Source organism: Nitrobacter sp., from assembly GCF_051535235.1.
Taxonomy (GTDB): domain Bacteria; phylum Pseudomonadota; class Alphaproteobacteria; order Rhizobiales; family Xanthobacteraceae; genus Nitrobacter.
In genome coordinates this window covers 1-56,323 of the sequence record NZ_JBPPLZ010000012.1, presented here as the reverse complement: position 1 = coordinate 56,323, position 56,323 = coordinate 1, and the positions used below count along the sequence as shown (strand labels likewise).

Here is a 56,323-nt window from a genome sequence, read left to right as displayed (position 1 = left end):
TTACAGTAGCTGGCGTGACCAGCTTCAAGTGTGATTTCGCCATAGATTTCCGCGTCCCCGATAGGTGAACTGTTCGGATAATAACCCAATTCCGAACAGTCTTGTTAGTTGTAAGATTGCAGGCTTGGGGTGGGGCGGGCCAAAATTTGCGCGACAAAATCCGCCAATAGGACTTCTCAGAAAAAATTATGAAATTTCCGAAATCGGGCCTTGTGACATCTTAGAACTTTGGCAGCCGCGCGACAAAGAAGAGGGACATCAAAGTGACATCCATGATCCAGATTCCGGGAAACATGATCGAAATGACGAGAAATGCCGTTGATGGGTTCTTGTCTGTTTCTCGCTTGTAAGGCGTCATTTGCTGACGTCGTTCTTGCTCTAGCACCCGTTTTGACTTCCAACGTACGGGCTTGGCCGAACTAGCTTCGCTTTTGTCATTCAACGTCGGTGGGTGCTTGCGAAATCCTTCACGCACCCACAAAGCGACTATGAGGAGAAGCGGGCCTCCGATCGGCACCGCAAGCATGGTCCAGAAAGTTGTAGATAGGTAGCGCCAGCGCGGTCCGTGAGATGCTATTTGCAAGCCATACCACCCGATCCACGGGATGCTAACCACAGCATAGAGTCTCAACAAACCTCTGCGCGCGTGGGGAGGCATAGTGAACCAAAGTCGTCGCATTTGACCCTGCCCCCAGCAGCAACCCTGAAATAGCCAACCATGACAACTAACGATGATTGCATCATTTGCGGCAAGTGGCCCGAGAAAGATCGTGTGGCACGGCGCGAATTGATCGAGGGATTGCCGCTGAATGCCGATCCCATTTGCGACGAGTGCCTAACCGCGTTTTGGCGGCGGCTGGCACACTATGGGCACAAGTCGGCGGAGAACTAAGCAATATCAAAACGTTGCAGCGCCAAAAAATCACCCTCATAACCTGAAGGTCATAGGTTCAAATCCTATCCCCGCAACCAGCACATAAGCCCTTGAAAACGTTATGTTTTCAAGGGCTTTTATTTTTTCCGATTTTCGTCGTCCAAAAATCGTTTGTGGAAGCGTCGTGGAAGCACCCGCAAGAAAGTCGGAGCGTAGAATCGCGAAGTTCGGCTGCGACGATCCGACTCGCTCTTGACGGCCGCGCTGTTCGGTACGCGAACCACGGCGAAGACGTCCAGGGGGCGGACTCCCTGAGCTAACGCGGCGCTTGCGGCGGCATTCGCCGCTGTCGCCGGGGTGTGCTGTCGAGCGTGTTCCTCAGAGTGAGAGTGCCGGCCAGGTTGGCCGTGACGGGTTGAGGGCTGGAGGAGAGGCCTCCGGCGCCCGTCGCGGAGACCTGCGATGTCGAAATACTCTGAGCATGTGCGCGCCGGCGAGAGCCGGACGAACCTCTATGACGAAATCACCGCCAAGATCGTCGGCCAACTTGAGGCTCGGCGTGTGCCCTGGGTTCAGTCCTGGGGCACGGCGGCAGCAAAGGTGCCGCTTGTCTACGCCGATCGGTTAATCCCGGACGATGAACACAAACGCGCGGCCGAGACCGGCGAGAACGCACAAGCGATTCCGTTTCTCAAACGCTTCACCGTCTTCAACACCGATCAATGCAACGGTCTGCTGAACGAGATCGCGAGGGCAAATATCTGCTGTCGACCGCTCGCTTCGCGCTGCGGTCGCGACCCGAGTGCAGAGAAGTCGGCCGCAGGCGCAACTCCGACAAGGAAGAAGCTATGCACCAAGTTTTATCGAGGGGCATTCGAGCTGCACAACAAGCTTTCGACCGTCGCCACCAATGAATCATAAATCAAGAACCATATCCTTTCGCGCATCGACCGCCTCAAGGCGCATGAAGTTACATGCGCCCACATCTCGGAGTTGATGACGGGTCTCGCGGACCGGTCAGGCAATGCCGATTGAACGCTCGCCTGCCTGCAGAAGATGTTCAAGCTCGCCAAATTATGGGGGTATCGTCCGACGGCTCCAATCCATGCAGGCACGTTCAGAAGTACGGCGAGACAGGAACGACGCGGTTCGTCACCGACGAAGAACTACAGAAGCCCTTCGCCCAGATGGATCGTGCCGACCGAGAAGGATTGAAGCATCCTTCCATCACGCTCGCGATCCGGCTCCAATTTGAGTTTGCGACCTGCATATCCGAGGTGCTGATGCTCAAATGGGACTGGGTCGATTTCGAACAGCGGCGCGTGAGTTGGCCGGACAGCAAGACGGGTAAGATGACGAAGCCATTGAGCGACAAAGCCCATCGGCTGCAATGCTCCGCGCTTCGAAAGCTCTCCACTCGTCTGCCCGTCAATCTTCGATCGCACAAAGCCGATGATGAACCACACCTATCATCATGGGTGGCGGCGCATTTTACAGTGCGCCTGCATTCCCCATGTCGGTGCGCACGGCATCCGCCATCGCGCCGCACTGCGTCGCACCGCTCCCTCGTCGATCATCCTAATGAGCGCGTTTCGCAGGATGACACGGCTCTGCACCAAAACAGCAATCTCCGTATCTTGAGCCGAATGAGCAGCCTTCGGACTCGACCGATGTTGTTCGATGTTGCGAATGAGATGGTTCTTGAGGTCGCTTTGAACGGACAGGCCGATGCCAATTGTGCGCAAAACGTCAGGGACTTTCGCTCGGCGCTCAGGTTGGGCGTCACCATTGCAACGCCAGGCGAGATCGTCAGGAGATTCAACGCATGACGCAAACACAACGCTACGAAACACCCGCTGCAACTTCCGCAGTCGCTCAAGGAGACGGCGGCTCGTCTTGCCATGGAGAGGTTTCGACCGAAGCCAACACCTGCTGACCGTGGAGATTTGATGTCGTCCTACGCACCGTGGATACGATCGGCAACCTCGATCACGGTCGCTCGATGAAGAAGCAATTAAACTCCATCGGCACCGACTTTCGGTAACCTGACCATCACTCTAGATTCAATCTAAATCATTGAGTTTGCGGGAAAAGCGTTCGCCCGCTATTCGTGTGGCGAGCGGTCCCAACGACGCGGGCTGCCGGACCGTTAGCCCCGGTGTTGCGTTATGAGCGACCTGACAACCAATTTGGCGGCGCTTTATGCTGACGAACAAGGGAAGCTTCAACGCCTCCTGATGCGACAAGGCATGTCCAGGACAGCCGCCGCCGATCTCGTCCAGGAGGCGTTTCTGCGTCTGCTCGGCGCCCCTCTCGAAGAGGTGCGCGACCTGCGTAGCTACCTTTTCCGCACCACAAGGAATCTCACTGTCGATACCGCGCGCCGGCGACACCGGAATGCGCTCGGCAACGCCGTTGCACTGGATGAGAACATCGTCGATCCAGCGCCGCTGCCAGACGCCGTGCTGATCTCGCGGCAGGAGTTTCAGGCGCTGCACGCGGCGCTCGCCGACCTGCCGCCACGTTGCCGCGAGGTGCTCATCCTCCATAAGTTCGAAGGCTTGAGCTACGCGGAGATTGCCGACCGTTTGGGCGTCGCCAAGAACACGATCACGGTTCATATGGTGAAAGCCGTTTCCTGCCTGAAAGCCCGCTTCAGTGAAGTTTCTTTGCCGAAGGGCTAATTGGTTTTCCGTACAATAACGTCTTAGTCTTATAAGCTGGGCAGTATTCGAATCTCGCGCGAGATCGAATCGCCGGGGAATCCTTCTTGCATTATGGTCGAACATTGACCGCGAAATCGTCGCACCTCCTGAGGCCGCATGAACAAGAATGACATGCAGTCCGTGGACGATCAGGCTGTCCAGTGGTTCGTCCTTCTGCGCGATGACGATGCGACGGCCGAAGATCGGAGCGCGTTCGCGAACTGGCTTGCCGCCGACCCGGCGCATGAAGCGGCGTGGCGCTCTGTGGAGCGGATGTGGGGCGGTCTCGATGCGCTGGCGCCGGACGCGGCCCGGTTGCGGCGTAAACCGAGGCGAGCGGGCCGGCTAAAAGGGATCGCCGCGGTGGCCGTGCTGCTGGCTGTGCTCGGGATCGCCTGGCAGATGACTCCGATCGGTATGCTCGCCGACTATCGGACGGCGGTCGGCGAACGCCGGGCGATCGCGCTGCAAGACGGTTCCCAGGTCGAACTCGGCACGGCGAGCGCGCTTGATGTCGCCTTCAGCGCCGGTGAGCGCAGGGTCAAACTTCTGACGGGCGAGGCGTTCTTTACTGTAACAAAGGACGCGGCCCGGCCATTCGTCGTTGCGGCCGAGAACGGCGAAGTCAAAGTCCTCGGCACTGCGTTTGACGTCAAGATCGCCGATGGCGTCATCGTGGCGGTCACACGGAACGCAGTCCTCGTCTCTGCCCGTGCCGGCACCACCTCAAGTGCGCCGGTCGTCGTCACGCAAGGTCAGACAGTTCGCTACGATGCAGATGGGATTTCCGCCGTCAGCGCGGCCGATCTGGATTCCATCCAGGCGTGGCGCCAGGGCCAACTCGTCTTCCGCAATGTCCCCCTCGACGCGGTGCTCGCTGAGCTTCAGCGCTACCGCTCCGGCCGCATTGCCTTGATTGGCGGTGCGCTGGGCCAGCGGCGGGTCACTGCAGTGTTCGACGCTCACAACGCGGATGCCGCGCTCGATACCATCGCTGAATCCCTGTCGCTGCGTGTCTATCGCGCCGCCGGCCTGCTGACTATCATCATTCCAAACAACGACGCCGAAAAAAGTTCGGCGGGCGACTAATTATCTTTCTCAATTCCGTCGTCTTCAACACAGAGGAGGCAGCGCCGGGCTCGCTGACCTCCTGTAACAATGTTGAAGACGGGGGCGATTGGGCATGAGATGTGAGAACGGAAGCCGGAACGCGCGTCTTACTTGGTTTCGGACACTACTGATGGCAGGAACCGCGATTGCGTCGGCAACGGCCGCCGATATCGCGAAGGCCCAGAACGTGCAACCCACCCGCGTCGATGCGAGCACTGGCATCCGCGAACTGAATATTCCGCCGCAGGGACTGGCCAGCGCGCTCATCGCGTTTTCGCGGCAGACCCGCGTACAAATCTTCATCGATCAGACCCTGGCATCCGGCAAGAGTTCGTCCGGCGTCCGCGGCGTATTGACGCCTGCGGTCGCGCTCGATCGCCTCTTGTCCGGAACCGGACTCACCTATCGTTTTACCAATGCGAGCACCGTAGCGATCGAACGTCCGGGTGCTGCGGTCGCCGGCGGCGTATTGCCGGCTGGCGCGATTCCGCTCGACACGATCGATGTGCAAGGCGCCGGCAATCCCAATTCGACCATGACGCCGATGCCGGCTTATGCTGGCGGGCAGGTGGCGACGGGTGGCCAACTCGGCATGCTTGGTAATCGCGACGTGATGAACACGCCGTTCAGCCAGGCGAGCTATACCAAGAAGCTGATCGAGGACCAGCAGGCGCGCACGCTGTCGGACGTCTTGGCCAATGAATCTTCGGTAATCACGAGTTCGGGTCCCGCAGGCAGCACAAATGAGTTCTGGAGCTTTCGAGGCTTCATGACCCAGACTTACGCGGCGGGGCATAGTCTGAACGGGTTGCCGGCGATGTCGCCGATGCAATTCCCGAGCACCGATTGGATCGAACGTGTCGAAGTGCTGAGGGGCCCTGCTGCTCTCTTGAAGGGCGCAGCTTTCGCCGGGCAAGGGGCTCTGGGAGGTTCTGTCAATCTCGTCACCAAGAAGGCCAGCGACGAACCGCTGACGCAATTGACCACCCGCTATATGTCGGACTCGCGGTTCGGCGCTCATGTCGATCTAGGTCGACGCTTTGGCGATAACAAGGAGTTCGGCATCCGTTTCAACGGCTCCCTCGACGGGGGAGATACGGCGGTGGATACCCAGCAGTCGAAGTTCCGGAACGCGGCATTGAATCTCGATTACCGTGGCGAACGGGTCCGGCTGTCGGCAGACTTTGCAAATCAGTTCCAAAGCCTGACCGCGCCCGCCAGGAACATGGACCTCGGCAACGTATCCGGCGGCCTGGCAAATCTCAGACAGGTTCCCTCGGCGCCGAGCACCAGCCTACCTCTCTCGCCACCATGGGGGCGATCCGAACACGAGATCACGCTGGGTATGGTGAAGGGCGAAGTCGACATTCTGGACAATGTGACGGCCTACGGGGCGATCGGTCAACAACGATACGACGCCTTCGGCAATGTGGGAAATGTCACATTGCTGAACCCTTCCGGTGCGATCGGTATTCGATCACAATCGTATCGCGAGCGCTACGATGTCCTGTCCATGCAGGGTGGTGTCAGGGCCACCGCGGATACAGGTCCCATCGCTCATGCGCTCAGCCTCGATCTGTCGCAGGTTCAATACGCCGCCAGCTTTACTGATCAGGCCAGGTCGACCAGTGGTGTCGGCCCGATTGTCCCGGTCGGAACCATCTACAATCCGGATTTCTCGCTTGCCCCGATGCCGGGAGATCCAGGAAATCCTCGTAAAGCGAATGAGATCAACCTCTCGAGCATCGGCATGGCCGACACGCTGTCCGTCCTTGATGGGCGAATTCAGTTTACGGCCGGTGTCCGCTATCAAGAAATACAGACGAAATACCTTGGCGGAATTAGCATCGTCGGCTCTGCCGGAGATTACAAGGCATCGGCGTGGTCCCCATCCTATGCGATCGTCGTAAAGCCCTGGGAAAAGGTTTCCCTCTACGCAAACTATATCGAAAATCTACAACCGGGCACGACCGCCAGCAGTAATTACGCCAATAGCGGGGCGGTATTCCCGCCGTACCAGAGCAAGCAGTATGAGACGGGCGTGAAGGTCGATTGGGGCCGCGTGACGACGACTTTGGCGGCGTTCCAGATCAGCCAGCCGAGCACGCTCTCCGTTCCCAATCCCAATGGCGGGTTGCCGACGCTGGCGCTGGACGGCGAACAGAGAAACCGCGGTATCGAACTGAATGCCTATGGCGAGTTGTTCGAGGGCGTCAGACTGCTTGGCGGCGTTACCTTCCTCGACGCTCGCCGAACGAAAACCCAAAATGGCACCTTTGACGGCAGGAGAGCCGCCGGCGCTCCAGACTTTCGGGCTGTGATCGGCGGTGAATGGGACACGCCGTTTATCGATGGTCTGACAGTAACCGGGCGACTGACCTATACCAGCGATGTCGTGGTCGCCAACTCCGCACCGAATCTGACCGTCCCATCATGGACGCAGGTCGATCTCGGCGCGCGCTACACCTTCGCATCGCCGTGGAACGCCAAGCCCATCATCGTCCGCTTCAACGTCGATAACGTCTTTGACGACAGCTACTGGAAGGTGATGCATGTTATTGGAAGTGTTTATAAGAGCGATCCGCGCACTTATCGCCTGTCGACCACGTTCAATTTCTGAACCATGATCGTGGTGCTGGCATTGGCCTTGACTGTTCCAGGCTGTGCGTGCCTCTACCTCGCCAGCCCCAACCAGAAATGGTTGTCGCAGGCTCCTCCGCGGCGACTGTTGTTGGCGGCGGGGAGCCTGCTGCTGGTGGCCGGCCTCATCGCATGGATCACAGCATTTCGTCCGCTGTCCGGCCTGTTCGTGACCCTGCATGTCGCGATGGTCTGCCTGTTCGTCTTCCCCTATGCCGCCGCGCTTCGCGGCGTGTGGCGGAGCAACTGACATGGCGGGAGATATTCGTCCCGACGACTGGGCAAAGGCCGGCGCCGGCGCCATCCTTGGTTTGGGCCTGGCGCTCTCGCTGGTCGGTCTCTACGCCTATCTGGGACCGGGCGGCATCGACGCTCCGACCGGGCGCTACGCGCTGATGCGCCATCTGGAAGCATTCGTCTGGATCGCTGTGTTCGGCTTCTGCTTTTTGTTTCGCAGCGGTCCCGCGGCCTGGACGTGGCTCGGCGCGGCGAATCTGCTCGCCTTCGCGGCGCTGTTTGCCTGCCGCTTCTGGTTCTTCGCGTGAGGGCAGCATGATCCGCGCCGATATCGTCAAGCTCTACAAGACCGTCCACACATGGATCGGCATTACTTGCGGCTTCGCGCTGTTCATCGCCTTCTATGCGGGCGCGCTCACCATGTTTCAGGAGCCGATCGCGCGCTGGGCGTCGCCGCCCGCCGTGGGTGTGGCAGCGGTTCCCTTGGACGATGCCCCCCGTCTCCTCGAACTGGTAGCCGCCGCCCATCCTGAAGCGCGGGAAGAAGGCATCACGCTGCATCTGCGGGGGCACGAGAACGAACCCGCGCGGGTGACTTGGAAAGAAGATACACCGCATGAGGCGGGTCAGCCGCATGGGCATGTTCACTGGTGGGCGACGCTCAAGCCCGATGGCACGCTGCTGGCCAAGCAGGAGGAGCCGTCCGAACTGGCAGAGCTCATCAATACGGTTCATATGCGCGTCGGGATTCCAGACCCTTGGGGATCGTATTTCATGGGGGTGGTCTCGCTGCTCTACGGCGTGGCGCTGATCGCGGGGGTGATCTCGCTGCTGCCGTCGCTCGTCAAGGATTTCCTGGCGCTGCGTATCGGCAAAAACCTCAAGCGCATGTGGCTGGACGCGCACAACGTCGTCGGGATTACAGCGCTCCCGTTTCACCTTGTGATTGCGGTGACCGCCACCGCATGGGGCTTCGGAGGGCCGCTCTGGTCGGCACAGGAGAGTGTGGTTTTTGGCGGCAAGCAAAAGGTGATGATGGCACGCGATCTCGAGCGATGGCGCGCGCCAAGGCCGATCGGGGAAGCGGGTGTCATGATGCCGCCCACGCAGTTGCTCCAGCGCCTGAACGCCCAGGTGACCGATTTTGAGCCCAAAGTCATGGTCTTCAGGAATTTCGGAGACAAGGCCGCCGCTGTGAAATTCGCCGGAGCCGAGCGCGGCTACGTCGGGGATACCCGCTTTGGAGGCGTGATTCTCAGCGCCGTGACCGGCACGCTCATCAAGGATAACCGTGCATCACGCCAGGATATGGATCGACGAGTCGGAACAACAATCCTCGCCCTGCACACCGGGGAATATGGCGGATCAACGATCACATGGGCCTATTTCTTCCTCGGATTTTCCGGGGCATGGCTGTTCTATTCGGGCAACCTGCTGTGGATCGAGACGCGTCGGAAGAAGGCGCGCAAGGGCGGGGAGGCCAAGCAATCGCGCTCGACGCGCCTTTTAGGCAGCGCGACCGTGGGCGTGTGCCTCGGCTGCGTCGCGGGCCTGTCGCTCACCATCGTTGCGGCCAAGTGGCTGCATGGCCGCGTCGCCAATCTGAACGCATGGCATGCATATGTCTACTATGCTGTGTTCTTCGGCTCGCTCGCATGGGCCTTCGCATGGGGCGCGGCGCGCTCGGCCGTGCATCTGCTATGGCTTTGCGCGTTGACGACGATGGCGATCCCGCTGACCACGCTTGCCGCGCAGCTGTTTCCGGCACTCGGCATGTGGGCGCATGGCAGCGCCGCGACCATTGGCGTCGATGTCGTCGCCTTCATCGGCGCGCTGTGCTTCGCCTGGATGGCGACCGCCACTGCGTGGCGCGTCAAGCACGGCCCCGCCGATAGCATCTGGTCCATCCGCAAAGGCGACGGCCACACGGCGCATGAGCCAGTCGCAATCGCAGCAGAGTGACCATGAACGAGTCCCGCTACCGCACCGAAGCCCAAAAGGTATTTTTCTGTCACAGCGCGACGATGGCTGGTATGCGTCAACTGCCCATCATCCGCGGGCGGGGCCCTAAAGCCGCCAAGTGAACACCCACGTCCGGAGCCGCACTCGCGCCTCCCGGCAGCCGGGCGTGTCACGCGGGGCGTCGCCGATGGCGCATGGAGGTGGAAGACGCTTACGACGCCTGCGAGTGGCGACGCTCTTGTTCCTGCGCAAGTTCGGCCCGGCGATCTCGATCCTGGCATTGTGCCGAGTGTAGTTCTGATGAACCCGCCGTTTTCGGCGCTCGCGCATGTCGATCGCCGCAGGGCAGATGCGAGCCTGCGACACGTCGTGTCGGCGCTGGCACGACTATCCGACGGCGCGCGTGGTTGCGATCACCGGAGCGAGTTTCGCCGCCGACACTCCGGCGTGGCGTGATGTGTTCGTATACGTGCAGGAAGCCGCCTCGTCTTCTCGTCGGCGATAGAGGGTGCCGTCTATGCGAAGCACGGCACCACGATCGACACGCGGCTGACCGTGATCGATCGGCAGCCTGCCGACGATGTAACGGTCTTTCCCCAGAACCCCGGCATGGCGCCGGACGTCGCCCCGCTGCTCGGCTGGAGCAAATATGTGCCGCCGCGTTTGCCGGTCCGCTGCTCGCCATCGCCCCGCGCGGGTTCGGCTGTCAGGGGCGCCTCCGACAGCCGGTCCCGATCCTACATCCGGTATCGCACGCCGCCGTAAACCGCGCGGCCGGTGCCGGGATTGAACAGCTCCATGGTTGGATTGGCTTTCCCGGCAGTAATAGTCGTCGAGATGTAGCGTGTGTCAAACAGGTTGCGTGCCTCCACGTACCACGACCAGCTTTTTCCTTCGTCGACGCCGAGCTTGAAATTGAGCAGCGCATAGGGGTCCACCGTCAGGCTGTTGGCGTTGTCGGCGAAGAAGGCGTGCGGCATCCATTCGACGTTTGGTCCGACGTAGAACCCGTCCGGACGCTTGTACAGCAATTCAGCGCGGACATAATGCGGCGGCGCGCCGGGCAGGCGGTTATTGCCCCATGTCGCGTCGTGGTGGAAACGGAAGTCGCCATAGGTATAGGCGACAGTGAACCAGATCTGGTCATCCGGTGCGGCAGTCGATCTGAGCAACGCGACTCCAAGAGCGGCCTCGACGCCCTGATGAACCGTGCGGTCGGCATTGACGACGGTGCAGGGGCTCCAGGGTGCGGTGGTGAGACACTGAAATTCGTTGTTGAGGTTGGTGCGATAAAGCGACAGATCCCACGTCAGGTCGGGCGTACGGCCGCGCGTGCCGATCTCATAGGTAATTCCGGTCTGGGCGTTGACGTCCGGGTTCGCCGGCGCCTGATAGGTATTCACATCGAAGGTCGGCACTTCGGCGTTGCGCGAAACGTTTCCAAACACCTGCCATTTCGGGTCCGCGTCCCAGAGCAGGCCGACCTTGGGACTGAAGATGTCCCAGGTTCGGCTGCCGGACTGGTCGCCATCCGCCAGGAAGCGGTCGTGCTGGCTGCGGACGGCATGGAGAAACTGCCCTCCCGTCACCAGCGCCACGCCCGGCAGGACGTAGAACGAATTCTCCGCATAGAGCGGAATGTTTTCAGACGTCCAAAGGTAGGATGCTGTGAGCTGGCCTTTCATCGCATTGGCGGGGTTCGCGAAATAGTTGATGTCGATCGTTCCGTTCTGAAGATTGACCCCGGCGACGAGGCGGTTGCGAAAGCCTCCGATCAGGCGCTCGTCAGTCGCACGTACAAAGCCGCCGTAGTCGTGAACGCGGAAATCGAGCCACTGGTAGATCGGATGCATGACGTGGCGTTCGAGGCCGAAGATGCCGAAATCCACGGTGGTGTCCTCGAAATGCAGCGTCGTCTTGTTGGCGAGGCGGATCGAATCGATGTTGCGTTGCTGGTCTTGCTGCACCCATATCGGGTTTGCGCTCCTCGGGGAGTTCAACGCCATATCCTTGGTCAACTCGCCCGGAATGCGCGCGCGCCACGAACTCGCGTTCACATAGAAACGCGTTTCCGCATCGAGGGAAAACCTGTAGCCGACGTTGGCGTTCAGGCGTTCCACGTGACTGCTGCTGTGTTCGCGATAACCGTCCTCGTGCTGCGCGGATCCTGCGACGAACCAGTCGTAGGGTCCGTTGGCGCCGCCGGTGCTGAACTGCGATTTCACATAGCCGAAGCTGCCGGCGTCGAAACGGGCCTCGAACGGCGACGCATCGCGACCCGTCGGCATCACGAAATTGATCGCGCCACCGAGCGAATTGGCGCCGTATCGCAGCGCATTGGCTCCCTTGTACACCTCGACATAGCGGTAGGTTGTCGGATCGACCTCGAAAAGATCGAAGAGCCCGTCCGACGTGCTGATGGGGATGCCGTCCATATACGGATTGATGCCGCGGTTGCCGTAGTTGCGTGACAGTCCGGAGCCACGAATCGACAGCCGGGCATCGGGGCCATACCGCATCTGCGTGATGACGCCCGGCACCGAGCCGAGAACGTCCTTTACCGTGTTGGCGGGTCCGTTCTTGAACGCAGTATCCGGCACGACTTCGACGCCGCCGGGTGTTCGCTGAATGTCGGTGATCGCCTGGGCGGTGGTCGGCACCGTCAGGCTACCCCCCGCCGAGGGGACGGATGAAACGGGCGGCCGTGAAGCCACGTGCCGCGTCGCGCGCGCCTCCCCGGCCGCCGGGCGTGTCGTGCGGGGTGTCGCGGACATCCGCTTTGCCGTTTTAGGCGCGGTTTGGACAACGATGGGCGGCAGTTGCGACTGGGCGAAAGCAGTTTCGGATAGAACGAGCGCGACTGCGCTCGCGGCGCACAGCGCGCGCGTAAAGCGTGACATAATAAGTCCTCCAGATGATGACGTAAGCAGAACGACGAAAGGTCGTGAGCTACGCGATCCGGGGAGGACCCTGAGGAAGGTGGGGAGAGCGTTGTTTGCTGACGGAAACCGGGGTGCGCTGCCCGAACCAGACAACGGTGGCCCTGACCATCCGAACGGGTGCAAACGTGACCGGCGGGGGCGGCAACGCGCCTGCCGATATGAACGAGCAAATCGTACACGGGTGATGGGCGGCGTGCGTGGTGCCGGCCGGCTGATCGCCTGTTCCCTCGGGGATGGTGTGGCAGATCGCGAACGGGTCAGTCGGCGCGGTAGCCGCCATCTGCGTTGCGACGGCGGTGGCGAGAAACACCTGAAAAGCGAACACGAAGGCCGTAAAGACCCCGATCCACCCTTGTAATTTGCGCCCTTGTCGCATTCTGCCCGGTCCGTTGGTTGCCTATAGCAACCTTGCCGAGCCGCGTAAACGTGGCGTCGCGCAAGCCATGGTTTGGCCTGCGCCGCTTGAACGTTTTGTGGGTTGCCGGCGTCCTATTCCGGTATGGAAGGACTCGACCTGGAGCATGTACTCACTGTCGATTGTGACCTGGTTCACAAAGCCGGGCCTTGATTTCAGGTAAAGCGGCGAGTGTGATATGAATGAACGATCAGGACGTGCCGCCATGGGCTTGCGACGATATCTCGGTTTGTTCGGATTTTTGTTTGTCGCGGTTCCGGTGCTGGCCTGTCAGGCGGCCACGGCGTCGACCCGCGTGGCGCTGGTGATCGGCAACTCCCAATACCGCAACGTTCCGCAACTCGCCAATCCCGACAATGACGCAGCCGCTTTCGCCCAGACCCTGAAACAGGCGGGCTTCGATGTGGTCGATGCACGCCACGATCTGACCGGGGCCGACATGCGGCGGGCGCTGCGCGACTTCGGCGACAAGGCGCGCAACGCCGACATGGCCGTGATCTACTATGCCGGCCACGGCATCGAGGTGGAGGGCACGAACTATCTGATTCCTGTCGACGCGGCGCTCCAGCGCGACACCGATGTCTACGACGAGGCGGTGTCGCTGGATCGCGTGCTGGTCGCCGTGGAATCCGCCAAGCGGTTGCGGCTGGTGATTCTCGACGCGTGCCGCGACAATCCGTTCAACAAGACCATGAAAAAGGTCAGCATGCGCTCGGTCGGCCGCGGCCTCGCCAAGGTGGAGCCGACTTCGCCGAACACGCTGATCGCCTATGCGGCCAAGGCCGGTTCGACTGCGGCCGATGGCGACAGCAAGAACAGCCCCTTCACCGATGCGCTGGTGCGGCATATCGCGACCCCCGGTCTCGACGTGCGCAAGGCGTTCGGCTTTGTGCGCGACGACGTGCTCAAGGTCACCAACAACCGACAGGAGCCGTACGTCTACGGTTCGCTTGGCGGAGAGGACGTGCCGCTGGTGCCGGTCAAGGCCGCGCCTTCCGCGTCGGCTGCTCCCGTTCCCGACGCCCGCGCCGACGCTCGCCGCGATTATGAATTGTCGCTACAGCTTGGGACGCGCGCTGCGTGGGACACCTTCCTGAAGAGCTATCCGACCGGCTTCTATGCCGATCTCGCCAAAGGCCAGATCGACAAGATCGTCGCGGAGGATACGCGTCTTGCCGCGACCGCGAAGGCGCGCGAGACCGCGGAGGAAAAAGCGCGCCTCGCGGCAGAAGGTGCGAAACAGGCCGAAATGGCCAAGGCCGCCGCCGCCGCCAAGACTGCGGAAGATGCCAGGATCGCCGCCGAACAGGCGAAGCGGATCAAGCAGGCGAAAGTGGATGCGGCGGAGCAGTCGCGCGAGGCGGCCGAACGTGCCGCCGACACACAGGCCGCCAAGGTGGCGGTGAACTCGACCATGCAGGCCCGCAGCCCAAGCCAGGCCGATGTATCCGCATCATCCTCAGCGCCGCCGGCCTCACAGGCGCCGGCGCAGCAGACAGCCTCGCTGTCGCCGGCCGCCGAGCCTGTCGCGCAGCCGGCCTTGTCGGCCGTTGAGATCAACAAATCGGTGCAGATCGAATTGCGGCGTGTCGGCTGTTTCAACGGATCGGCCGACGGCGAGTGGGGCAAGGCATCCCGGCTGTCGCTCGAAAATTTCAATCGCCATGCCGATGCGAAGCTGGACGTGAAGGTCGCCAGCCTCGATACGCTTGGCGTCATCAAGGGCAAGACCGCACGCGTCTGTCCGCTGATCTGCCGTCATGGCTACAAGGCCGATGGCGATGCCTGTGCGAAGATCGCCTGTGGCGAGGGCAAGGTGCTCAACGACGACAACGAATGCGTCGCGCGGAAGGAACGCAAGGCGCCTTCCGCATCGCGCGAGCGCGATGATCGTCGCCCCCGCCGCGCCGGCCGCGGCCGCTTCAACGACGAACTGGATGCGCCGCAAGCCGCCGCGCCCAGGCTGCGGAGCCGCGCGAGCGCGAAGCCGGAACAAGGCGGCGTCGTCTGCGACGATCATACCTGCCATCCGATCAAGCGCGGCTGCCGGATCGAGTTCCGCACCACCGCGCAGGGCGGTGGTGTTCTTGGCGGTGGCAGCAATATGGAGATATGTAACTAAACGCGCCGGTCCGGGTCGGCGCTGTCTGCCAATAGTCAGATTGCGCTGGCTGCGATATTGACCATCAGCGCGAGCAGCGCCGTGTTGAAGACGAACGAGATCACGCCATGCGCCGCTGCGGTACGCCGGATGATCTTGTCGGTGATGCCGACATCGGACACCTGCGCGGTCATGCCGATCACGAAGGAGAAGTAGACGAAATCCCAGTAGTCCGGGTCTTCGGGCGTATCGTCCTTGTCGCTTGGAAAGGCGAGGCCGCCGGGTTTGGCCGCCCGATAGTATTCGTACGCGTAGTGCAGCGCGAAGGTGGTGTGTACCGCCGCCCATGACAGCGCGATGGTGAGCGTCGCCAGCGCCAGTTCCGGTGCGCTGTGGTTGTGGTCGCCGAGCTCGAACACGATCGCGGCAATGCTGGCGAACGCGCCGATCGCAGTCACCAGCAGGATCACGAAGCGGCCGTCGTCCTGAAGCCGGGCGTTGCGGCGGATGTGGGCGAGGCCGCTGCCGAACACCACGGTGAAGACCAGGATGAGATAGAGCGCGGCGAAAACGTCCCAGCCGATCAGCAGTCGCGTCACCGGCCGCAGCGAATGCGGCAGCAGCAGGTAGGCGACGACGCCGACTGCGACGGCGATGAAGGTGCGCAGCCGGGCGTAGACCAGGCGCACCGGCCTCGGCAGCTTTCTGAAGCGAAGCAAGAATTCCTCGTCGGCGTCCTTGCCCGCCATCGCGACCCTTCAGTTCTTGCGGGCGGCGACGAAATGCGCCGTGGCGCGCAGCACGTCGCCGCGCGCGCCGAACACCGACAATGCCTCGTCCGCCTTCGACAGAAGGTCGCGGACGCGTTGCTTGGCGCCGTCGATGCCGAGCTGGGTGACGAAAGTCGTCTTGCCGAGCGCGGCGTCGGCGCCGGCCGGCTTGCCGAGCGCAGTCGCATCGCCTTCGACGTCGAGAAGGTCGTCGGCGATCTGGAACGCTTCGCCGAGCGCGCGGCCATACGTATCGAGCGCCTGATAGTCTTTCTGCGAGGCCTGGCCGAGCAGGGCGCCGGCGACACAGCCGTAGCGGAGCAGGGCACCCGTCTTCATCTGCTGCAAGCGCGCCACATCCACCGGCTCGCGATCGCCGAAGCGCCCTTCGCCGGCGAGGTCGAGCATCTGTCCGCCGACCATGCCGCCAATGCCGGCGGCGCGCGCCAGCGCGCGCGTCAGTGCCAGGCGGACAGCGGGATCCTTGTGGACCTCGTCGCGGGTGATGATGTCGAAGGCGAGCGTCAGCAGTCCGTCGCCAGCGAGGATTGCCGTGGCGTCGTCGGTGGTCTTGTGCAGGGTCGGCCGTCCGCGGCGAAGGTCGCTGTTGTCCATCGCCGGCAGGTCGTCATGGATCAGCGAGTAACAATGGATGCATTCGAGCGCCGCGCCGGCGAGCAGTGCGGCGTCGCGCGGAACTTCGAACACCGCCGAGCTTTCGACCACCAAAAACGGCCGCAGCCGCTTGCCGCCGTCGAGCGAGGAATAGCGCATGGCGTCCATCAGCCGCTTCGGGCGCGCGATCTCGTCGGGCAACACCGTATCGGCTAGCAATTTGCCCAGCAGGCCCTCGGTTTCGTCCGCCGTCCTGTCGAGGCGTTTGGCGAAATCGGCGGATGAAAGTCCGGACGTCATCAAGAAGGGCTCCAAGAATAGAACACGAATAAAAAACGATCTGGGTCTCTTTCCTGTGCCATTTCGGGGGGCCGCGAAGCGACCAACCCGGAATCCAGTATTCACGAATTCCCCTCGTGGTACGGGATTCCGGATACCCGCTGACGCGGCTTCGGGAATGACAACCAGGCTCAACAGCCCTTTTAGGTCGATCGGGCCGGACAATCCTCCATGACACCGGCTTCGTCAATTCCGTCCGATCCGGCAATATGCCGGTTCGGCCGTGATATGATCCGGCAAGAAGGAGTTTTCGATGCCAGCTTTCGCCGGCTCTGCCGTCAACCGCGGTCTGATTCATGGTCTGCTTGGCGGATCGGCTGAATCCGTTTGCCGGTCCATCGCCGAAGGCGCTGCGACCTGATGCGGCGGGCGATCCGTCTCACGCTGCTGGCCCTCGTCGGCCTGCTTCTTTTGCCCTATTTGCTGACGCCGCTGTACCGGGCCGGCCATCCGGTCTCGACGCTGATGATATGGCGCAAGCTCTCCGGCGCACCGATGTCGCGGCAGTGGATCGATTTCGCGGCGATGTCGCCAGCGCTGCCGCGCTCGGTGATCGCGTCGGAGGATGCCAAATTCTGCAGCCACCACGGCATCGACTGGGACTCGCTGCGGGAGGTGATCGACGATGCCGAGGACGGCGAGATGACGCGCGGCGGGTCGACCATCACGCAGCAGGTCGCGAAAAATCTGTTCCTGTGGCCGGGACGCAGCCTGATCCGCAAGGCGCTGGAATTTCCGCTGGCGATGTGGATCGACGCCGTGGTGCCCAAGCAAAGGATCCTCGAAATCTATCTGAATATCGCCGAATGGGGTCCGGGCGGGCAGTTCGGGGCCGAGGCCGGTTCCCGCTACGCTTTCGGGCGCTCCGCCGCCAGTCTGACGGCCCGCGAAGCAGCCCTCATGGCCGCGATCCTGCCCAATCCGGTCAGGCGCAGCGCCCGAAAACCCGGTCCCGGGGTGCGCCGGCTGGCCGGAACCTATATGGTCCGGGCAAAGGCCGCCGAACTGCGCATCTGCTGGCGCGACAATGGTAGCTCCTGAGATTTGCGGCGATTTTGACGGTTTGCAGCCCTAGCTTTGGCGCTTTCCTTCCATTATAAGCCCCAACTTACAGCATTCAGCCCCCGCATTCGGGCGGGCGCGCCTATCCGCAGGCGTCATCCGGAAAATCCGACAACAACATTCTGCAAGGACCCCGACATGGCCGTTCCAAGAAGAAAAACATCGCCTTCGCGGCGTGGCATGCGCCGTTCGGCGGACGCAATCAAAAAGCCGACCTATGCCGAGGACAAGGATTCCGGCGAACTGCGACGCCCTCACCATCTCGATCTGAAGACCGGCATGTATAAGGGACGTCAGGTTTTGAAGGCCAGGAGCGACTCCTGATCCGGCCTCATTTCTGGGCTCGGGGACAACAGGCCGGGAATGACCCGGAATAAATGACCCGGAATAAATGACCCGGATAAGGAGCGAGAAGGCAGGGTGGGTTCGGCGCGATTCAGCCCTTCCGCTTGAATGAAGGAGGCTTTGCCGATGTCCATGATCGGTTTTCCGCTGCTCCTTATTCCTCTCGCGATCTGCAACATCATCGTCTTCCTGATGCCGGGCGTCCTGTTGACGGAGCCCGTTTTCACGTTGACGCTGGTGTCTGGCGTGGCGTTGCCGGTGGCGCTCGGTGACGTGCTGCTTGCGCTCGGCATCGTCCTCCTGCTGCTCGAGATCATCAAGAGCTCCCGTGCCGGCGGCAAATACCTCACCGACCATGTGCTGGCGCTGGTGGTGTTCGGCGCGGCCGCGGCGGAATTCGTGATGCTGCCGCAGTTCGGTTCATCGACCTTTTTCATGCTGACGCTGCTGGCGCTGGTGGACTTCCTGTCCGGTATCGCCTTGCGGACCCGGCGGCCGGCCCGCGCGAAGGCCGTACCCCCGCCACCGGCCACCGAGGTCCCGGCGTCCGAGCCGCGTTTCGATCTGCCCGTTTCCACGCCGGCCTCTGTTTCGCCGCTCGCGTCCGGCGGTCCAACGGTTGCGTCCATCGCCGAACCGGTTGCGACCACCACGCCGGAGACGGTGGTCGTTCATCTGGAAAGCCCCGTGGACGGGCAGCCTCCTGACATTCCGGCGGCCGGCGTCGAGCCGGGCAGCGGAACGCCGACACCGTCCGGTGAGCCCTCCAAATCCAAGCCAAACCTGCCGCCCGCTTCTTAAAATATTGGAATCGACCACTTTCACGATTCTGGGTCGATTCGACCCAAAATCAGCGTGATCTTAAATGACGCGCAGCAGCCGCGGAGCCGCTTGCGCGTTGTCCTGGTTCTGTTCGTTCGTTGAATGATAGGCGGCGCGCGCAACTTGCGGCTCGGCCCGGCGCAACACCCGCGTTTGCGGGCTGTGCTGCTCCATGGCGATCAGTTGCGTGACGAAGTACGCGTCATGGCGCGCCGGGGATCGCGAAACCGGCGGACGCTCGGCGGGCGCGATGACGGTTATTTCCGTTATCTTCGCTGTTTCTGTTGCCTCCGCGGCGCCTGCTCGTCTTGTCGCGAAGTCGTCGTTCCGCGCATTGACGGCGGTTGCGGCGATGCGGTCGGTTTGCGTGATCATCATTGTTATCCCACCCGGGATGTGCTGTTTCGGGACACCACATCCGCCTTTGCGATGGGCCTCGCAAGGGCCGTGCCGTGGGCCATAAGGGCCGGCGTGAACCGGGTCCCGCGGCAAAGGACCGGCTTTCCGGGTGTTTATGAGCTTTGCCTGGCGGCAGGGAGGTCCTATGCTTCAAAATGGAATCACCTGTCTGCGTCCCAAAATGAGGCGACCGTGACCTCCGCGACCTCACCGGCAGCCAAGTCTCCGCCCGGCGCAAGCACGCCGCAGATTGCTGGCGGGCCGACCGGCCGGCCGGAGGTCTCGTCCATTCTCGCCGCGCTTGGTGGGGCTGCCTTTGTCTGGGATGTGGCCAGCGATGGCATGACCTGGACCGACGGGGCGGTGTCGATCTTCCGGGATATCGAGCCGGCCTCGCTCGCAACCGGCGCCGGGCTGGCCCGGCTGATCGAGCCGTCGGGGTCGATCCGGGCCGATATCCTGCGGGCCACGGCTCATGAGCGGCGCCCGGGGGAGGCCGTGGCCTACCGCATCGAATATGGCGTGCGCGCCAGCGCCTCGGCGCCGATGCTATGGATCGAGGAATCCGGCTGCTGGTTCGCCGGTGCCGACGGCAAGGTGGTGCGTGTCGAAGGCATCGTGCGGCTCGAGAACGAGCGGCGCGCCCGCGACGAGCAGCTTGTCAGGCTGTCGCAGAACGACGCCCTGACCGGCGAACTCAATCGCACGCATCTGACGGCCGCGCTCGCCGCTGCGATCGAGGAAGCGGCGCGCTATCGGTCGTCGTTCGCGTTCCTGCTGCTCGGCGTCGACCATCTTGCGCGCATCAACGATGCCTTCGGCTTCGATGTCGCAGACGAGGTGATCGGCGACATCGCGAAGCGTATTCGCGCGCGCCTGCGTGGCGGCGACGTGCTCGGCCGCTTCTCCGGGAACAAGTTCGGACTGATCCTGATGAACTGCACGAGCGACGACATGAATGTCGCCGCGGAGCGGCTTCTGGCCGGCATTCGCGACGAGATCGTGCCGACCAGGTCCGGGCCGGTCTCGGTCACCGCCTCGATCGGTGCGGTCCTCGCCCCGCGTTACGCGCGCACGGCCGATGAAGCGATCAATCGCGCCCAGGAAGTCCTCGAAGCCGCCAAAAGCCGCCGCAGCGGCTCGTTCGCGGTATGGCGGCCCGATGTCGCTCGAGACGCGCAGCGACGGACCAACATCCGGGTCACCGACGAGATCGTCACCGCGCTGAACGAGCGGCGCATCCTCACCGCCTTCGAGCCCGTGGTCGATGCACGCACGCGCGAACCGGCGTTCTATGAGTGCCTGGTGCGGATGCGTCAGCAAAACGGCCAGTTCCTTCTCGCGCCGGACGTGGTGCCGGTCGCGGAGAAGCTGGGCCTGATCCGCCTCGTCGACCATCGCGTGCTCGAGCTTGTGATTGCCGAACTCGCCGCAGCGCCCGGCGTCCGGCTCAGCATCAACATCTCGCCGGAGACAACGATGGATGCCGACTGGTGGGCGGCGATCGAATCATTGATGGGCGCGCATCCCGGCGTTGCCGAACGCCTGATCGTCGAGATCACCGAAACTGTTGCGATTCAGGATATCGACGGCGTCAGGGAATTTGTCACGCGGTTGAAGAACTTCGGCAGCCAGATTGCGATCGACGATTTCGGCGCCGGCTACACCTCGTTCCGCAACCTGCGCAAGCTCGGCGTGGACATCGTCAAGGTCGACGGCGCGTTCGTGCAGAATATCGCAAGCTCTCCGGACGATCGGGCTTTCGTGCAGACGCTGATCGATCTGGCGCGGCGGCTCGATATCAGGACGGTGGCCGAATGGGTTCAGGACGAGCAATCCGCCGTCATGCTGCGTGACTGGGGCTGCGACTACATCCAGGGGCAGTTGATCGGTCTTGCTTCGCCGGCGCGGCCCTGGAGCGGCTCCGAGGCGGTTCCGGCAGCGTAATACTGACGTTGAGGCGGATGGCCCCGCACGTGCCCCTGCACATGCGCCCGCGGGTCGTTACGTGGCGTCGACGCGGCGGAAACCGTTCCACATGGCGGTGGCGGCGCCCGACGTCAGCACCGGCAGGACGCGGGCGGTCTGATAATTTCCGTTGAGGGAAATCCGCGGCAGCGCCGTCGGATGCCCCGCATTTTCCGGAAAAATCATGCCGGGTCGCGTGGTGACGGCTGTCTTGAAGCCGGTCCCGCTGGCGAAAGCGAACTCGCGCGGCCCTGCAGCGCGGCGATCGCCATAGGGATAGGCGAGGTGGGCGACTGGACGCTGCAAGGCCGCTTCGATCCGGGTCCGGCTGGCGGCCATCTCCTGAAGCGCCTGCTGCTCGCTTCGCTTCGCGAGGTTGCAGTGGCTGATGGTATGCGCGCCGATGGTGACCAGCGGATCGGCGGCGAAGGGTTTCAGCTCGTCCCAGGACAGACACAACTCCCGGCTGATAGCGGACTCGTCGACGCCATGGCGTGCGCACAATTCGCTGATCGCGGGCGCGATGTTGCGATCGTCCGGCAGGGCGCGCAGCAGATCGTGAATTTGAATGAACGCAGCCTGCTTGTTTTCGACCGTGCTGGCATCGAGACGAATGGACGTGTCTCCGATCGTGCTGTCGATGCGGTCGGCAACCGCGATGATGCGTTCGAGCGTGATCCACCAGATGCGACCGGCCCAGTCTGCGAAGTCGTTCGCGACATAGACCGTGAGCGGCGCGTCGTATTCGCGCATCGCTGGTAGCGCGAAGTCGCGGTTGTCGCGATAGCCGTCGTCGAAGGTGAAGCAGGCGAACCGTCGCGAGAAATCGCGTTCGCTCAAGCGGCGATGCATCTCGTCGGCGGTCACGATATCGATTCCGAGCGAGCGGACATGGGCAAGCGTCATGCGCAGAAATTCAGGGGTTACTTCCAGGTGACGATTGGGCTGGAACGGACTGTCTCGGCGCGGCCGCACGTGGTGCAGCATGAAGATCGTTCCGATGCCCGCGAACATTGGTCGCAGCAGATGATGAGCGCCGCTGAAATACAGCGCCTCAAGTCCGGTGCGAATGACGACGTCGCGAAGCTGCTTCATCGGGTTGACCAGCCGACCTTATTGTCGATCACGTCTTTAGTGGGAAACGGTTGAAGAAACGGTTATCCGAACCTCCGGGCCGCGGCGACGAGGCTTCCGCCCTATTTCCGGTTTGACAGCCCGGCAAGGGTTTGTTTTCTCTTCATTTCCAGCACGCTGCCGGCCGAATCAGCCATCCCGGCCTTGCCGGGTGCGCGCTTCAGATGCTGGCTCGGCTCGCATGATCCGGTCCGCTATCGAGCGGGCAAGTTTTGCGCGACACAGGATATCGAATGCGCGGATTTTTCAGGTGGAGCAGCAAATGGTGGCCGGGCGTCATCCCCCTTGTCATCCTCTGGCTGTTGGCCGCCTGGACGACCACAGGTCCGCTGGAAGCCGATCTGAGCGCGCATGCCGACGCCGCGCTTAAGGGTAGCGTTCTCGACAAGACCACGATCAGCGCGGCCGGCCGGGACATCACGTTCTCCGCCGAGGCGTTTTCGGATCAGGAGCGCAGCAACGCGGTCGCCTCGGTCGAGGCCGTGCCGGGTGTGCGGCTGGTCAACGATCGCACCGCGCTCGTTGCCGAGGCCAAGCCGTTCGTCTGGACCATCGAACGCGGGGTCGGAAAGGTGACGCTCAGCGGCAACGCACCGTTGCCGGTGGTCAGGAATAAGCTGCTGGATGCCGCGCGCACGACGTTTTCCGGTATCGACATCGCCGACCACATGAATTTGTCGCGCGGCGCACCGCTGCGTTTCGAAACGGCAGCCGCATTGCTGATCGGCGAAATCGGCAAGCTCAAGACCGGCAAGGCCACGATGTCCGATATGACGGTGAACCTGTCGGGCATGGCGCGCGAGCTCGGCGGCCGCGAGGCGATCGCGGCGGCGCTGAAAAACCTGCCGGAGGGATATTCTGTCACCAACGACATTCAGGCCCCGCCATATATCTTCGAGGCCAACAAGGATCCGGTTGCCGCGACGCTGACGTTGACCGGATATGTGCCCGACAATGCCGTTCATGCCGCGATCGTCGCATCCGCCGGCCGCAAGTTCGGCGAGAAGGTTGTCGACAAGCTCAAGGCCAGTCTCGGCGCGCCGGCGGGGTTTGATGCCGTCGTCACACGAGCGCTCGGATCGTTGTCACGGCTGTCGACGGGAAGACTTGTGGTCTCCGACCGGGACGTCGAGCTTTCCGGCGACGCGCTGTACGATGCGGCGGCAAGGCAGCTCCGCGCCGATCTGCCCAAGGACCTGCCCCGTGGTTGGCAGGCGAAGCCCGAAGTGTCGGTCAAACCGGCGGCGGCTCCGGTCGATCCGGCGGTCTGTCAGCAATTGTTCGCCGACCTGCTGGGCAAGCGCACGATCCAGTTCGAGACCGGCCAGGCCACGCTTGATCCGGATTCCATCGGCCTGCTGGACCGGCTGACGGAAACCGCGCTGCGCTGTCCAACGGCGACGATCGAGATCGTCGGCTATACCGACAGCGATGGCGATGCTTCGTTCAATCAGACACTATCCGAGCGGCGTGCGCAGGCCGTCGTGGACTATCTGGTGAAAGCCGGAATGCCTTCCGATCGCTTCAAGCCGATCGGCAACGGCAGCACGCAGCCGATCGCCACCAACGACACCGAAGAGGGCAAGGCCAAAAATCGCCGCATTGATTTCATTGTGAGGCAGTAAGGACATGGTCTATCTGGCGGAGTTTCTCTGGGGCTGGCTCGCTGGATCGTTTCTGCTGGGTTTCGCCATGGGCTGGATCGCGGTAGTCCATCGCGGCCGGGGGGTCACGAAGCGGGTCGCGCAGGCGCTGTCCATATTTGTCGCAGCGCTCGTCGTCGCGGCGGTGACGCATGTGGTTCCCGGTCGGTTCGGTTACTGGCTCGACCTTGGTTTGGTAATGTTTGGAACCTATCTAGTGGGGTGCGCGATAGGGTCGTGGCTGCGCGACAGGGTTGTATCGCGCCAGGCGACCTCCGGCGAACCGCCGGGACGCTCTTGATTTGTTGAAACAATATTCTGATTTTTTGAAATAAAAGGCTTTGTTAACGCCGGCGGAATTCCACTAGGAACCAGTACACGCTACGACGTTGTCCACGTGAATGAATGCGGAATGGCGATTGTTTCGTCGTGGACCGCAATTCGAGGTCTCGATGCTAGGATCAATACGCAGAGCGATCTCGGTTCTGCGCCGGAACCAAATCCTGCACAAGCTCGGTGTTGCGATCAGCGTCACGATCATTGTGGTCGCATTTTATGTGCTGGTCCATATCCTCAGGGACATCGATCTCGACGAGGTTATGGAAGCTGTCCGGCGGACCGAGATGCGCTCGATCGCGCTGTCGGGCCTGTTTGTCGCCGCCGGCTATTTCACGTTGACGTTCTACGACCTGTTCGCGGTTCGGGCGATCGGCGTCACGCATATTCCTTACCGCGCCACGGCGTTCGCGGCCTTTACCAGCTATTCGGTCGGCCACAACGTCGGCGCCAGCGTCTTCACCGGCGGCGCGGTGCGCTATCGCATCTATTCCGCCTGGGGACTGAACGCGGTCGATGTCGCGAAGGTCTGTTTTCTGGCCGGTCTGACTTTCTGGCTCGGCAACGCCGCCGTGCTCGGGCTCGGCGTCGCCTATCATCCCGAGGCTGCGACCAGCGTCGATCAACTTCCGGCCTGGTTCAATCGGCTGATCGCGATCGTGATTATTCTCGGTCTGATCGGGTACATTGTCTGGGTTGGAATCCGGCCGCGTCGTGTCGGCAGTGGATCGTGGACGGTGGTTCTGCCGGGCGGATCGCTGACGCTGCTGCAGATCCTGATCGGAATCGTCGATCTGGGGTTTTGCGCGCTCGCGATGTACGTGCTGGTTCCGGACCAGCCCAATGTCGGCTTCGTCTTTGTTGCCGTGATTTTCGTGTCCGCGACGCTGCTCGGCTTCGCGAGCCATTCGCCGGGCGGCCTCGGCGTGTTCGACGCTGCCATGCTTGTCGGTCTCTGGCAGATGGACAAAAAGGACCTGCTGGCAGGCATGCTGCTGTTCCGGCTGCTCTACTATGTTGTGCCTTTCGTTATTTCCATCATCCTGCTGACGTTTCGGGAAGTTGTCATCAGCACGCGCATGAAGCGCGCGCGTGACGCGCAGCCGGAGCCGAGCGGCGAGCCAACGGCCAAGGTGACCTGCCTGGGGAAGCATGGCGACTCCGGCGCCTGACAGCATTCACGCGGCCGCGGAAGGAGCCGCTTCGCGGATGCCCGTGTTCGCTGTGAAATCCGCATCCTGGGCGGATCGGTTGCGCCGTTCGGCGCTTATTCTGCTGGTAGCCGGGCTCGTGCTGGCCGCGCTCGCCGTATTCGGCGGCCTGCAGCCTTCCCGCGCCATCGCCGCGTTTGTCTGCATCGCCGCTGCGGCGCTGGTACCCTGGCAGGTTCACGATCCGGCCGCGTCGCGCGAAACCGAACTCGGCGCCAATCCGGTGGAGACCGCGGCGGCGTATGCCATCATTGCCGGCATGCCCGATCCCAACGTTCTGCTCGATCGGGCCGGCCGCGTCATCCATCTCAATGCCGCTGCGGCGCAGCTCGTGCCGGCGTTGCGCAAGAACGAGCTCGCGCAATTCGCGCTGCGGTCGCCCGAGATCGTCACGGCGTTGCGCGAGGCGATCGCAACGCGGGAAACGCGGCGGGCGACCTATCTCAATCATGTTCCGGTCGATCGCTGGATGGAATTGATCATCACGCCGGTTCCGGTGCCGACCGCGTTTGGCGGCATCGATCATTGCATGCTGTTGACGTTCCACGATCAGACGCCGTTGCGGCGGGTCGAGGAAATGCGCGCCGACTTCGTCGCCAATGCAAGCCACGAACTGCGCACGCCGCTGGCGGCATTGTCGGGCTTCATCGACACGCTGCAGGGCCCGGCACGCGACGACCCCGGCGCCCGCGACCGCTTTCTCGGCATCATGCACGCTCAGGCGACACGCATGGCGCGGCTGATCGACGATCTGCTGTCGCTGTCGCGGGTCGAACTGTCGGCACATGTGCGGCCGGACGCGCTTGTCGATCTCATTCCGATCGTGCGTCAGGTCGTCGACGGACTCGAGCCGCTGGCCGTGGAGCGTCAGGTCGACATCGAGGTTTCATTGCCGAACACGCCGGTTATGATCGCCGGCGATCGCGAGGAGTTGCTGCGACTGTTCGAGAATCTGATCGAGAACGCGCTGAAATACGGCGCGTCGGGCGGCAGGATCGTGGTGTCGTCGATGATGGATGCGGCGCCCGACGGTGTTCCGGAATTCCGGGTGGTGGTGCGGGACTTCGGTCCCGGCATCGCGCCCGAACATTTGCCGCGCCTCACCGAACGTTTCTATCGCGTCGATGTCGGCGACAGCCGTGCTCAGGGCGGTACCGGCCTGGGCCTGTCGCTGGTGAAACACATCCTGAACCGTCATCACGGCCGCCTGCTGATCGAAAGCGTGCCCGGCAAAGGCGCATCCTTCACGGCGGGTTTTCCACCGGCGCAGGCGATCTCCCCCGCCTGAAGGTCAATGGTTGCAACGGCTTGCCGCTGTCATCCCGCTGTCGTCAAACCTTCGTAAAAGCAGCATCGACCGCACTTAGACGGGCGTCATGAGCGCATTTGCTCTGCTCGATACGAGGGAGACCACACATGAATTTCTTCAAGGCCATCGCCGCCGCCGGCCTCGTTGCCGCCTCGGCGTCCGCCCTTTCGCTTCCGGCGAGGGCGGCTGACATCACCGGCGCGGGCGCGACCTTCCCGTTTCCGGTCTATTCGAAATGGGCCGATGCCTACAAGAAGGAGACTGGCAACGGCCTGAACTACCAGTCGATCGGGTCGGGCGCCGGCATCAAGCAGATCCTCGCCAGGACCGTGACCTTCGGCGCGACCGATGCGCCGCTGACGGCCGAAAAGCTCGACAAGGATGGCCTCTTGCAGTGGCCCATGGTGATGGGCGCGATCGTCCCCGTCGTGAATGTCGAAGGCGTGAGGCCCGGTGAACTGGTCCTTTCGGGCGAACTGCTCGGCGACATCTATCTCGGCAAGGTCACCAAATGGGATGATCCGGCGATCGCAAAGCTCAACCCGAAGCTCAAGCTGCCCTCGGCTGCGATCGCCGTCGTGCATCGCTCGGACGGGTCGGGCACCTCGTTCAACTTCACCAACTACCTGTCCAAGGTGAACGCCGAGTGGAAGGCGAAAGTCGGCGAGGGTACCGCGGTCGAGTGGCCGGCGGGCGTCGGCGCCAAGGGCAACGAAGGCGTCTCCGGCAATGTCGGCCAGACCCGGAACTCGATCGGCTATGTCGAGTATGCCTACGCCAGGCAGAACAGGCTGGTCTACGCCGCGCTCATCAACAAGGCCGGCAAGACGGTGCAGCCGACCGTCGCCGCTTTCCAAGCCGCGGCCGGCAACGCTGACTGGGCCCATGCGCCAGGTTACTACGTGATCCTGACGGATCAGCCGGGTGAGGCTTCGTGGCCGATCACCGCGGCGACGTTCATCCTGATGCAGAAGGAGCCGGTCGACAGAGCGGCCTCCACCGAGGCCATCAAGTTCTTCAAGTGGTCGTTCGAGAAGGGCGGCAAGATGGCCGAGGAACTGGACTACATCCCGATGCCGGAGTCGGTCGTCAAGCAGATCGAGAAGACCTGGACCTCCGAGATCAGGAGCTGATCGCGGCCATGGAGGAGCGCGCCATCGCGCTCCTCCATTCTTCAGGAGCCCTTGCGAGAAAGCGTTTCCAGCAAGACTGCCGGACATCATGCGCAGTGGGAAACAGGAGACGAGCGTGGCGGAAATGATCGTTCATGGCAGCGCGATGGAGCAGGCGGGCTCTCATGACCGCGTCCGCGCGCTGAACGCCTTCAGGCTCGGCGACAAGGCGTTCTACTGGGCCACGCGGATCTGCGCGATCCTGGTCCTGTTGCTGCTCGGCGGCATCATCGTTTCGCTGATCGTCGGGTCATGGCCCGCCATTGTGCAGTTCGGAAGCGCGTTCCTGACGACGCAGCGCTGGGCGCCGTCCGCCGAACCGCCGGTACTGGGCGCGCTGAGCCCGCTCTATGGCACGATCCTGACCTCGGTCATCGCCATGACGATCGCGATCCCCGTCGGCATCGGAATTGCGGTTTTTCTCACCGAATTGTGCCCGCTGTGGGCGCGCAGGCCGATCGGCATGGCGATCGAACTGCTCGCCGGCATTCCCTCGATCATCTACGGGATGTGGGGCTTCTTCATCCTCGGCCCGTTCCTTGCGAATACGGTGCAGCCATTCTTCATCGACCTGTTCGCGGGCGTGCCGGTCCTCGGCTCGATCTTCGGCGGTCCGCCGTCCTATTTGAGCCTGTTCAACGCCTCGCTGATCCTCGCGATCATGGTGCTGCCTTTCATCACCGCGATCTCGCGCGACGTGTTCGCAACCGTACCGCCGGTGTTGAAGGAGGCGGCCTATGGCGTCGGCTGCACCACCTGGGAAGTCGTGCGCCACGTCGTGCTGCCCTACACGCGCGTCGGTGTCATCGGCGGCGTCATGCTGGGGCTCGGCCGCGCGCTCGGCGAGACCATGGCGGTGACGTTCATCATCGGCAACTCGTTCCGCATCTCGCCGTCGATCTTCGCGCCCGGCACCACGATTTCCGCGGCGATCGCCAGCGAGTTCGCCGAGAGCGACGGCCTGCATCAGTCGAGCCTGATGCTGCTCGGCCTGCTGCTGTTCGTGTTGACGTTCTTCGTCCTCGCGGCGGCGCGCTTGATGCTGCTGCGGCTGGAGAAGAAGGCAGGGAAATAGGCATGATCCGAAAAAGCGGAAAACGGACTTTGCGGACAAATGAATACGTCTGTTCAGAGATCGCACCTGTTCGGGTGAAGTCATGAATCCGATTTATGCGTCCCGCCGCCGACGGGACATCGTCGTCCGCGCTTTGTGCTTTGCCGCCGCCGCCTTCGGCGTCTCCTGGCTCGGGTTCATTCTGTTCACGCTGTTCTACAACGGTCTCGCCGGGATGAGCTGGCAGATCTTCACCCAGAACACGCCGCCGCCCGGCGCCTCCGAAGGCGGCCTCTCGAACGCCATCGTCGGCTCCGTCATCATGACCGTGATCGGGGTCGGGGTCGGCGCGCCGATTGGCCTGTTCGCTGGCACTTATCTTGCCGAATACGGCAGGCACGACCGTCTTTCGCCGGTGATCCGCTTTATCAACGACATCCTTCTCAGCGCGCCTTCGATCATCATTGGACTGTTCATCTATGGCGCGGTCGTGGTGCCGATGCGAGGCTTCTCGGCGCTCGCGGGCTCGCTCGCACTTGCGGTGATCGTCATTCCGGTCGTGGTGCGCACCACTGAGGATATGCTGATGCTGGTGCCGAACTCGCTGCGCGAGGCGGCCTCCGCGCTCGGTCTGCCGCGCTCGCTTGTCATCAGGCGCATCGCCTATCGCGCGGCGCGGGCGGGACTGATCACCGGGGTGCTGCTCGCCACCGCGCGCGTGGCGGGCGAGACAGCACCTCTGCTGTTCACCGCGCTGAGCAACCAGTTCTTCAGTATAGACCTGACGAACACGATCGCGAACCTTCCCGTCACCATCAACAACTTCGTGCAGAGCCCCTACGCCTACTGGAAGGATCTGGCGTGGAGCGGCGCGCTGCTGATCACGCTGGCCGTGCTGGCGCTGAATATCGGCGCGAGGTTGATCGGCTCTGAGAGGACCGCAAAATGACCGATGTTTCCGCTGCCGTCTCCGCGCGTGCCGCCGTTCCGGCATCGTTGATCGATCTCGACGCTCCGGCCAAGATTGCCGTCCGTAACCTCAATTTCTATTACGGCCAGCACCATGCGCTGAAGAACGTCAACCTGTCGATCGCCGCCAATCGCGTGACCGCCTTCATCGGTCCCTCGGGTTGCGGCAAATCGACCCTGCTTCGTATCTTCAACCGTATGTACGACCTCTACCCCGGCCAGCGCGTCGAAGGTCAGGTGCTGCTCGACAATACCGACGTTCTCGACCCCAGGCTCGATCTCAATCTTCTGCGCGCGCGGGTCGGCATGGTGTTCCAGAAGCCGACGCCGTTCCCGATGACGATTTATGAAAACATCGCGTTCGGCATCCGCCTGTACGAGAAATTGCCGAAATCGGAGATGGATGGTCGGGTGGAAAGGGCGCTGCGCAACAGCGCCTTGTGGAATGAAGTCAAGGACAAGCTCAACGCCAGCGGGCTCAGCCTCTCCGGCGGCCAGCAGCAGCGGTTGTGCATCGCGCGGACAGTCGCGGTGCGGCCGGAGGTGATCCTGTTCGACGAGCCGTGCTCGGCGCTCGATCCGATCTCCACCGCCAAGGTCGAGGAACTGATCGACGAACTCAAGGATCACTACACCATCGCGATCGTCACCCATAACATGCAGCAGGCGGCACGGGTCTCGGACACCACCGCGTTCATGTATCTCGGCGAGATGGTCGAGTTCGGACCGACCAACAAGCTCTTCACCTCGCCCGCCGACCGCCGCACCCAGGATTACATCACAGGCCGCTTCGGCTGACGTTGCGCGCGTATGCGCGGGGAGGATTGAAATGGCTTTCGAACACACCGCCAGGGCTTTCGACGACGATCTGCAGGAGCTGACCCGGCTGGTTTCCGAGATGGGCGGCCTTGCCGAGCGGCAGATCGTGGAGTCCGTCGATGCGCTGATCCGCCGCGATGCTGCGCTCGGCGCGCGCGTCGTCGACACCGACGCCGAGATCGATCAGTTGCAGCGCATGATCGAGGAGCGTGCCGTGCGCACCATCGCGCGGCGACAACCGATGGCGGTGGACCTGCGCGCGATCGTCGGCGCCATGCGGGTCGCCATCGATCTGGAGCGGATCGGCGATCTTGCCAAGAACATGGGCAAGCGCGTGGTCGCGCTCGACAGCGATTTCCATCCGCTGAAGCTGATCCGCGGTCTGGAGCACATGACCGACCTCGTGCAGTCCCAGGTCAAATCGGTGCTCGATGCCTATGCGGCGCACGACCTGCCGTCGGCCATGGCGGTCTGGAAGGGGGACGAGGAGGTGGATGCCATCTGCACGTCTTTGTTCCGCGAACTTCTGACCTACATGATGGAAGACCCGCGCAATATCGGGTTCTGCATCCACCTGATGTTCTGCGCCAAGAACATCGAGCGGATCGGCGATCACGCCACCAATATCGCGGAGACCGTGTTCTACATGATCGAGGGCCAGCAGATGCTCGACAAACGTCCCAAGGGCGATATGACGGGATTTGCGTCGGTTTCTGGAAACTGAAACGACAGCGGGCGGGACACCAATGGCGGCACGCATTCTGGTTGTCGAGGACGAGGAGGCGCTCACGACGCTCTTGCGCTACAACCTCGAGGCCGAGGGTTACGAGGTCGAAGCGGTGGCGCGCGGCGACGAAGCCGATACGTGGCTGAAGGAGCGTATTCCCGACCTCGTGGTGCTGGACTGGATGCTGCCGGGGTTGTCCGGCATCGAACTGTGCCGCCGTCTGCGGGCGCGTCCCGAGACCAGGCAGCTACCGATCATCATGCTCACCGCCCGCGGCGAGGAGAGCGAGCGTGTGCGGGGGCTTGCGACCGGCGCCGACGACTACGTCGTCAAGCCGTTCTCGGTGTCGGAGCTTCTGGCGCGGGTCAAAGGCTTGCTGAGGCGCGCGAGCCCGGAGCGGCTCGCGACGATCCTGAGCTTTGGCGACATCGAACTCGATCGCGACAAGCACCGCGTCTGGCGTTCCGGGCGGCAGGTCGATCTCGGTCCGACCGAGTATCGCCTGCTGGAATTCTTCCTCGAGCATCCCGGCCGGGTGTTCAGCCGCGAGCAACTGCTCGACAGCGTCTGGGGCCGCGACATCTACATCGACGAACGTACCGTTGACGTTCACATCGGTCGGCTTCGCAAGCTGCTCAATCCCGATGGCGAGCCGGATCCGATCCGCACGGTGCGCGGTGCTGGTTACGCGCTGGACGAGCAGTTCGCGAAGGCGGCTGAGTAATCGCTGTCGCCCCCTGCGAACGCAGGCCCATAAGCCTGAACATCTCTGTTTTGACAAAAGGCGGGATCAGCGCTGTCGTGACACTACGGCAGCAGTGGTCAGGGGTCCCTGCGCTTTGGCAGGGAGGACATCATGCATGCCGCTTTACCGTGCCTTCGGCGAGTGCCGGCGCCGGTCTGCGGCCGGCTGATAGGCGATGCGCGAGTGGTGCGCGCAATAGGGCAGGCCGGAGAGCGCTTTGCCACCGCAGAAGAAGAAGTCCGGTGTCGAGGGATCGCCGACCGGCCAGTGGCAGGTGGCTTCGCTGAGTTCGAGCAGCGACAGCCGTTGGCTCATCGGCACCACATTGTCGTAGGCGATCGGATCCGGCTCGAGTTCGACCTCGAAGGCGTGCGCGAGCGCGGTGTTGCCGCGGGAGACGGGACGTGACACCCGCATCATGTGCTGCGCCGGGCGGGCCTTGCGCGGCCGTGGAACCGCTGACGAAGGGCTTTTGGCGCGGCCCGACAGGCCGAGCCGATGTACCTTGCCGATTACCGCATTGCGCGTCACGTTGCCGAGTTCGGCGGCGATCTGACTTGCGGAGAGACCCGCCTCCCAAAGCTTTTTCAGTTGCTCGACGCGGTCGTCGGTCCAGGTTATCACCGTCATCGCACGTTTCCCTTGTGTCACGCGTGCCTGCGCTAAGGCCGCACCTGAAAGCGTTCCCCTGAAAACCCGTGTGGGCAGAATCCCTTAGCCCTCGCCGGGCGGAAAAATCGCCAGGACGCTTACGCCGAGAACAGGGACCTTCGAGGATCAAAAACGCCGCACGAGATGTCGTATCCGACGGCTCTAACGCTACAATATGGCGTGACTCGCGCGCAAGAGTCCGGCCCGGCGGCGTCCACATGTTCTGCAAAAAATCGGAAAATCGGCGCTTTCTGCGACTTTCACGCATCACCGTCGTGCAAGGGAAATATTGACAGTGATCGCTGCGCACCTAGAATAACCTCACGTGCCGCCCGGAAAGGCGGCACGTTTCGTTTCCGGAGCCGACAGTTGATCGATCGCCACAGCGCGGTCGGATCGATCCGCTCCCACCATCAACCGGCAAACGTCATGACCACAGCCGCGTCCCATCTGTTGCCCGTTTTCGCAAGGGCCGATCTCTCGTTCGAGAGCGGCGAGGGCGCGTGGCTGGTCGGTTCCGACGGCGGCCGCTATCTCGACTTCACCAGCGGCGTTGCCGTGAACGCGCTCGGCCACTGCCATCCGCATCTGGTCGCCGCGCTTCAGGCGCAGGCGGCAAAGCTCTGGCACGTCTCGAACCTGTTCAAGTCGCCGGACGGCGAGCGGCTGGCGGCGCGGCTGTGCGAGCAGAGCTTTGCCGATTTCGTCTTCTTCGCCAATTCCGGTGCCGAGGCGGTGGAGTGCGCGATCAAGGTGGTGCGTCGCTATCATGCCTCCAGGGGTCATGCGGAACGCTATCGCATGGTCACTTTCGAAGGCGCCTTCCACGGCCGCACGCTGGCGACGCTGGCCGCCACCGGCTCGGCGAAATATCTCGAAGGGTACGGTCCGCCGGTGGACGGCTTCGACCAGGTGCCGCTCGACGATATCGAGGCCGTGAAGAAGGCGATCGGTCCCGCGACCGCCGGCATCCTGATCGAGCCGCTGCAAGGCGAAGGAGGCGTGCGCGAGCCGTCCCATGCGTTCTTTCGGGCGCTGCGTCAGATCTGCGACGAACATGGCCTGCTGCTCGTGTTCGACGAGGTGCAGACCGGCATGGGCCGCACCGGCGAGCTTTTCGCTTACAAGCGCATCGGTGTCATGCCGGACGTGATGTCGCTGGCGAAGGCGCTCGGCGGCGGCTTTCCGATCGGCGCCTGTCTGGCGACTGCGGAAGCCGCGTCCGGCATGACGCCGGGCTCGCACGGCTCGACCTTCGGCGGCAATCCGCTCGCGGTCGCAGCCGCCAACGCCGTGCTCGACGTGATGCTCGAGCCTGGATTCCTCGAGCGGACGCGGAGGATGTCGCTGCTCTTGAAACAGAAGCTGGCTTCGGTCGTCGATCGTCACCCGAATGTGCTGAGCGAGGTGCGCGGCGAGGGACTCCTGATCGGCCTCAAGGCGGTGGTGCCGTCGGGCGATCTGGTCGGCGCGCTGCGCGCGGAAAAGCTTTTGACGGTCGGCGCCGGCGACAACGTGGTGCGTCTGCTGCCGCCGCTGATCATCGGCGAGACCGAGATCGAGGAATCCGTGCGGCGGCTGGAGCGGGCCTGCGCCAGGCTTTCCGGCGCGCGCGCAAAAAAGGAAGCGGCTCAATGAGCAAGGCGCCGCGGCATTTTCTCGACCTGTTCGACGTACCGACATCGGAACTGCGCGCGATCCTCGACGCCAGCGTGGCGATGAAGAAACAGCGCAAGGCGGGCCGGACAACGGACAGGCCGCTCGAAGGCAAGACGCTGGCGATGATCTTCGACAAGCCCTCGACGCGCACCCGGGTTTCGTTCGACGTCGGCATGCGCCAGCTCGGCGGCGAGGCGATCATGCTGACCGGGGCCGAGATGCAGCTCGGGCGCGGAGAGACCATCGCCGATACCGCGAAGGTGCTGTCGCGTTTCGTCGACATCATCATGATCCGCATCCTCAGCCATGACGCGCTGACGGAACTGGCGGCGCACGCGACCGTGCCCGTCATCAACGGACTGACGCGGCGCTCGCATCCCTGTCAGGTGATGGCTGATGTGATGACGTTCGAGGAACATCGCGGGCCGATCAAGGGGCGCACCGTGGCATGGACCGGCGACGACAACAACGTGCTGGCGTCGTGGGCCCATGCGGCGGAGCGCTTCGGCTTCAACCTCAACATCGCGACCCCGCCGGAGCTTGCGCCGAACAAGCCGCTGAAGGACTGGATCAGGTCGAGCGGGGCGTCGATCAGGCTCGGCACCGATCCCGAAGCGGCGGTGCGCGGCGCGGACTGCATCGTCACCGATACCTGGGTATCGATGGGCGACAAGGACGGTGAGCACCGTCACAACCTGCTTCGGCCCTATCAGGTGAATTCAAAGCTGATGGGGCTCGCCAGGCCGGACGCGCTGTTCATGCACTGCCTGCCGGCGCATCGCGGCGACGAGGTCACCGACGAGGTGATCGACGGGCCGCAGTCGGTGGTGTTCGATGAGGCAGAAAACCGCATGCACGCCCAGAAGGGCATTCTGGCCTGGTGCCTCGCGACGGGATAATCGCGCTTCGGCTTCTCTTCAGATGTCAGTGCGAGCCAACGGGCCGGCGCAAAGCGCCGCCCGATGATAAGCTCAGCGAGAGCTGCAGGCCGCTCGTGAAGCGATGATCGCCCGCGCGCTAAAGTCTTTCCGCTTCTGATGGAAACAGGAGCGGAGCTCTATGATTTTGTTTTGACGCGTTTTCTTCACGCGAACCGGTACCCACTTCGTTCGAAAACGCTGTAATGCTTACGCCACCAGGTCCCGGGTCTTCTCGGCGCGCTTGCGCTCGTTGGGGTCGAGGTGCTTCTTGCGCAGGCGGATCGACTTCGGCGTTACCTCCACCAGTTCGTCGTCCTCGATATAGGCCAGCGCCTTTTCCAGCGTCATCCTGATCGGCGGCGTCAGCCGCACCGCCTCATCCTTCGATGTGGTGCGGATGTTGGTGAGCTGCTTGCCCTTGAGGACATTGATCTCGAGATCGTTGTCGCGGGTGTGCTCGCCGACGATCATGCCGCGATAGACCTTCCAGCCCGGCTCGATCATCATCGGTCCGCGATCTTCGAGCTTGAACATCGCATAGGCCACCGCTTCGCCCTGATCGTTGGAGATCAGCACGCCGTTGCGGCGGCCCTGGATGTCGCCCTTGTATGGTGCGTAGCCGTGGAACAACCGGTTCATGATGGCGGTGCCGCGGGTATCGGTGAGCAGTTCGCCCTGATAGCCGATCAGGCCGCGGGTCGGCGCGTAGAACACCAGCCGCAGCCGGTTGCCGCCGGACGGCTTCATCTCCGTCATCTCGGCCTTGCGCTCGCTCATCTTCTGCACGACGATGCCCGAATGCTCCTCGTCGACGTCGATCACGACTTCCTCGACCGGCTCCAGCCATTCGCCGGTCGCCTCGTCCTTGCGCAGCACGACGCGCGGGCGTGAGACCGAAAGCTCGAATCCCTCGCGGCGCATGGTCTCGATCAGGATTGCGAGCTGCAATTCGCCGCGGCCGGAGACTTCCATCGAATCCTTGTCGGTGGCTTCCGTCACGCGCAGCGCGACATTGCCCTCCGCCTCGCGCAACAGCCGGTCGCGGATCATGCGGCTCGTCACCTTGCTGCCCTCGGTGCCGGCAAGGGGCGAATTGTTGACCATGAAGGTCATGGAGACGGTCGGCGGATCGATCGGTTGCGCCGGCATCGGCGTCTCGACAACGAGATCGCAGAAGGTGTCGGCGACGGTCCCCTTGGTCATTCCTGCGATGGCGACGATGTCGCCGGCTTCTGCCTCGTCGAGCGGCGTGCGCTCGAGGCCACGGAACGCGAGAATTTTCGAGATGCGGCCCTGCTCGACCAGCTTGCCGTCGCGCGCCAGCACCTTGATGCTCTGGTTCGGCTTGATCGTGCCCGAGGTGATGCGGCCGGTGATGATGCGGCCGAGATAGGGATTGGCCTCGATGATCGTTCCGATCATGCGGAACGGTCCGTCCTCCACCTGCGGCGGCGGGACGTGCCTTACGATCAGATCGAACAGCGGCTGCATGCCGGCGTCCTGCGGTCCCTCCGGGCTGTCCGCCATCCAGCCCTGCTTGGCCGAACCGTAGAGGATCGGAAAGTCGAGTTGTTCGTCGCTGGCGTCGAGCGCTGCGAACAGATCGAACACCTCGTTGACTACCTCGCTCGGACGCGCGTCCGGACGGTCCACCTTGTTGATGACCACAATCGGCTTCAGGCCGACTTTCAGCGCCTTCGACACCACGAACTTGGTCTGCGGCAGCGGACCTTCGGCGGCGTCCACCAGCACCAGCGCACCGTCCACCATGTTGAGGATGCGCTCGACCTCGCCGCCGAAATCGGCGTGGCCCGGCGTATCGACGATATTGATGCGGGTGTCCTTCCATTGCACCGAGGCCGCCTTGGCCAGGATGGTGATGCCGCGCTCGCGTTCGAGGTCATTGGAATCCATTGCACGTTCGACCACGCGCTGATTGTCGCGGTATGTGCCGGATTGTTGCAGCAGGCGATCCACTAGTGTGGTCTTGCCGTGGTCGACGTGAGCGATAATGGCGACGTTGCGGAGATTCATCGGAATGGTTCTTCTTGATCGGGGAAAACCGCGCATCGCCCGGATGTCGGGCGGCGGTTCGTCCTGCGGGGAATAAGGTCACGGGAACGGGCGCGGCGTGATCGGTTCACGCGGCAAAAGCGGTCAGGGTTTGGTCGCTTCCGGCCAGGTCATTGGCGCCACTTGTTGTCGGGAATGCCGGATGGATGCGAACCGCGCATATTGCGGCTCCGGCTTTTTTCGCTGCGACGCTATATAGCGGGAAATCGTCAAAAAACAATGCGCCGTTTGCCGTTTGGGGAACTCATTTGGCCGGCGCCACGGCCTCCTGGGCAGGTCGGGCCTCTTCCATCGGGTAAACTCCGCGCAAAACCTCCTCGAAATGGCTTTTGACCGCGTCGTTGCAGAGGCAGGCGCGGGCAGTCAGGGCATCCCGGTTCCGCACCAGGATGGCGCCGCGCCGCGTCTCCAGAACGCCCTCGGCCTTGAAAGTCTGGATCACGCGGCTGGCATAGCTGCGACCGACGCCCAGCATGGTGGAGAGTTGTTCGTGGGTAAGCGGCACGAGTTCGCTGTCGGTCCGCTCACTCGCCGCGAGAATCCACTTGGCCGTGCGTTGCTCGATCGAGTGGATGGCGTTGCAGGCGGTGGACTGAAAAACCTGGGCCAGCATGCAATCGGCATAGCGGGCGAACAGATTGCGCAGCGAATGGGACTTTGCCTTCGCGGCCTCCAGACTGGCGACGCGCAATCGGACGAAGGGGCCGCCCACCTTCACCGTGATCCGCGTATAGGCCGGCAGGAATCCGTGGCTGACGATGCCGCCGACGGCGCCTTCCCGTCCGACCAGAATGGTTTCGGCATCGCGGCCGTCTTCGTTGGGAACCAGAAAGGACGCGAGACTCGCTCCGCAGGGAAAGTGGACGATTTCGACATTGTCTCCGGGATTGTAGAGCAGATCATCGCTTCCCGCGGTGGTGGTGACGAGACAGGGCTCGATCAACCTATAATCGGCCTGGCTGAGCCGGCGCAGGAGGTTGTTGAACGGGCGATCCTCGTTCGCCTGCGAATCCTGCGGTGCGGCCATGCTGCGTCTCCTGTTCCCGGGACCCTAGCCAAAGCGGCTGATGAATTATGTTCAAAAGTGAACAGACAACTCCTTGACGGTATGGTCGGTTCCGGGCGGGAACCAGAGGGGAAGTCCCTCGTCGGCGTCCAAGGAATTTCAGCTATTGGATCAGATCTATGAAGCCCATCGTTCCCGGTGTTGCGGCGGCGACGTCAGCCGGCATGCCCGGCGACATCCTGATCGTGGAGGACGACGCCATCATCGCGCTCGACTTCGAGCAGACGGTCGCGGAATTCGGCGTGACTCGGGTCCGGGTCGCTTCAAGCGTCGCGCAGGCGCTGGTGATGATCGCCGAACGTGCCCCCGACTTCGCGCTTCTCGACATCGGTCTCTCCGAGGAAAAAAGTTTTGCTGTCGCCAAGCGGCTGGCCGTTCTGAACATTCCGTTTGTCTTCGTGACCGGCTACAGCGGCGACAAAGTCTTTCCGCCGGAATATTCAGGTCGGCCGAGGCTCCCGAAACCGTTTCTGCGCGATGAATTGTTCTCGGTTCTGTCGAACTGGCAAACTGCAGCGCAAGACGGCCCGCATTGATCGGGGCCGCTGCGTGTTGCGGGGTTAAGATCCTGCAAGGTCAAGGCGGCTTCGCTGCGGTCGAAGCCGACCCGGGTTTGCGTCAGCGCAACCTTATGCAACGTATTGAAGGTACCATTCCGCGGCCCGCGATCCCGGACACCGGGAAACTGATATGGTTCGAGCGGAACGCCGAGGAGATACTCATGGCCATGCCAGCCGCGGAGAACTTGAGAAACACGCCGTCGGCGATCTGGTCGATGGCCTTCAGACCGTTTTTCCTGATGGCCGGCGTGTGGTCGTCGGCGGCACTCGCGGGGTGGATCGTCATGCTCACGATGGGGATCGCGCTGCCCAGCCGCTTCGATCCGCTGACATGGCATATTCACGAAATGCTGTTCGGGTTCGTCATGGCGGCGATCGCCGGCTTTCTGTTGACCGCGATCCCGAACTGGACCGGCCGGGCGCCGATCAGCGGCTGGCCGCTTGCTTCGCTGGCAGCGTTGTGGCTCGCGGGCCGCATTGCATGTCTTGTGTCGGCATCGATCCCCTTCGGGCTTGCGGCGACAATCGATCTCGCTTTTCCGTTCGTGCTTTGCGCGGTCTGCGCCCGCGAAATCGCCGCCGGGCGGAATTGGCGCAACATGCCCATGCCACTTCCCATCGCCGTTCTCGGCATTGCCGATCTCTTGATGTATCTGGAACTAGCCGGTTTCGCCGTGCCGGCGGGTCTCGGATGGCGTCTCGGGTTGGCTGCGATCGTCGTCCTGATTTCGGTCGTCGGCGGACGAATCATCCCGACATTCACACGCAACTGGCTGACGAAGCGCGGAACGCCCGTTCTTCCCGCCGGACACGGCCGGGTCGATGTCGTCGCGCTCGCGGCGCTCCATGCCGGAATGATCGGCTGGGCCTTTTTTCCGAAGTTTTCGCCTGTCGGCGGGCTTCTGGTTGTCGCCGCGGTGCTCAATCTGTGGCGGCTTGCGCGCTGGCGCGGCATCGTCACCTTGTCCGAACCGCTGTTGACGGTTCTTCATGCCGGATATCTCTGGGTCGTCATCGGCGCGGCTCTTTTGGGCGCATCGATGATGAGTTCCCATGTTCCGGAAGCCGCGGCGATCCACGCATTGACCGCCGGCGCCATCGGCACCATGACGCTCGGCGTCATGACCCGCGTTTCGCTCGGCCATACCGGCCGCGCGCTCGCAGCGGACAGGATCACTACGCTGGTCTATCTGCTTGTGATCCTTGCCGCGGCCGCCCGCGTGATGGCCGCCATTGGATCGCTGCCTGCCCTGCTTGAGATTTCAGCACTGCTATGGATCGGCGGCTTCGGCCTGTTCGCCCTGCGATACGGACCGATGCTGCTGGCGCCCCGTGCGGATGCCGGTCGAAATGGCGGATGATCTCGCTACCGATCGACGTTCAGCACCTCGCCGGTGAGGGCATCCACGTCGACTTCCATATAGCGGCCGGAAATGTCTCGTCCCTCGATCTGCCACTCGTTACCGGCGAACTCGGTGTCGGAGACGGTGACAAGGCCGATGTCGGTTGCGACGGCGAGAGCATCCTGCATCGAGAGAAGGCTGCCCGAATCATAGGCCATCGCGGGAGTGGCGGCGCCGAGTACGACAGCGGCTGCCAGAGACACAATGTATGTTCGCATGGGATACTCCTCGTCGAGTTGGTCGTTGCGCCGTCGGATGCACGCAACACCCCATAGAACCGGCAGCCTCCACATGCGTTCCGCGGCGACGAGCTTGTGAACGTCGGCGTCTGCGGCATTTTCCTGGCGGTTTCCCGGCGAGCGAAAGGCGAATGCATCGGTTTGCGACGACGTGCTCGCCGGACGTGTCCTCCGCCAAAGAAGGATCAATCGCAGAACGGATGTTGTTATTGGCCGTCGGTGGCTGTCTCGACCCGGCATTGCATCATGCAGTGCAGCCCGGTGCGGAGAAACGCGATCTCAGATTTTCCGTTGAACGGGCGCAGGCCAACATTCAGGAGCTGCGTTCCGAATCCCGGCTTGCCCGGCGCAGTGATGATCGGGCCGCCCGACTCGTCCCAGACAATCGACAGGATGTCATCGGTAATTGTCCACGACACATGAAGAAGACCTTGGGTCGTGGAGAATGCACCGTATTTTGCGGCATTGGTGGCGAGCTCGTGAAACATCAGCGCCAGGCTGACCGCAAGTTTCGCCGGCAGGAACAATGGATCGCCGTCCAGAGTGAAGCGGATGTTGCCGTAGGGACCGAGTTCCAGCCGCAGGAGATCGATGATGTCGCAGCCGCGACCGTCGGTGCTTGCGATCAGGTCGTCGGTTGCCGACAACGCGTGCATGCGGCTGTCGACTCTGTTCCATGCCGCAGGATAATCGTGGAGTGCCTGCCTGATCACCGCGTGAATGGTGGCGAGTTTGTTTCTGAGCCGGTGTTGAAGCTCTTTCACCACGAATTCGCGATAGTGTTGTTCCTTGTCGAGGCGTGTTGTGAGTTCGCGATAATGCGTCACCAGCGAACGGTGGCGTCGTACGCCAAGGATGACGAGCGCCGCGACGATGAAATAGACCGCGATGAGCACCGCCGCGGCCAGCCCCTGTGCCGCTCCGCCGAAATCCAGCATGAGACCGAGAACCGCGCCGCCGATCGCGGCGGCAATTCCGGCCCGTTCTCCGCCGAACGCCGCGGCAACGAGAACAGCGGGAAGATAGGGGCTGTAAGGTACATCGGGACGCAACAGCGAAATTCCGAACCGGAACGCGGTTGAGAGCGTCAGGCAGACCGCCGTGAGCCCGAAGCCCAGAAATGCGGGAGGCTCGGAGACGCCCTGCCATCCGTGCCGGAATTCCTCGATCCACTTCGCCATCAGGCTCCCGATTGCATGTCGCCACGGTGCTAAAGATGTCAGCGATGCGAGAACGCACCTACTCCGTCAGCCGGACGCTGTTTCGAAGCGAACATCGCGTCACGCAGTTTAGCTCAAAGCCGGGCCGTGGATGCACTTTTCTGTCGCAGGATCAATCGCACCGAACCTACGTGGGTTGGTGCCCTCGATAGGAGCGACATGATCCTCCGATTCGAAGGAGATCACAAGTTCGTCAATCCGCACCGAATGCGCCGGCGATATCTCGTTTTGCATTAATGTGCCCGCATTCCGCGGACGGCTTGTTGAATCAATCCCTGCGCCGGGTTGGCCTCGCGGAGACATCGACGTGGAGAGATCGAAATGAAACCGAGCTACCGGAAGCATCTGAACGTCCTCCTGCCCGCGTTCGGGGCGCTCGGCATTATGCTCGGACTCGTCGCCTACTCGCCGAAAATATATCGCGTGTTCTGCAGCGCGACGGGATACGGAGGAACGACGCAGCGGGCATATGCGGATCCGACCGTCACCTCCAAAAAGACCGTTACGGTCGTGTTCGACACCAACGTCGCGCCGGGTCTGCCGTGGCGGTTCGAGCCGGAGCAGCGTACCGTGACGGTTCATCTCGGCGAGCAGAAGATGGTTTTCTTCACGGCCGAGAATCTGAGCGACGAATCGATCGTCAGCCACGCGACATACAATGTCACGCCGACCACGAGCGGGCCCTATTTCAATAAAATTCAGTGCTTCTGCTTCAACGAAGAGCGCCTCGATCCACATCAGAAGATCGAGATGCCGGTTGTCTTTTTCGTCGATCCGGCCTTTGCGGAGGATCCGGACAACCGCGCTGTCGATACGATCACGCTCAGTTACACGCTTCTTCGGTCGGTGAATCCGTCGCAAAGCAAGAACCTCGCGCGCTTCCTGCCCAATGCGCCTCCCGATCCGGTTCACGGCAAGCAGCTTTTCAGCGAGCGATGCACGGCATGTCACGAACTGGATGCCAACAAGACAGGTCCCCGGCTGGCCGGCGTGGTTGGCCGCAAGGCAGGCACTGTCCCCGGCTATCATTACTCGCCGGCGCTCCAGAACGCCGGTCTGGTCTGGTCCGGGGATAATCTGGACCGCTGGCTGGCCGATCCGAAGAAATTCGTGCCCGGAGCACGAATGCCGGTGCGCGTGCTCGATGCGCCCTCACGTCACGATCTGGTCGCTTATCTGCAGTCCGCTGGCCAAAAGAGCAATCGAGCTGGTTCGAACAAGGCCGCGCCGGGCGGAGAATTCTAGCGCCTTTCCGCGTCCGGCAGAATCCGGAGCGGGCTCTGATTTTGATTGGAGGCGTTGCCGTGCGGACCGGTTTCCGTCTTCCGGTCAAGCCTGGAGACATGCCCGCTCGAGAACGCTGGCGGTCGATTTCGGACGAAAGCGCGCGCAACGCGGCGATTAAACCCGCCCTGCCCAGCCTTGGGAAGGGATAGCGGCCTGCGCGCTGGCAGACGCCGCTTTTACCGGAAAGCTGAATATGATTCGGTGTATATCTCACGCCACCCCGGCGGCCGGGGTTGGCTGAAGATTGCTGCGAACCTCATCACCGTCAGGAAATTGGCTGGATCGCCATGGACACATCACATTTAGCCGAACACGTCGGAACCGTCGGCAGTCTGGCCGCTTCGGTTTTCATTGTTGCCACCTACACCATGCGGACCATGATTCCGCTGCGTGTGTTCGGCATGCTGGCAAATCTCGTTCTCATGATCACGGCGATCCCATTTCACAGCGTCCTGCAATTCGGGCTTCACGCCGTGCTGTTCTGTCTTAACGGCTACCGCCTGCACCAGATGTTGCAACTCATACGCGACGTGAAGAAATCGGTGAACAGCGACCTGTCGATGGACTGGCTGAAACCGTTCATGACCGAGCGCAAATGTGAGGCCGGCGAAATGCTGTTCTACAAGAACGAGAAAGCGGAGACGATGCTCTACATCGTCAGTGGCCGGTATCGCCTGGTCGAGTCGGGCATCGAGCTTCCGGTCGGCGCGATCGTCGGTGAACTCGGCATGTTGTCTCCTACCAACGAGCGCACCCAGTCGCTCGAATGCATCGAGAGCGGCACGGTGCTCAGCGTCAGCTATCGTCAGGTGGAGCAGCTTTACGTCCAGAATCCCGAATTCGGATTCTACTTTCTGCGGCTGGCCAGCGCACGGTTGTTTCAGAACATCGGCAAGCTCGAGGAACGGCTTGCGGAACGTCAGGCGCCGGCTGTCGCGACGCCTGGGCTGGCATGAATTTCGGCGTTCCCAAAGTCGCTGGTTTTCTGCCTGCAATCCGTTCGATCTTCGCCGATGTCCTTGGCGACGACAATGATCCGAATCCGGAACTGCCCGCAGGGCTCCCCGAGGTAGTCGCGGCGGTCGCGGCCGAAGCCGTGAACAGGCTGATCGATTATCAGGGACCGGGCTACGCGCAACTCTATGTCGCCCGGCTGAGGCGCTTCATCGGCCGGCGCAACGTCGATGACGCCCTGTTTGCCGAGATCGCGCGGCTGTTGGCCATGCGCATGGCTTACGACGACGCCGTCCGAATGGCGCAGCTTAAACTTGCCGAGGCCGAAGCGGGGCGGGGCATTCCGCCGGACGATGTCCGCAGGCTGCGTCTCGACGAACTGGTGTCGTCGCTGCCGGAAACGGTGGCCGATTACGCGCTCTGGGTCCTGGCGTATCCGGGATGGCTGCACCTGCCGGTCACCATGCGGTTCAGCGCGGCAAGCCGCTTGCGGCGTCGCCGCCTCCGCATCGAAGCCGCGCTCAAGCGATGGCGGTTGTCCTCCCTCCGCTACGCCAGAGAGCGCGCCTGGGTGGAGCGCTGGCTGCACATGATCGATCGCAGCCTGACGAAGCAGCCTGCCGCGGTCGCCGCGGTGGTCGCGACAGCCGAGATGGTGCGGGGTTACGGCGATGGTTACGTGCAGAGTCTGAAGGACTGGAATTTGATCGTCGACGATCTCATCAAGCCGACGCTCGAGGGCGCATTGTCCTGTCCGGATCTGGCGGGCGCCTTAGCCGAGGCCCGCGCGGCCGTGGATTCGGATCCGCGGCAGGAATCCTTGAAGCACGTTATTTCGGGGATCAGGAAGCGGGCGGCCCGCGCTGGCGCCTGAGCCGTGGTTCTTCAGAGTGTGACGTCCGCCAAGATACTCGCAAGAAACGGATGCGAATGTTAAAATCGATTCACCAGTGTCCCGATTCCGAAGCTCGCTTCTCCTTGCAGTAACCTTTGATGCGAACTTCGGAATCGGGACACTGGTGATTTTATAGTTCTGGTGTGGTTTAGGGTTCAGACGTTCGCCTGACGGACTCGCAGGGCGATGAAGCGAACGTCTGAACTACTACACTGACAGGGGCGTTCGGGTGCTGCTTCCCTCATTGTCGTCGACGATTGTCGTTGGTTCGCTGGCTGGCTGGATGGCCGTGCTGACCGTCAAGCACGTGATCGCCGATTTTGTGCTGCAAAATTCGTGGATGGCGATCGGCAAGGATCAGAAGACCGGCTGGGCGCTGCCGCTGCTTGCGCACTGCCTCGTGCATCTGGCGCTTGCGCTGGCACTGATTTTGGTGATCGCGCCGCGCTTCTGGTTTCTCGCATTCGTCGATTTTGCGATCCATATCGTCGTGGACCGCGCCAAGGGTTTCATCTCCTCGACCTTCGAGGTGACGCAGGAGCGCCAGCACCCTTGGTTCTGGACGCTGATCGGCGTCGATCAGGCGCTGCATCATCTTACCGGCTTCGGCCTGTCGGTGGTCATGGCCTTCAACGCCTGACCGGCGCTCCGCGAATCGTACCAACGCCCCGCCCTCTGATTCGGAACCGGAATGCAAGGCCGTCCGGCCGCTCTTTGTGCGGGTGGTTAACTTCTCGTTAGGAAATTGCGTTGCATCCTCTTGATCCAGGAGAGTTTCCATGTGGTCGAGTCGGGACGCTTTCGAGAACGATATATGTCCAGTCAAGGATGATCTGTTGGGCGCCATGTATCGTGCCAACGAGCATGGATTGCCTCAGCTCATCGCCAGCGTCGCTCCGGATGTACGAGCGATGCTGGCACTGTTCTGCTACCGCCGGAGCCATCTGCATACGCTGGCGCTGTCGATCGCCTCGAGTTGCTCCGAGCGCGATCTGATTCAACTCGGCGGTCGCGTCGGCTCCACGCTGTTCGCGCTGTCGCGTGAAGCCCGGCAACCCCATGCGGCGCCCGCCGCGCACGGCCAACGCAAGCCGATCACGCTTTCGACCAGACCGCTCAGCACGTTCGCTCCGCTCGACGACCAGATCGACGACGACGAGGTGGTGCTTATCCCGGCGTAGCCCGCGCCGCCGCATCGGTGATTGATCGGGCACGCCTCGCAAGCGGCCTCGTTTGCGAACCTATTTCTTCTCCTTCACGATGACGCCCGGCAGCGTGAGACTGCCTGACGCAACCTTGTAGGTGCCGGTGACGCACAAAAGCGGAGCCTTGCCGGTTTCGTTGACCTGCAGATGCGCGGCGACGGCATCGAAGTTGATGTTCTCCGCGCCCTTGACCGGCACGGTGATGCGCACCGTCTTGCCTTTGATGATGGGGCTCATACCGGGGCTGTCGAGCGCCAGCGGCAAGCCGGGGGCGGTGGCCGGCATCAGGTCCTGGCCCGGCGAGATGTCCAGCACCTTGAGGCCGCCGGCGCAGGCCTTGTCGTTGGCCAGCACGACCCAGTGCGAATGCCAGCCGGCGCCGTCGTTGCTCGGGTCGCCGTCGCCGTTTTCGTCGAACAGCGGCGTATCGTCGAAATCCGGATGCGCGGTAATGGCCAGCGCCAGGATGCCCGAGCCCTTCGCAAATCCGACCGCCGCGGGATCGAGCTTGGTCGGCCAGACGTAGGCGTCCACTTTAGCTCCGGCGAGTTTGCCGACCTTTTGCGGCTTCAGCGACCCGGCGTCGCCGCTGACTTCCATGGCGAAGGTGGCGAGCCGTCCGTCGGTCGTGGCGGAGGCACTGGTGACGTCGAAGGCCGGCGGTACGGCGGCGTCGGGCCTGGCGTGGATGTCGTGGGCAAGGGACGAGGTTGCCAGGGCGCCTTGCATAAGCGCAGCGGCGAACGTTCCCGCGGAAAACCTGATGACCGATGAAGGCATGCAATACTCCGATTGATAATATCGAGTCGATACCATATGGTGTGACTGACAATCTGGATTGAGTCAATGAAAAATAGCGAGTCGCTACCATCTGCGTCGCATGAGGCGGCCTATCTGATCGGCCGGCTCGACCGGCTGAGCCGCAGCGGCGTCAACATTGCCGGGCTTAATCCCGCGCAGTGGGAGGCGTTGCGCTACCTGTCGCGCGCCAACCGCTTTTCGCGCACGCCGGCGGCGCTGGCCGATTATGCCGGCTCCACCCGCGGCACCATTTCCCAAACCCTGATCGCGCTGGAGCAGAAGGGGCTGGCGTCGCGGCAGGCCAGCCGGCGCGACGGCCGCTCGGTCGAATTGGCGCTGACCCGGCGCGGCGAGGCCGTGTTGAGAGACGATCCGCTGAGGCAACTGGCGGACGACATCACGGTCGGCACCGGCGGCGATCCCGCCGAACTGCTGGCGACGCTGCAGGCCGTCCTGTCGGCGATGATCGCGCGCAATAACGGTCGCGCCTTTGGCATTTGCCGGACCTGCCGGCATTTTCGCTGCAATGCCTTGCCGGGCCATGCCGCGCCGCATCATTGCGCGGTGCTCGACGAGCCGCTCTCCGATGCCGACAGCGGCGCGATCTGTCAGGAGCACGAAGCCGCGGCCTGAACCGGCACGTCGCGCGTCGGCCGCATGAGGACCAGACCCGCAGCGCTGCCGATCAGACGGCATCAACCAGAATGGCGCGGATGTCGTTGACATTGGTGAGGGTCGGACCGGTCAGCAGCAGATCGCCGGTGGCTGCGAAGAACGCGGTGGCGTCGTTGTTGGCGAGATAGGCGAGGGGATCGAGGTGTTGCGCGCGCATGGTCGCAAAGGTGCGGGCATCGATCACGGCGCCGGCCGGATCGGTCGCGCTGCCCGCGCCGCCGTCGGCGCCGTCGGTGTCGGCCGCCAGTGCCGAGATGCCGGGCGTATCCTTGAGTTGCGATACCAGCGACAGCGCGTATTCCTGGTTGGGTCCGCCGCGCCCATCGCCGCGCACCGTCACCGTAAGCTCGCCGCCTGACAGGATCGCAAGTTTCCGTCCGTCAGCGCGCGCCTTCAGCGCCACCCTTGCATGATCCGCGGCGACATCGCGGGCCTCGCCTTCGAGATCGGCGCCGAGGTCGACCACCTCAAAGCCGGCATCGCGCGCGAGCCTGACGGCTGCGGCGAGCGAGACGCCGGGGCGCGCGATAATCTCGAAGCGGGCGCGCGCGAAGGCGGTGTCGCCCGGCTTGCAACTCTCGTTGGCCGGGTCGTTGAGGGCGCGGATGACGGCGTCGTCGAGCGTGAGATTGTACTTAGCGACCAGCGCGCGGGCGTCGGCCAGCGTGGTCGGATCGGGCACGGTCGGGCCGGAGGCAATGTCGGCCGGTTCGTCGCGCGGCACATCCGATATCGCCAGCGTCACGATCTCCGCGCATCGTCCCGCCCGCGCCAGCCGCCCGCCCTTGATGCGCGACAGATGCCGGCGCACCGTGTTGACGTCGCCGATCGGCGCGCCGGATCGGAGCAAAGCGCGGTTGACCTGCTGCTTCTGCGCGAGCGATACGCCGTCCACGGGCGCGATCCAGTTGGCCGATCCGCCGCCCGACAGCAGGACCAGCAGCAGATCGTCGGGGGTGGCGCTGCTCGCGAGCCTCAAGCTGAGATCGGCGCCGCGCAGGCTCGCCTCGTCGGGCACGGGATGGCCGGCCTCGATCGCTGCGATGCGGCGTGTCGGAACGCCGTGGCCATGACGTGTCGTGGCCATGCCAACCAGACGTTCGGGGTCGAGTCCCGCGGCGTCGAGGTAATGCCGTTCCACGACCGCGGCCATGGCGGCCGCGCTTTTTCCCGCGGCAAGGCAGATCACGCGACCTTTCGGGGCGCGCGGCAGGTGCGCATCGAGAATGTTGTCGGGATGAGCGGCGGCCACGGCCGCGTCGAAGATCGCGCGCAAAAGGTTGCGTTGTTCGGTCATGGCTCGGATCTTGCGCTCGCACGGTGCAAAAAAGGACTGACGGGTTGAACAGCCCGCTGTTATCCGCCGGATTCGGCCGCAGGGAAACCCGTCTGGACGCTGGAACAATATTGGGTTGCGCCGCACGTGCCTTGCTGACACGCGAGAACAGGCCGAAGTTCATGGAGGCGGATGTTCGGATATGCGCGCGCGGTCCGTATGTGTGTTCGCAGGCGCCTTCACTCATACCAATGTCTAAAGCGGTTTTCGTCGTACCTTCGTTTGTTTCACGTTGACCGCGTCGCGCCACCCGGTCACTTTCTTCCGAGCAAACGGGAGAACGATCTGATGGGTTCGAAATTCATCGTTGCCGTTGCCTTGTCAGCCGCCGTCCTTTCGGTCCCTGCCGCCCACACGCAGCAGTTCATCAACGTGCTGACCGGGGGAACCTCCGGCGTTTACTATCCGCTCGGCGTCGCCATCGGCAAAATATACAGCGACAAGATCCCGAACGTGAAAACCCAGGTCCAGGCGACCAAGGCCTCGGTCGAGAATCTCAATCTGCTGGAGCAGGGGCGTGGCGAGATCGCCTTCACGCTCGGCGACTCGCTGAAAGCGGCGTGGGAGGGCGACGCCGAGGCCGGTTTCAAGACCAAACTGACCAAGCTGCGGACCATCGGCGCGATCTATCCGAACTATATCCAGATCGTTGCGACCGCGGACAGCGGCATCAAGACGCTGGCCGATCTCAAGGGCAAGACTCTCTCGGTCGGCGCGCCGAAATCAGGGACCGAACTGAACTCGCGGGCGATCCTGAAAGCGGCGGGCATGGACTACAAGGATCTCGGCAAGGTGGAGTATCTGCCGTTCGCCGAGTCCGTCGACCTGATGAAGAACAGGCAACTCACCGCGACGCTGCAATCGGCCGGTCTTGGCGTCGCTTCGCTGAAGGATCTCAGCAATTCGAGCGACATCGTCGTGGTCTCGGTGCCGAAGGAAATCGTCGACAAGATCGGGCCGCCATTTGTCTCGGCGATCATTCCGGCCAACACCTACAAGGGGCAGGACAAGGACGTTCCGACCGCGGCCGTCGTCAATTACCTCGTCACCAGTTCGGCGGTGTCCGACGATCTCGCCTACCAGATGACGAAGCTGGTCTATGAGTCGCTTCCCGACCTGATTTCAGCACACTCGGCCGCGCGCGGCATCAAGCTGGAAGACGCTGCGATGAATAGCCCGGTTCCGTTGCACCCCGGCGCGATCCGCTACTTCAAGGAAAAAGGACTCATCAAGTAGCGCCGGCCGACGGTTGGGCCAGCATTATTCCGGAGACGGCGCGGCGGGCGTGATCGATGGTGTCCGCCGCCGGCGTATGTCGTCGAAACGACTGAATTTCGGACGGAGGATTGAAACAAGGACCGGACACGGTGTCCGCCGAGAGGTTCGAGATGTCGCAGCCGCAAGCCGCCGCGGCACCCGTCACGCAGTTCGATAATTTCGAACACGGATTCCCCGCAGGGTTCGGTCCCGGCGGCTGGGGATACCTTGCTTACGCCATCGGCATCGCGTTCGCCGCCTTTCAGATCGTGATCGCGGCCTGGAACGTGCTGCCAAGTCAGGTGGTGCGTGGCGTTCATGTCGGCTTCCTGATCCTGATGACGTTCGGGCTGGTGGCCAACTTCACCGCGAAGAGCAATGCGGGCCGCGCGCTCGGCTGGTTCATCGGCGGCATCGGATTTCTGTGTGGCCTCTACCAGTGGATATTCTACGCCGACCTGATCCTGCGTGACGGTGACCCCACCACGCTCGATCTTGTGGTCGGAACCCTGCTCGCCGTGCTGATCTTTGAAGGCACCCGCAGGCTGATGGGTCTCGCGCTGCCGCTGATGTGCGGCGCGTGCATCGTCTACTGGTTCTTCGGGCAATATCTGCCGGCGCCGTTCAATCATCGCGGCTATGCCTTCGATCAGATCATCACTCATCTGTCCTACGGCACTGAAGGGTTCTACGGCGTTCCGATCTACGTGTCCGCGACCTACATCTTCCTGTTCATCATGTTCGGCTCGTTCCTCGAACGCGCCGGCATGATCCAGCTCTTCACCGACGTCTCGCTCGGGCTGTTCGGCCGCACCCGCGGCGGGCCCGCAAAGGTCGCGGTGATCGCGTCGGGCCTGATGGGCACGATCTCGGGCTCCGGCGTGGCGAACGTGGTCACGGTCGGCCAGTTCACGATTCCGCTGATGATCAGGTTCGGCTATCGCCGCGCGTTCGCCGCGGGCGTCGAGGCCACCGCCTCGATGGGCGGGCAGATCATGCCGCCAGTGATGGGCGCGGTCGCCTTCATCATGGCGGAAACGCTCGGCGTCGATTACTCCGTCATCGTCAAGGCCGCCGTGATTCCGGCCGTTCTCTATTTCGCCTCCGCATTCTGGATGGTGCATCTCGAAGCCGGCAAGAACGGGCTCGTCGGCATGGCGCGGTCGGAGATCCCCAGCGCCTGGAAGGCGCTGGTCGATCGCTGGTTTCTCGTGCTGCCGCTGGCCGCGCTGGTCTACATGCTGTTCGAGGGGTTCACGCCGCTCTACGCCGGCATCATCGGCCTGTCGCTGACGGTGACGCTGATCCTCGGCGCCAGCATCGTGCTCGGCCTGCCCAACAAGGCGTTGCGCTATGTGTTCTGGATCGGGCTTGCGCTGATCGTCGGCGTGTTGTCGCGTAACGGTCTCGATATCGTGTTTGTATCCTACGTGATTGCGGGCCTGGCCCTGCTCAGCCTGCTGACGCGGGGGGGACGGGCCACGCTGGGAGCCTGCCGCGACTCGCTCGCCGAGAGTTCCAAGTCGGCGCTTGCCGTCGGCATGGCCTGCGCCATCGTCGGCACCATCATCGGCATGATGACGCAGACCGGCGTCGGCACCGTCTTCGGCGGCTGGGTGATCGGTCTTGGCGCCAGGAGCCTGTTCCTGGCGCTTATCATGACGATGCTGCTGTCGATCCTGCTCGGCACCGGCATTCCGACCATCCCGACCTACATCATCACGGCCTCGCTCGCCGCGCCGGCGCTCGCCAAATTGGGCGTTCCGCTGATCGTGAGCCATATGTTCGCATTCTATTACGGCATCATGGCCGATCTCTCGCCGCCGGTAGCGCTGGCGGCGCTTGCGGCCGCGCCGATCGCCAAGGAAAATCCGGACAAGATCGGCTGGGAGGCGATGCGGATCGCGCTGGCCGGCTACGTGATTCCGTTCATCGCGGTGTATTCGCCGTCGCTGATGTTGCAGGCCGGCGATCCGATGGCGGCCGAACTCGGCTTCTACGGCGCCGTGGCCTATTCGACCGTCAAGGCGCTGGTGGCGATCGGATTGTTCGGCATGGTCGCGATCGGCTACCTGTTTACACGAATGAGGCTCGTGGAACGGGTCATCGCATTTGTCGCCGCACTCTGCCTGCTCGGTGAATTCCAGTACAGCGACTGGTTGGGCTACGTGTTGACGCTCGCGATCCTGGTGTGGCAGTGGCGGCAACGATCCCGGTCCGCGGCGGCTGCGACATGAGCCTTTGCCTGATCTCGGCGGGTGTCACCAAGGCGCTGGCGCTTGCGGCGTTCACGCTGGTGTGGACCCATTCGATCGAAAAGGTCGACTGGCAGGAAGACTGGCGCGTCACGCCGCTTGGCCTCGAACTGGTGGAAGCGCGCGTGAAGGGCTCGGGCGCCGGCATGGAGCCGCCGCCGGAGGCGCGGCTCATCGATGGCTGGTTTCAGTGGCGGCCGAAGCGCGCTCCGATGCCGCAACTCGTGCTCGGCAATTCAGGCCTGGCCGGCGAGTGGCGGCTGTGTGTGGACGGAAGCTGTCGCACCTTGTCCGACATCCTGGGCCATCCCGTGGGCGTTCACATCACGACGCTGCGCGCATGTGAGCAACCCTCACATTGAGCCGACATGCGGATCGGTTTTCTCCCGGCTTTGATCACCCCGCCTCAGCGGTTGGTGATCTGGCGGGCTTGCGGCAGGGCAGGGGAGCCCGCGGCATCCGACACACGGGCGCCGGCATTGCGGCTGTTCATCATCGCCTCGAGCCGGTCGCGTTCTTTCTCGAAACTGGCAAGGAGCGGACCCTCCAGCGACCGCCCGCGCGGAAGCCTGACGCGCATCGGGTCGACGAAGCGGCCATTGACCAGGATTTCGTAGTGGACGTGCGCTCCGGTGGAGCGGCCCGTCGAGCCGACGAACCCGATCACCTGGCCCTGCCGCACGCGCTTGCCGGGCTCCATGCCCTTGGCGAAGGCGGACATATGACCGTAGGCGGTTTCATAGCCGTTGTTGTGCTTGATGCGGACGTACTTGCCGTAACCGCCTTCCCATTCGGCTTTCTCCACCACGCCGTTTCCGGTCGCGAAGATCGGCGTGCCGTACGGCGTGGCCCAGTCGACGCCGGTATGCATCTTCACGTAGCCGAGGATGGGGTGACGCCGAATGCCGAAGCCGGACCGCATGATGGCGCTGGCGACCGGCTTGCGGACCAGGAACTTCTTCGCGCTCTTGCCGGTCTCGTCGTAGTAGTCGACGACGGCGTCATCGGGGGTCTGGAAGCGATAGTATTTCTTTGTCTCGCCGCCGACGGTGAGCGAGGCATAAAGCACCTCGTTCTTTTCGGTCGTCGGCGTTGCCTCATCGTCGCCGGCATAGAAGACGTCGAACGAATCGCCGGGCTGGACCTTGCGCTGGAAATCGACGTCATAGGAGTAGATGCGGACCATGTCTTCGATGATCGCGGGCGGTACCTTGTCGCGCAACGCGGTCTCATAGATGCTTTGATAAAGCCGGACGCCGCTGCCATCGTCGTCATCGTCATCGTTATTGTCGGCAATCTCTCCGCCCGAATTCATGCTTGTGACGTCGACGGCGACATAATTGCCGAGATCCGACAGTGCGGCGACGGCCTCGATCGTCGAGTCGTTCGCCACGATCACGCGATAGGGCTGAAGCCGCTGGCCGGGGCCCGCGGGCGCCATCAGGATGCGCAGCCTCTCGCCTTCCCTGAGGCCGCCGTCGCGGCCGCGCGGCCCCAGCGTCGCGGCGATCGACCTCGCTTCTTCCGGCGTCGCGCCCTGGTCGCGCAGCACCGAGACGACGGTGTCGCCTTTCTTGACCAGATGCACGCGCTCGCCGACCGGATTGCCGCCGGTGAGCTGATCCTTGGTCTTCGGGAGCAGCGTCACGTTTTCGGGAACGATGCGGGCTTCAAATCCGGCATAGGGATCGACGCCGCCTTCGCCGGCATAGGCCATCTTGATGCTCGACGTCGCGCCGGCGGCGTCGGCCGTCGCATCGGCCATGGTGTACCTCACGCCGCTGTTGCCGCGCCAGTTCGAGGCATCGCGCACCCGTCCCATGATTTCATCGATCGGAATCGTGGTCGCGATCTTCGCCTTCGGCAGCAGCGGCGCGAGGTCGCGGGTGACAAAGGAGACTTCGGCGTCGGGTTCGGCCGCGGCGGCCGCATTGGCATCGTCGGATCCGCTTCGGGCGGGGCTTCCGACGTCGGACAGCAGCCGCTGGGCGTTGAACGGCGGGATTTTCGCGCTGAGGTCGCTGGTCGCCATCGACAGGTTGCCGGACACGCGAACGAAGGGCCGCACGCGCATCACGTCGCGGCTGCCGGCGCGGGTCACGGTCGATACGCGGATAACCTGCCTTGCGGCGGCGGCCTCGCTCGGCGGCGGCAGGCGGTCGCTTTTGTGCAGGCTGGTTTGATGGTCCCCGGCGCCGACCGAGCCGCGCAGCGCGCCTTCCACGCGCTCGGGCATCCTTGCAAAGGTGGTCTCGCCATCAAGCGACGCGAAAACGGCGCCGCCGATGAGGGCCGCGCCGCACAAGCCTGTGAGAATGGTGCCGCTGAACCACTGCACGGAGATGCGGCGGCGATCGATCACGGCTGCTTCGGATCCATCGGCGGACAGCGGCGGTTCGTGGCCGAGGTCGATGGTCCCGGTCTCGCGTCCGCCATGTCCACCGCGTGCCGTATTCAAACCGTTGTCCCCCGATGTCCGCCTGCGACCGGCTAAATTCCTGCACCTCGCGGACTCCAGCTCCCCCCGGAGGAAGGCGCGATAGAAACCGCGGGTTTTTCATGCTCGTCCAAGACTCGCGTGCACGCCGTGCCGAGCGGAGTCGCGAACATCAATGGCGTCTGAACCCCTTGATGCGTCACGGTGGCCTGGATGAGGCGATGCGCTTGCCGATCGCCCTCTCCTGAAGCCACCGAAATCCTGCTGCCGGCCGATGCCCCCTAGCAATCGGCGATTCAAGACTTATTTCCTTGTGAGAACGTCGCAGGAATGTGGCTCAAGTACGGCGTGAGTCCCATGACGGGCAGGGCTTTTTCGCGCTGCGAAGGAGTTTTGCCCAGGGCAACAATTTGTTGACGATGGGCGTTGACAAGCGTCTGAGGGTGGGACTATAAACCGCCCACTGAGCGCGGCGCTGCTTTGGCCTTTGCCAAGGCATCTAGCTACGCCTGTGAAGCTCCTCACTAGGTTGAGTGAATCAACAGCCGATAGCCATCGGTTGTTATTTGTCGTCCGATGAGTGCTTCACGTGGCTTCCAGCGATGGAAGTTGGGTCCTCGGACTCGGGCTGTTTGACAAGTGAAGATGAAGAAAGAGAAACGTGGACGGCGGAGTCCTTGCGGGTCTCGATTGTAGAAAAGCTTCGGCTGTTCTGCATTTGAGGCCGGACGAAAGACTTCGGCGGTACACGTTTCAAAGGTTACACCATCGTCATCAGCGATGTGAATCGCGGATGTCTGTCTGATTCAATTCGCAAGAATTGGGTCAGCAAAAAAATGGTGGGACCTCGTCAAACGTTGTGATCAGCCGGTTCAAAGTTCAAGTCCAACTTGAGAGTTTGATCCTGGCTCAGAGCGAACGCTGGCGGCAGGCTTAACACATGCAAGTCGAACGGGCGTAGCAATACGTCAGTGGCAGACGGGTGAGTAACGCGTGGGAACGTAC

The 56,323-nt window shown here is 62.9% G+C and carries 50 protein-coding genes, 1 rRNA gene and 2 pseudogenes (1 of these 53 cut by a window edge); 38 read left to right on the top strand and 15 right to left on the bottom strand.

Annotated elements, in window-relative coordinates; all coding sequences use genetic code 11:
• Positions 1–28, bottom strand: the 5' portion of a protein-coding gene (locus ACS3WA_RS13955) for a tyrosine-type recombinase/integrase (RefSeq protein WP_438279112.1). The gene continues 578 nt to the left of window position 1, outside the view; the window shows 28 of its 606 coding nt (coding positions 1–28); the start codon lies at positions 26–28; its stop codon lies beyond the left edge, outside the window.
• Between the two features lie 1,308 nt (positions 29–1,336).
• Between ACS3WA_RS13955 and ACS3WA_RS13950 the strand changes: the two are divergent.
• The 9 genes and pseudogenes from ACS3WA_RS13950 to ACS3WA_RS13910 form a co-directional block, all read left to right on the top strand.
• Positions 1,337–1,630: pseudogene (locus ACS3WA_RS13950) on the top strand (antirestriction protein ArdC); the annotation flags it as partial.
• A 275-nt stretch (positions 1,631–1,905) separates the two neighbouring features.
• The gene (locus ACS3WA_RS13945; RefSeq protein WP_438279111.1) at positions 1,906–2,703 is read left to right on the top strand and encodes a hypothetical protein; all 798 of its coding nucleotides are present in this window, start codon (positions 1,906–1,908) and stop codon (positions 2,701–2,703) included.
• Positions 2,704–3,042: 339 nt separating this feature from the next.
• Complete coding sequence (locus ACS3WA_RS13940; RefSeq protein WP_438279110.1) at positions 3,043–3,558, top strand: RNA polymerase sigma factor; 516 nt, start codon at positions 3,043–3,045, stop codon at positions 3,556–3,558.
• A gap of 138 nt (positions 3,559–3,696) precedes the next feature.
• Positions 3,697–4,668: a FecR family protein gene (locus ACS3WA_RS13935; RefSeq protein ID WP_438279109.1), complete on the top strand. Its 972-nt coding sequence runs from the start codon at positions 3,697–3,699 to the stop codon at positions 4,666–4,668.
• A 151-nt stretch (positions 4,669–4,819) separates the two neighbouring features.
• Complete coding sequence (locus ACS3WA_RS13930) at positions 4,820–7,309, top strand: TonB-dependent siderophore receptor (RefSeq protein WP_438279108.1); 2,490 nt, start codon at positions 4,820–4,822, stop codon at positions 7,307–7,309.
• 3 nt (positions 7,310–7,312) lie between these two features.
• Complete coding sequence (locus ACS3WA_RS13925) at positions 7,313–7,579, top strand: hypothetical protein (RefSeq protein ID WP_438279107.1); 267 nt, start codon at positions 7,313–7,315, stop codon at positions 7,577–7,579.
• A 1-nt stretch (position 7,580) separates the two neighbouring features.
• Positions 7,581–7,874: a hypothetical protein gene (locus ACS3WA_RS13920; RefSeq protein WP_438279106.1), complete on the top strand. Its 294-nt coding sequence runs from the start codon at positions 7,581–7,583 to the stop codon at positions 7,872–7,874.
• 7 nt (positions 7,875–7,881) lie between these two features.
• Positions 7,882–9,528, top strand: coding sequence for a PepSY-associated TM helix domain-containing protein (locus ACS3WA_RS13915; RefSeq protein ID WP_438279105.1), 1,647 nt, complete (start codon positions 7,882–7,884; stop codon positions 9,526–9,528).
• A 267-nt stretch (positions 9,529–9,795) separates the two neighbouring features.
• Positions 9,796–10,242, top strand: a pseudogene (locus ACS3WA_RS13910) (hypothetical protein); the annotation flags it as partial.
• A 23-nt stretch (positions 10,243–10,265) separates the two neighbouring features.
• On the opposite strand, the gene ACS3WA_RS13905 reads toward ACS3WA_RS13910, so the two are convergent.
• Both ACS3WA_RS13905 and ACS3WA_RS13900 read right to left on the bottom strand, forming a co-directional pair.
• On the bottom strand, positions 10,266–12,428 hold the full coding sequence (locus tag ACS3WA_RS13905; RefSeq protein ID WP_438279104.1) for a TonB-dependent receptor family protein: 2,163 nt from the start codon (positions 12,426–12,428) through the stop codon (positions 10,266–10,268).
• A gap of 49 nt (positions 12,429–12,477) precedes the next feature.
• Positions 12,478–12,846 (bottom strand): DUF2946 family protein, encoded by a 369-nt coding sequence (locus ACS3WA_RS13900; protein WP_438279103.1) that lies wholly within the window; start codon positions 12,844–12,846, stop codon positions 12,478–12,480.
• 244 nt (positions 12,847–13,090) lie between these two features.
• Between ACS3WA_RS13900 and ACS3WA_RS13895 the strand changes: the two genes are divergently transcribed.
• On the top strand, positions 13,091–15,007 hold the full coding sequence (locus tag ACS3WA_RS13895; RefSeq protein ID WP_438279102.1) for a caspase family protein: 1,917 nt from the start codon (positions 13,091–13,093) through the stop codon (positions 15,005–15,007).
• A 35-nt stretch (positions 15,008–15,042) separates the two neighbouring features.
• Here the strand turns inward: ACS3WA_RS13895 and ACS3WA_RS13890 are convergent, their stop codons facing one another.
• Both ACS3WA_RS13890 and ACS3WA_RS13885 read right to left on the bottom strand, forming a co-directional pair.
• On the bottom strand, positions 15,043–15,735 hold the full coding sequence (locus ACS3WA_RS13890) for a DUF1345 domain-containing protein (protein WP_438279101.1): 693 nt from the start codon (positions 15,733–15,735) through the stop codon (positions 15,043–15,045).
• Between the two features lie 9 nt (positions 15,736–15,744).
• Positions 15,745–16,671 (bottom strand): polyprenyl synthetase family protein, encoded by a 927-nt coding sequence (locus ACS3WA_RS13885; protein ID WP_438279100.1) that lies wholly within the window; start codon positions 16,669–16,671, stop codon positions 15,745–15,747.
• A gap of 399 nt (positions 16,672–17,070) precedes the next feature.
• On the opposite strand from ACS3WA_RS13885, the gene mtgA reads away from it, so the two are divergent.
• The 3 genes from mtgA (at position 17,071) to ACS3WA_RS13870 (ending at position 18,918) form a co-directional block, all read left to right on the top strand.
• Positions 17,071–17,751: a monofunctional biosynthetic peptidoglycan transglycosylase gene (gene mtgA / locus ACS3WA_RS13880; RefSeq protein ID WP_438279099.1), complete on the top strand. Its 681-nt coding sequence runs from the start codon at positions 17,071–17,073 to the stop codon at positions 17,749–17,751.
• A 159-nt stretch (positions 17,752–17,910) separates the two neighbouring features.
• Positions 17,911–18,096, top strand: coding sequence for a 50S ribosomal protein L32 (rpmF, locus tag ACS3WA_RS13875; RefSeq protein ID WP_292616917.1), 186 nt, complete (start codon positions 17,911–17,913; stop codon positions 18,094–18,096).
• 147 nt (positions 18,097–18,243) lie between these two features.
• A complete protein-coding gene (locus ACS3WA_RS13870) occupies positions 18,244–18,918 on the top strand; it encodes a hypothetical protein (protein ID WP_438279098.1) in 675 nt (224 codons plus the stop codon).
• 60 nt (positions 18,919–18,978) lie between these two features.
• Here the strand turns inward: ACS3WA_RS13870 and ACS3WA_RS13865 are convergent, their stop codons facing one another.
• On the bottom strand, positions 18,979–19,314 hold the full coding sequence (locus tag ACS3WA_RS13865) for a hypothetical protein (RefSeq protein WP_438279097.1): 336 nt from the start codon (positions 19,312–19,314) through the stop codon (positions 18,979–18,981).
• Positions 19,315–19,587: 273 nt separating this feature from the next.
• Here ACS3WA_RS13865 and ACS3WA_RS13860 point away from each other — a divergent pair, with 273 nt between their 5' ends.
• Positions 19,588–21,285, top strand: a complete 1,698-nt coding sequence (locus ACS3WA_RS13860; RefSeq protein WP_438279135.1) for an EAL domain-containing protein — start codon at positions 19,588–19,590, stop codon at positions 21,283–21,285.
• Between the two features lie 57 nt (positions 21,286–21,342).
• Here ACS3WA_RS13860 and ACS3WA_RS13855 read toward each other — a convergent pair whose 3' ends face one another.
• Complete coding sequence (locus tag ACS3WA_RS13855) at positions 21,343–22,401, bottom strand: polysaccharide deacetylase family protein (protein WP_438279096.1); 1,059 nt, start codon at positions 22,399–22,401, stop codon at positions 21,343–21,345.
• 272 nt (positions 22,402–22,673) lie between these two features.
• On the opposite strand from ACS3WA_RS13855, the gene ACS3WA_RS13850 reads away from it, so the two are divergent.
• The 10 genes from ACS3WA_RS13850 (at position 22,674) to phoB (ending at position 32,404) form a co-directional block, all read left to right on the top strand.
• Entirely contained in the window at positions 22,674–24,065 is a 1,392-nt protein-coding gene (locus tag ACS3WA_RS13850; protein WP_438279095.1) for an OmpA family protein, read from the top strand.
• Positions 24,066–24,069: 4 nt separating this feature from the next.
• On the top strand, positions 24,070–24,384 hold the full coding sequence (locus ACS3WA_RS13845; RefSeq protein ID WP_438279094.1) for a hypothetical protein: 315 nt from the start codon (positions 24,070–24,072) through the stop codon (positions 24,382–24,384).
• A 151-nt stretch (positions 24,385–24,535) separates the two neighbouring features.
• On the top strand, positions 24,536–25,591 hold the full coding sequence (locus ACS3WA_RS13840; protein ID WP_438279093.1) for a UPF0104 family protein: 1,056 nt from the start codon (positions 24,536–24,538) through the stop codon (positions 25,589–25,591).
• A 37-nt stretch (positions 25,592–25,628) separates the two neighbouring features.
• Positions 25,629–26,918, top strand: coding sequence for an ATP-binding protein (locus ACS3WA_RS13835; protein WP_438279092.1), 1,290 nt, complete (start codon positions 25,629–25,631; stop codon positions 26,916–26,918).
• Positions 26,919–27,046: 128 nt separating this feature from the next.
• Positions 27,047–28,072, top strand: coding sequence for a phosphate ABC transporter substrate-binding protein PstS (gene pstS / locus ACS3WA_RS13830; RefSeq protein ID WP_438279091.1), 1,026 nt, complete (start codon positions 27,047–27,049; stop codon positions 28,070–28,072).
• Positions 28,073–28,196: 124 nt separating this feature from the next.
• Complete coding sequence (gene pstC, locus ACS3WA_RS13825; RefSeq protein WP_438279134.1) at positions 28,197–29,186, top strand: phosphate ABC transporter permease subunit PstC; 990 nt, start codon at positions 28,197–28,199, stop codon at positions 29,184–29,186.
• Between the two features lie 82 nt (positions 29,187–29,268).
• Positions 29,269–30,114, top strand: coding sequence for a phosphate ABC transporter permease PstA (gene pstA, locus ACS3WA_RS13820; RefSeq protein WP_438279090.1), 846 nt, complete (start codon positions 29,269–29,271; stop codon positions 30,112–30,114).
• Complete coding sequence (gene pstB, locus ACS3WA_RS13815) at positions 30,111–30,932, top strand: phosphate ABC transporter ATP-binding protein PstB (protein ID WP_438279089.1); 822 nt, start codon at positions 30,111–30,113, stop codon at positions 30,930–30,932. The genes pstA and pstB overlap by 4 nt, the downstream gene beginning before the upstream one ends.
• A 31-nt stretch (positions 30,933–30,963) precedes the next feature.
• Positions 30,964–31,677, top strand: a complete 714-nt coding sequence (phoU, locus tag ACS3WA_RS13810; RefSeq protein ID WP_438279088.1) for a phosphate signaling complex protein PhoU — start codon at positions 30,964–30,966, stop codon at positions 31,675–31,677.
• Between the two features lie 22 nt (positions 31,678–31,699).
• Entirely contained in the window at positions 31,700–32,404 is a 705-nt protein-coding gene (gene phoB / locus ACS3WA_RS13805; RefSeq protein WP_438279087.1) for a phosphate regulon transcriptional regulator PhoB, read from the top strand.
• Positions 32,405–32,548: 144 nt separating this feature from the next.
• Here the strand turns inward: phoB and ACS3WA_RS13800 are convergent, their stop codons facing one another.
• Positions 32,549–33,055, bottom strand: a complete 507-nt coding sequence (locus ACS3WA_RS13800; protein WP_438276136.1) for a GcrA family cell cycle regulator — start codon at positions 33,053–33,055, stop codon at positions 32,549–32,551.
• Positions 33,056–33,505: 450 nt separating this feature from the next.
• On the opposite strand from ACS3WA_RS13800, the gene ACS3WA_RS13795 reads away from it, so the two are divergent.
• Together ACS3WA_RS13795 and argF are read left to right on the top strand one after the other, a co-directional pair.
• Positions 33,506–34,714, top strand: coding sequence for an aspartate aminotransferase family protein (locus tag ACS3WA_RS13795; protein ID WP_438279133.1), 1,209 nt, complete (start codon positions 33,506–33,508; stop codon positions 34,712–34,714).
• Positions 34,711–35,634: an ornithine carbamoyltransferase gene (gene argF, locus ACS3WA_RS13790; RefSeq protein WP_438279086.1), complete on the top strand. Its 924-nt coding sequence runs from the start codon at positions 34,711–34,713 to the stop codon at positions 35,632–35,634. The genes ACS3WA_RS13795 and argF overlap by 4 nt, the downstream gene beginning before the upstream one ends.
• Positions 35,635–35,862: 228 nt before the next feature.
• On the opposite strand, the gene typA is transcribed toward argF, so the two are convergent.
• Together typA and ACS3WA_RS13780 are read right to left on the bottom strand one after the other, a co-directional pair.
• Positions 35,863–37,689 (bottom strand): translational GTPase TypA, encoded by a 1,827-nt coding sequence (gene typA / locus ACS3WA_RS13785; protein ID WP_438279085.1) that lies wholly within the window; start codon positions 37,687–37,689, stop codon positions 35,863–35,865.
• 283 nt (positions 37,690–37,972) lie between these two features.
• On the bottom strand, positions 37,973–38,755 hold the full coding sequence (locus tag ACS3WA_RS13780; protein ID WP_438279084.1) for a Crp/Fnr family transcriptional regulator: 783 nt from the start codon (positions 38,753–38,755) through the stop codon (positions 37,973–37,975).
• A 158-nt stretch (positions 38,756–38,913) separates the two neighbouring features.
• Between ACS3WA_RS13780 and ACS3WA_RS13775 the strand changes: the two genes are divergently transcribed.
• Positions 38,914–39,330, top strand: coding sequence for a response regulator (locus ACS3WA_RS13775; RefSeq protein ID WP_438279083.1), 417 nt, complete (start codon positions 38,914–38,916; stop codon positions 39,328–39,330).
• Positions 39,331–39,515: 185 nt separating this feature from the next.
• Positions 39,516–40,715 carry an NnrS family protein gene (locus tag ACS3WA_RS13770; RefSeq protein ID WP_438279082.1) on the top strand — a complete coding sequence of 400 codons (1,200 nt, stop codon included), beginning with the start codon at positions 39,516–39,518 and terminating at the stop codon, positions 40,713–40,715.
• A 5-nt stretch (positions 40,716–40,720) separates the two neighbouring features.
• On the opposite strand, the gene ACS3WA_RS13765 is transcribed toward ACS3WA_RS13770, so the two are convergent.
• Both ACS3WA_RS13765 and ACS3WA_RS13760 read right to left on the bottom strand, forming a co-directional pair.
• Complete coding sequence (locus tag ACS3WA_RS13765; protein ID WP_438279081.1) at positions 40,721–40,975, bottom strand: PepSY domain-containing protein; 255 nt, start codon at positions 40,973–40,975, stop codon at positions 40,721–40,723.
• Between the two features lie 227 nt (positions 40,976–41,202).
• The gene (locus tag ACS3WA_RS13760) at positions 41,203–42,177 is read right to left on the bottom strand and encodes a sensor histidine kinase (RefSeq protein ID WP_438279080.1); all 975 of its coding nucleotides are present in this window, start codon (positions 42,175–42,177) and stop codon (positions 41,203–41,205) included.
• A 360-nt stretch (positions 42,178–42,537) separates the two neighbouring features.
• Here ACS3WA_RS13760 and ACS3WA_RS13755 point away from each other — a divergent pair, with 360 nt between their 5' ends.
• The 5 genes from ACS3WA_RS13755 (at position 42,538) to ACS3WA_RS13735 (ending at position 46,533) form a co-directional block, all read left to right on the top strand.
• Positions 42,538–43,461 (top strand): cytochrome c oxidase assembly protein, encoded by a 924-nt coding sequence (locus ACS3WA_RS13755; RefSeq protein WP_438279079.1) that lies wholly within the window; start codon positions 42,538–42,540, stop codon positions 43,459–43,461.
• Positions 43,462–43,790: 329 nt separating this feature from the next.
• On the top strand, positions 43,791–44,459 hold the full coding sequence (locus tag ACS3WA_RS13750) for a Crp/Fnr family transcriptional regulator (protein WP_438279078.1): 669 nt from the start codon (positions 43,791–43,793) through the stop codon (positions 44,457–44,459).
• Positions 44,456–45,331 (top strand): DUF6537 domain-containing protein, encoded by an 876-nt coding sequence (locus ACS3WA_RS13745; protein WP_438279077.1) that lies wholly within the window; start codon positions 44,456–44,458, stop codon positions 45,329–45,331. Before ACS3WA_RS13750 ends, ACS3WA_RS13745 begins: the two co-directional genes overlap by 4 nt.
• A gap of 304 nt (positions 45,332–45,635) precedes the next feature.
• Complete coding sequence (locus ACS3WA_RS13740) at positions 45,636–45,992, top strand: DUF3307 domain-containing protein (RefSeq protein WP_438279132.1); 357 nt, start codon at positions 45,636–45,638, stop codon at positions 45,990–45,992.
• 139 nt (positions 45,993–46,131) lie between these two features.
• On the top strand, positions 46,132–46,533 hold the full coding sequence (locus tag ACS3WA_RS13735; RefSeq protein ID WP_438279076.1) for a hypothetical protein: 402 nt from the start codon (positions 46,132–46,134) through the stop codon (positions 46,531–46,533).
• Between the two features lie 60 nt (positions 46,534–46,593).
• On the opposite strand, the gene ACS3WA_RS13730 is transcribed toward ACS3WA_RS13735, so the two are convergent.
• Complete coding sequence (locus ACS3WA_RS13730; protein WP_438279075.1) at positions 46,594–47,337, bottom strand: hypothetical protein; 744 nt, start codon at positions 47,335–47,337, stop codon at positions 46,594–46,596.
• Between the two features lie 66 nt (positions 47,338–47,403).
• Here ACS3WA_RS13730 and ACS3WA_RS13725 point away from each other — a divergent pair, with 66 nt between their 5' ends.
• A complete protein-coding gene (locus ACS3WA_RS13725; RefSeq protein ID WP_438279074.1) occupies positions 47,404–47,991 on the top strand; it encodes a MarR family winged helix-turn-helix transcriptional regulator in 588 nt (195 codons plus the stop codon).
• A 52-nt stretch (positions 47,992–48,043) separates the two neighbouring features.
• Here ACS3WA_RS13725 and ACS3WA_RS13720 read toward each other — a convergent pair whose 3' ends face one another.
• Entirely contained in the window at positions 48,044–49,330 is a 1,287-nt protein-coding gene (locus ACS3WA_RS13720) for a glycerate kinase type-2 family protein (protein WP_438279073.1), read from the bottom strand.
• Between the two features lie 327 nt (positions 49,331–49,657).
• On the opposite strand from ACS3WA_RS13720, the gene ACS3WA_RS13715 reads away from it, so the two are divergent.
• The 3 genes from ACS3WA_RS13715 to ACS3WA_RS13705 all read left to right on the top strand — a co-directional run bounded on the left by ACS3WA_RS13715 (position 49,658) and on the right by ACS3WA_RS13705 (position 53,243).
• On the top strand, positions 49,658–50,605 hold the full coding sequence (locus ACS3WA_RS13715; RefSeq protein WP_438279072.1) for a TAXI family TRAP transporter solute-binding subunit: 948 nt from the start codon (positions 49,658–49,660) through the stop codon (positions 50,603–50,605).
• A gap of 152 nt (positions 50,606–50,757) precedes the next feature.
• Entirely contained in the window at positions 50,758–52,863 is a 2,106-nt protein-coding gene (locus tag ACS3WA_RS13710; RefSeq protein WP_438279131.1) for a TRAP transporter permease, read from the top strand.
• Entirely contained in the window at positions 52,860–53,243 is a 384-nt protein-coding gene (locus ACS3WA_RS13705) for a DUF1850 domain-containing protein (RefSeq protein WP_438279130.1), read from the top strand. The genes ACS3WA_RS13710 and ACS3WA_RS13705 overlap by 4 nt, the downstream gene beginning before the upstream one ends.
• A 44-nt stretch (positions 53,244–53,287) precedes the next feature.
• Here ACS3WA_RS13705 and ACS3WA_RS13700 read toward each other — a convergent pair whose 3' ends face one another.
• Entirely contained in the window at positions 53,288–55,339 is a 2,052-nt protein-coding gene (locus ACS3WA_RS13700; protein ID WP_438279071.1) for a M23 family metallopeptidase, read from the bottom strand.
• 865 nt (positions 55,340–56,204) lie between these two features.
• Here ACS3WA_RS13700 and ACS3WA_RS13695 point away from each other — a divergent pair.
• Positions 56,205–56,323 (top strand): 16S ribosomal RNA (locus ACS3WA_RS13695); the annotation flags it as partial.

Excerpts from the sequence above, each read along its gene's own strand:
- ACS3WA_RS13940 (WP_438279110.1), top strand. The coding sequence starts at position 3,043 with ATGAGCGACCTGACAACCAATTTGGCGGCGCTTTATGCTGACGAACAA.
- ACS3WA_RS13935 (WP_438279109.1), top strand. The coding sequence starts at position 3,697 with ATGAACAAGAATGACATGCAGTCCGTGGACGATCAGGCTGTCCAGTGG.
- ACS3WA_RS13930 (WP_438279108.1), top strand. The coding sequence starts at position 4,820 with ATGGCAGGAACCGCGATTGCGTCGGCAACGGCCGCCGATATCGCGAAG.
- ACS3WA_RS13925 (WP_438279107.1), top strand. The coding sequence starts at position 7,313 with ATGATCGTGGTGCTGGCATTGGCCTTGACTGTTCCAGGCTGTGCGTGC.
- ACS3WA_RS13920 (WP_438279106.1), top strand. The coding sequence starts at position 7,581 with ATGGCGGGAGATATTCGTCCCGACGACTGGGCAAAGGCCGGCGCCGGC.
- ACS3WA_RS13915 (WP_438279105.1), top strand. The coding sequence starts at position 7,882 with ATGATCCGCGCCGATATCGTCAAGCTCTACAAGACCGTCCACACATGG.
- ACS3WA_RS13905 (WP_438279104.1), bottom strand. The coding sequence starts at position 12,428 with ATGTCACGCTTTACGCGCGCGCTGTGCGCCGCGAGCGCAGTCGCGCTC.
- ACS3WA_RS13900 (WP_438279103.1), bottom strand. The coding sequence starts at position 12,846 with ATGCGACAAGGGCGCAAATTACAAGGGTGGATCGGGGTCTTTACGGCC.
- ACS3WA_RS13895 (WP_438279102.1), top strand. The coding sequence starts at position 13,091 with ATGGGCTTGCGACGATATCTCGGTTTGTTCGGATTTTTGTTTGTCGCG.
- ACS3WA_RS13890 (WP_438279101.1), bottom strand. The coding sequence starts at position 15,735 with ATGGCGGGCAAGGACGCCGACGAGGAATTCTTGCTTCGCTTCAGAAAG.
- ACS3WA_RS13885 (WP_438279100.1), bottom strand. The coding sequence starts at position 16,671 with ATGACGTCCGGACTTTCATCCGCCGATTTCGCCAAACGCCTCGACAGG.
- mtgA (WP_438279099.1), top strand. The coding sequence starts at position 17,071 with ATGCGGCGGGCGATCCGTCTCACGCTGCTGGCCCTCGTCGGCCTGCTT.
- rpmF (WP_292616917.1), top strand. The coding sequence starts at position 17,911 with ATGGCCGTTCCAAGAAGAAAAACATCGCCTTCGCGGCGTGGCATGCGC.
- ACS3WA_RS13870 (WP_438279098.1), top strand. The coding sequence starts at position 18,244 with ATGTCCATGATCGGTTTTCCGCTGCTCCTTATTCCTCTCGCGATCTGC.
- ACS3WA_RS13865 (WP_438279097.1), bottom strand. The coding sequence starts at position 19,314 with ATGATCACGCAAACCGACCGCATCGCCGCAACCGCCGTCAATGCGCGG.
- ACS3WA_RS13855 (WP_438279096.1), bottom strand. The coding sequence starts at position 22,401 with ATGAAGCAGCTTCGCGACGTCGTCATTCGCACCGGACTTGAGGCGCTG.
- ACS3WA_RS13850 (WP_438279095.1), top strand. The coding sequence starts at position 22,674 with ATGCGCGGATTTTTCAGGTGGAGCAGCAAATGGTGGCCGGGCGTCATC.
- ACS3WA_RS13845 (WP_438279094.1), top strand. The coding sequence starts at position 24,070 with ATGGTCTATCTGGCGGAGTTTCTCTGGGGCTGGCTCGCTGGATCGTTT.
- ACS3WA_RS13840 (WP_438279093.1), top strand. The coding sequence starts at position 24,536 with ATGCTAGGATCAATACGCAGAGCGATCTCGGTTCTGCGCCGGAACCAA.
- ACS3WA_RS13835 (WP_438279092.1), top strand. The coding sequence starts at position 25,629 with ATGCCCGTGTTCGCTGTGAAATCCGCATCCTGGGCGGATCGGTTGCGC.
- pstS (WP_438279091.1), top strand. The coding sequence starts at position 27,047 with ATGAATTTCTTCAAGGCCATCGCCGCCGCCGGCCTCGTTGCCGCCTCG.
- pstC (WP_438279134.1), top strand. The coding sequence starts at position 28,197 with ATGATCGTTCATGGCAGCGCGATGGAGCAGGCGGGCTCTCATGACCGC.
- pstA (WP_438279090.1), top strand. The coding sequence starts at position 29,269 with ATGAATCCGATTTATGCGTCCCGCCGCCGACGGGACATCGTCGTCCGC.
- pstB (WP_438279089.1), top strand. The coding sequence starts at position 30,111 with ATGACCGATGTTTCCGCTGCCGTCTCCGCGCGTGCCGCCGTTCCGGCA.
- phoU (WP_438279088.1), top strand. The coding sequence starts at position 30,964 with ATGGCTTTCGAACACACCGCCAGGGCTTTCGACGACGATCTGCAGGAG.
- phoB (WP_438279087.1), top strand. The coding sequence starts at position 31,700 with ATGGCGGCACGCATTCTGGTTGTCGAGGACGAGGAGGCGCTCACGACG.
- ACS3WA_RS13800 (WP_438276136.1), bottom strand. The coding sequence starts at position 33,055 with ATGACGGTGATAACCTGGACCGACGACCGCGTCGAGCAACTGAAAAAG.
- ACS3WA_RS13795 (WP_438279133.1), top strand. The coding sequence starts at position 33,506 with ATGACCACAGCCGCGTCCCATCTGTTGCCCGTTTTCGCAAGGGCCGAT.
- argF (WP_438279086.1), top strand. The coding sequence starts at position 34,711 with ATGAGCAAGGCGCCGCGGCATTTTCTCGACCTGTTCGACGTACCGACA.
- typA (WP_438279085.1), bottom strand. The coding sequence starts at position 37,689 with ATGAATCTCCGCAACGTCGCCATTATCGCTCACGTCGACCACGGCAAG.
- ACS3WA_RS13780 (WP_438279084.1), bottom strand. The coding sequence starts at position 38,755 with ATGGCCGCACCGCAGGATTCGCAGGCGAACGAGGATCGCCCGTTCAAC.
- ACS3WA_RS13775 (WP_438279083.1), top strand. The coding sequence starts at position 38,914 with ATGAAGCCCATCGTTCCCGGTGTTGCGGCGGCGACGTCAGCCGGCATG.
- ACS3WA_RS13770 (WP_438279082.1), top strand. The coding sequence starts at position 39,516 with ATGGCCATGCCAGCCGCGGAGAACTTGAGAAACACGCCGTCGGCGATC.
- ACS3WA_RS13765 (WP_438279081.1), bottom strand. The coding sequence starts at position 40,975 with ATGCGAACATACATTGTGTCTCTGGCAGCCGCTGTCGTACTCGGCGCC.
- ACS3WA_RS13760 (WP_438279080.1), bottom strand. The coding sequence starts at position 42,177 with ATGGCGAAGTGGATCGAGGAATTCCGGCACGGATGGCAGGGCGTCTCC.
- ACS3WA_RS13755 (WP_438279079.1), top strand. The coding sequence starts at position 42,538 with ATGAAACCGAGCTACCGGAAGCATCTGAACGTCCTCCTGCCCGCGTTC.
- ACS3WA_RS13750 (WP_438279078.1), top strand. The coding sequence starts at position 43,791 with ATGGACACATCACATTTAGCCGAACACGTCGGAACCGTCGGCAGTCTG.
- ACS3WA_RS13745 (WP_438279077.1), top strand. The coding sequence starts at position 44,456 with ATGAATTTCGGCGTTCCCAAAGTCGCTGGTTTTCTGCCTGCAATCCGT.
- ACS3WA_RS13740 (WP_438279132.1), top strand. The coding sequence starts at position 45,636 with ATGGCCGTGCTGACCGTCAAGCACGTGATCGCCGATTTTGTGCTGCAA.
- ACS3WA_RS13735 (WP_438279076.1), top strand. The coding sequence starts at position 46,132 with ATGTGGTCGAGTCGGGACGCTTTCGAGAACGATATATGTCCAGTCAAG.
- ACS3WA_RS13730 (WP_438279075.1), bottom strand. The coding sequence starts at position 47,337 with ATGCCTTCATCGGTCATCAGGTTTTCCGCGGGAACGTTCGCCGCTGCG.
- ACS3WA_RS13725 (WP_438279074.1), top strand. The coding sequence starts at position 47,404 with ATGAAAAATAGCGAGTCGCTACCATCTGCGTCGCATGAGGCGGCCTAT.
- ACS3WA_RS13720 (WP_438279073.1), bottom strand. The coding sequence starts at position 49,330 with ATGACCGAACAACGCAACCTTTTGCGCGCGATCTTCGACGCGGCCGTG.
- ACS3WA_RS13715 (WP_438279072.1), top strand. The coding sequence starts at position 49,658 with ATGGGTTCGAAATTCATCGTTGCCGTTGCCTTGTCAGCCGCCGTCCTT.
- ACS3WA_RS13710 (WP_438279131.1), top strand. The coding sequence starts at position 50,758 with ATGTCGCAGCCGCAAGCCGCCGCGGCACCCGTCACGCAGTTCGATAAT.
- ACS3WA_RS13705 (WP_438279130.1), top strand. The coding sequence starts at position 52,860 with ATGAGCCTTTGCCTGATCTCGGCGGGTGTCACCAAGGCGCTGGCGCTT.